The 45,753-nt window shown below is 69.8% G+C and carries 42 protein-coding genes, 1 pseudogene and 1 riboswitch; of the genes and pseudogenes, 25 read left to right on the top strand and 18 right to left on the bottom strand.

The genetic code is table 11. The features are described 5' to 3' along the window. Nucleotides 1-109 precede the first annotated feature (109 nt). Both ACWDU4_RS24585 and ACWDU4_RS24580 read right to left on the bottom strand, forming a co-directional pair. Nucleotides 110-1,411, bottom strand: a complete 1,302-nt coding sequence (locus tag ACWDU4_RS24585; RefSeq protein ID WP_450116555.1) for an amidohydrolase family protein — start codon at nt 1,409-1,411, stop codon at nt 110-112. A gap of 69 nt (nt 1,412-1,480) precedes the next feature. Next, on the bottom strand, nt 1,481-2,977 hold the full coding sequence (locus ACWDU4_RS24580) for an acyl-CoA carboxylase subunit beta (RefSeq protein WP_450116554.1): 1,497 nt from the start codon (nt 2,975-2,977) through the stop codon (nt 1,481-1,483). A gap of 277 nt (nt 2,978-3,254) precedes the next feature. On the opposite strand from ACWDU4_RS24580, the gene ACWDU4_RS24575 reads away from it, so the two are divergent. Beyond that, the gene (locus tag ACWDU4_RS24575; protein WP_450116553.1) at nt 3,255-3,845 is read left to right on the top strand and encodes a TetR/AcrR family transcriptional regulator; all 591 of its coding nucleotides are present in this window, start codon (nt 3,255-3,257) and stop codon (nt 3,843-3,845) included. Nucleotides 3,846-3,867: 22 nt separating this feature from the next. On the opposite strand, the gene ACWDU4_RS24570 is transcribed toward ACWDU4_RS24575, so the two are convergent. Then, the gene (locus tag ACWDU4_RS24570) at nt 3,868-5,052 is read right to left on the bottom strand and encodes an amidohydrolase family protein (RefSeq protein WP_450116558.1); all 1,185 of its coding nucleotides are present in this window, start codon (nt 5,050-5,052) and stop codon (nt 3,868-3,870) included. 288 nt (nt 5,053-5,340) lie between these two features. Between ACWDU4_RS24570 and ACWDU4_RS24565 the strand changes: the two genes are divergently transcribed. From ACWDU4_RS24565 to ACWDU4_RS24550, 4 genes are all read left to right on the top strand, one after another. Then, complete coding sequence (locus tag ACWDU4_RS24565; RefSeq protein WP_450116552.1) at nt 5,341-6,012, top strand: TetR/AcrR family transcriptional regulator; 672 nt, start codon at nt 5,341-5,343, stop codon at nt 6,010-6,012. Between the two features lie 130 nt (nt 6,013-6,142). After that, complete coding sequence (locus ACWDU4_RS24560; RefSeq protein ID WP_450116551.1) at nt 6,143-7,327, top strand: acyl-CoA dehydrogenase family protein; 1,185 nt, start codon at nt 6,143-6,145, stop codon at nt 7,325-7,327. Between the two features lie 44 nt (nt 7,328-7,371). Continuing rightward, complete coding sequence (locus ACWDU4_RS24555; protein ID WP_450116557.1) at nt 7,372-8,607, top strand: cytochrome P450; 1,236 nt, start codon at nt 7,372-7,374, stop codon at nt 8,605-8,607. A 103-nt stretch (nt 8,608-8,710) separates the two neighbouring features. Further along, entirely contained in the window at nt 8,711-10,255 is a 1,545-nt protein-coding gene (locus ACWDU4_RS24550; RefSeq protein ID WP_450116550.1) for a phospholipase C, read from the top strand. 9 nt (nt 10,256-10,264) lie between these two features. Here the strand turns inward: ACWDU4_RS24550 and ACWDU4_RS24545 are convergent, their stop codons facing one another. From ACWDU4_RS24545 to ACWDU4_RS24510, 8 genes are all read right to left on the bottom strand, one after another. Next, nucleotides 10,265-11,041, bottom strand: a complete 777-nt coding sequence (locus tag ACWDU4_RS24545; RefSeq protein WP_450116549.1) for an SDR family NAD(P)-dependent oxidoreductase — start codon at nt 11,039-11,041, stop codon at nt 10,265-10,267. A gap of 33 nt (nt 11,042-11,074) precedes the next feature. Beyond that, a complete protein-coding gene (locus tag ACWDU4_RS24540) occupies nt 11,075-11,842 on the bottom strand; it encodes an enoyl-CoA hydratase-related protein (protein ID WP_450116548.1) in 768 nt (255 codons plus the stop codon). A gap of 9 nt (nt 11,843-11,851) precedes the next feature. After that, nucleotides 11,852-13,021, bottom strand: coding sequence for an acyl-CoA dehydrogenase family protein (locus ACWDU4_RS24535; RefSeq protein WP_450116547.1), 1,170 nt, complete (start codon nt 13,019-13,021; stop codon nt 11,852-11,854). 69 nt (nt 13,022-13,090) lie between these two features. Continuing rightward, nucleotides 13,091-14,164: an acyl-CoA dehydrogenase family protein gene (locus ACWDU4_RS24530; protein WP_450116546.1), complete on the bottom strand. Its 1,074-nt coding sequence runs from the start codon at nt 14,162-14,164 to the stop codon at nt 13,091-13,093. Further along, the gene (locus ACWDU4_RS24525; protein WP_450116545.1) at nt 14,164-15,048 is read right to left on the bottom strand and encodes an amidohydrolase family protein; all 885 of its coding nucleotides are present in this window, start codon (nt 15,046-15,048) and stop codon (nt 14,164-14,166) included. Before ACWDU4_RS24525 ends, ACWDU4_RS24530 begins: the two co-directional genes overlap by 1 nt. Then, a complete protein-coding gene (locus ACWDU4_RS24520; protein ID WP_450116544.1) occupies nt 15,045-16,700 on the bottom strand; it encodes an acyl-CoA synthetase in 1,656 nt (551 codons plus the stop codon). The genes ACWDU4_RS24525 and ACWDU4_RS24520 overlap by 4 nt, the downstream gene beginning before the upstream one ends. 58 nt (nt 16,701-16,758) lie before the next feature. After that, entirely contained in the window at nt 16,759-17,961 is a 1,203-nt protein-coding gene (locus ACWDU4_RS24515; RefSeq protein ID WP_450116543.1) for an amidohydrolase family protein, read from the bottom strand. Nucleotides 17,962-18,028: 67 nt separating this feature from the next. After that, nucleotides 18,029-18,895 carry an enoyl-CoA hydratase gene (locus ACWDU4_RS24510; protein ID WP_450116542.1) on the bottom strand — a complete coding sequence of 289 codons (867 nt, stop codon included), beginning with the start codon at nt 18,893-18,895 and terminating at the stop codon, nt 18,029-18,031. A gap of 165 nt (nt 18,896-19,060) precedes the next feature. Here ACWDU4_RS24510 and ACWDU4_RS24505 point away from each other — a divergent pair, with 165 nt between their 5' ends. The 5 genes from ACWDU4_RS24505 (at nt 19,061) to ACWDU4_RS24485 (ending at nt 24,246) form a co-directional block, all read left to right on the top strand. Next, a complete protein-coding gene (locus ACWDU4_RS24505; RefSeq protein ID WP_450116541.1) occupies nt 19,061-19,849 on the top strand; it encodes a TetR/AcrR family transcriptional regulator in 789 nt (262 codons plus the stop codon). A 142-nt stretch (nt 19,850-19,991) separates the two neighbouring features. Next, nucleotides 19,992-20,801, top strand: a complete 810-nt coding sequence (locus ACWDU4_RS24500; protein ID WP_450116540.1) for an NAD(P)-dependent oxidoreductase — start codon at nt 19,992-19,994, stop codon at nt 20,799-20,801. Between the two features lie 11 nt (nt 20,802-20,812). Then, nucleotides 20,813-22,366: an aldehyde dehydrogenase family protein gene (locus tag ACWDU4_RS24495; protein WP_450116539.1), complete on the top strand. Its 1,554-nt coding sequence runs from the start codon at nt 20,813-20,815 to the stop codon at nt 22,364-22,366. 10 nt (nt 22,367-22,376) lie between these two features. Beyond that, complete coding sequence (locus tag ACWDU4_RS24490; RefSeq protein ID WP_450116538.1) at nt 22,377-23,888, top strand: class I adenylate-forming enzyme family protein; 1,512 nt, start codon at nt 22,377-22,379, stop codon at nt 23,886-23,888. A gap of 55 nt (nt 23,889-23,943) precedes the next feature. Further along, entirely contained in the window at nt 23,944-24,246 is a 303-nt protein-coding gene (locus ACWDU4_RS24485; RefSeq protein WP_450116537.1) for a hypothetical protein, read from the top strand. An 81-nt stretch (nt 24,247-24,327) separates the two neighbouring features. Here ACWDU4_RS24485 and ACWDU4_RS24480 read toward each other — a convergent pair whose 3' ends face one another. Together ACWDU4_RS24480 and ACWDU4_RS24475 are read right to left on the bottom strand one after the other, a co-directional pair. Continuing rightward, nucleotides 24,328-24,960 (bottom strand): cysteine hydrolase, encoded by a 633-nt coding sequence (locus tag ACWDU4_RS24480; protein ID WP_450116536.1) that lies wholly within the window; start codon nt 24,958-24,960, stop codon nt 24,328-24,330. Next, nucleotides 24,957-25,973: a Rieske 2Fe-2S domain-containing protein gene (locus ACWDU4_RS24475; RefSeq protein WP_450116535.1), complete on the bottom strand. Its 1,017-nt coding sequence runs from the start codon at nt 25,971-25,973 to the stop codon at nt 24,957-24,959. Before ACWDU4_RS24475 ends, ACWDU4_RS24480 begins: the two co-directional genes overlap by 4 nt. A 180-nt stretch (nt 25,974-26,153) precedes the next feature. Here ACWDU4_RS24475 and thiD point away from each other — a divergent pair, with 180 nt between their 5' ends. After that, nucleotides 26,154-26,963: a bifunctional hydroxymethylpyrimidine kinase/phosphomethylpyrimidine kinase gene (gene thiD, locus ACWDU4_RS24470; RefSeq protein ID WP_450116534.1), complete on the top strand. Its 810-nt coding sequence runs from the start codon at nt 26,154-26,156 to the stop codon at nt 26,961-26,963. An 11-nt stretch (nt 26,964-26,974) separates the two neighbouring features. Here the strand turns inward: thiD and ACWDU4_RS24465 are convergent, their stop codons facing one another. Then, nucleotides 26,975-27,814: an SGNH/GDSL hydrolase family protein gene (locus ACWDU4_RS24465; RefSeq protein ID WP_450116533.1), complete on the bottom strand. Its 840-nt coding sequence runs from the start codon at nt 27,812-27,814 to the stop codon at nt 26,975-26,977. Nucleotides 27,815-27,922: 108 nt separating this feature from the next. On the opposite strand from ACWDU4_RS24465, the gene ACWDU4_RS24460 reads away from it, so the two are divergent. From ACWDU4_RS24460 to ACWDU4_RS24395, 14 genes are all read left to right on the top strand, one after another. Beyond that, nucleotides 27,923-28,567: an NUDIX hydrolase gene (locus ACWDU4_RS24460; RefSeq protein WP_450116532.1), complete on the top strand. Its 645-nt coding sequence runs from the start codon at nt 27,923-27,925 to the stop codon at nt 28,565-28,567. Between the two features lie 53 nt (nt 28,568-28,620). Then, on the top strand, nt 28,621-29,280 hold the full coding sequence (locus ACWDU4_RS24455) for an NUDIX hydrolase (protein ID WP_450116531.1): 660 nt from the start codon (nt 28,621-28,623) through the stop codon (nt 29,278-29,280). Nucleotides 29,281-29,298: 18 nt separating this feature from the next. After that, a complete protein-coding gene (locus ACWDU4_RS24450; protein WP_450116530.1) occupies nt 29,299-30,336 on the top strand; it encodes an SMP-30/gluconolactonase/LRE family protein in 1,038 nt (345 codons plus the stop codon). A gap of 102 nt (nt 30,337-30,438) precedes the next feature. Next, a complete protein-coding gene (locus ACWDU4_RS24445; RefSeq protein ID WP_450116529.1) occupies nt 30,439-31,092 on the top strand; it encodes a CDP-alcohol phosphatidyltransferase family protein in 654 nt (217 codons plus the stop codon). After that, the gene (locus ACWDU4_RS24440) at nt 31,089-31,973 is read left to right on the top strand and encodes a DUF881 domain-containing protein (protein WP_450116528.1); all 885 of its coding nucleotides are present in this window, start codon (nt 31,089-31,091) and stop codon (nt 31,971-31,973) included. Before ACWDU4_RS24445 ends, ACWDU4_RS24440 begins: the two co-directional genes overlap by 4 nt. Next, a complete protein-coding gene (locus ACWDU4_RS24435) occupies nt 31,970-32,347 on the top strand; it encodes a small basic family protein (RefSeq protein WP_450116527.1) in 378 nt (125 codons plus the stop codon). Before ACWDU4_RS24440 ends, ACWDU4_RS24435 begins: the two co-directional genes overlap by 4 nt. Nucleotides 32,348-32,362: 15 nt before the next feature. Beyond that, entirely contained in the window at nt 32,363-33,121 is a 759-nt protein-coding gene (locus tag ACWDU4_RS24430; protein ID WP_450116526.1) for a DUF881 domain-containing protein, read from the top strand. Between the two features lie 60 nt (nt 33,122-33,181). Further along, nucleotides 33,182-33,586, top strand: coding sequence for a glycine cleavage system protein GcvH (gene gcvH, locus ACWDU4_RS24425; protein WP_450116525.1), 405 nt, complete (start codon nt 33,182-33,184; stop codon nt 33,584-33,586). A gap of 166 nt (nt 33,587-33,752) precedes the next feature. Next, on the top strand, nt 33,753-34,232 hold the full coding sequence (gene garA, locus ACWDU4_RS24420) for a glycogen accumulation regulator GarA (RefSeq protein ID WP_450116524.1): 480 nt from the start codon (nt 33,753-33,755) through the stop codon (nt 34,230-34,232). Next, the gene (gene ftsR / locus ACWDU4_RS24415; protein WP_450116523.1) at nt 34,232-34,975 is read left to right on the top strand and encodes a transcriptional regulator FtsR; all 744 of its coding nucleotides are present in this window, start codon (nt 34,232-34,234) and stop codon (nt 34,973-34,975) included. The genes garA and ftsR overlap by 1 nt, the downstream gene beginning before the upstream one ends. A 98-nt stretch (nt 34,976-35,073) precedes the next feature. After that, on the top strand, nt 35,074-35,547 hold the full coding sequence (locus tag ACWDU4_RS24410; RefSeq protein WP_450116522.1) for a bifunctional nuclease family protein: 474 nt from the start codon (nt 35,074-35,076) through the stop codon (nt 35,545-35,547). Nucleotides 35,548-35,849: 302 nt separating this feature from the next. Continuing rightward, nucleotides 35,850-36,389 (top strand): MerR family transcriptional regulator, encoded by a 540-nt coding sequence (locus tag ACWDU4_RS24405; protein WP_450116556.1) that lies wholly within the window; start codon nt 35,850-35,852, stop codon nt 36,387-36,389. A gap of 114 nt (nt 36,390-36,503) precedes the next feature. After that, a riboswitch (glycine riboswitch) is annotated at nt 36,504-36,600 on the top strand. Nucleotides 36,601-36,758: 158 nt separating this feature from the next. After that, complete coding sequence (gene gcvP / locus ACWDU4_RS24400) at nt 36,759-39,617, top strand: aminomethyl-transferring glycine dehydrogenase (RefSeq protein WP_450116521.1); 2,859 nt, start codon at nt 36,759-36,761, stop codon at nt 39,615-39,617. A 121-nt stretch (nt 39,618-39,738) separates the two neighbouring features. Then, entirely contained in the window at nt 39,739-39,912 is a 174-nt protein-coding gene (locus ACWDU4_RS24395) for a hypothetical protein (protein ID WP_450116520.1), read from the top strand. A gap of 31 nt (nt 39,913-39,943) precedes the next feature. Here ACWDU4_RS24395 and ACWDU4_RS24390 read toward each other — a convergent pair whose 3' ends face one another. From ACWDU4_RS24390 to ACWDU4_RS24375, 4 genes and pseudogenes are all read right to left on the bottom strand, one after another. Continuing rightward, a complete protein-coding gene (locus ACWDU4_RS24390) occupies nt 39,944-41,743 on the bottom strand; it encodes an N-acyl-D-amino-acid deacylase family protein (RefSeq protein WP_450116519.1) in 1,800 nt (599 codons plus the stop codon). Between the two features lie 130 nt (nt 41,744-41,873). Further along, nucleotides 41,874-43,034 (bottom strand): metallophosphoesterase, encoded by a 1,161-nt coding sequence (locus tag ACWDU4_RS24385; protein ID WP_450116518.1) that lies wholly within the window; start codon nt 43,032-43,034, stop codon nt 41,874-41,876. A 3-nt stretch (nt 43,035-43,037) separates the two neighbouring features. Further along, on the bottom strand, nt 43,038-44,825 hold the full coding sequence (locus ACWDU4_RS24380; protein ID WP_450116517.1) for a substrate-binding domain-containing protein: 1,788 nt from the start codon (nt 44,823-44,825) through the stop codon (nt 43,038-43,040). Between the two features lie 126 nt (nt 44,826-44,951). Further along, nucleotides 44,952-45,719: pseudogene (locus ACWDU4_RS24375) on the bottom strand (malate synthase G); the annotation flags it as partial. Between the last annotated feature and the right edge of the window lie 34 nt (nt 45,720-45,753).

Here is a 45,753-nt window from a genome sequence, read left to right as displayed (position 1 = left end):
AGAGTGAGTTGTAGAGTGGTCTCGGGGGGGCTCGCTCGGGGGGGGGGGCGGCGCGATAGGCCCCCCCCCCCCCCGCCACCTGTCCGGAGCTGTGTCCGGGGCGCTTCTGCTATTTGGACGCGCTGTGGCCAACGGCGGCCCGGATCTGGGTCTGGAACGCGGCAACCTTGTCCGCGGCGTCCGTCTGGTGGTGGCTGCGGGCCTGGACGCTGATGTCGTGGCCCGCGGCCGCCGCGCGCAGGGCGCCGACGGTGGCCTGCTCCCGCGGGACGTGGCTGAACGGGTCGAAGCTGTACCAGCGCATCGCGTTCAGGTGCGTCATCTTGTCGACCTCGTCCTTCGGTACGGACTCGGCGTTCATGACTTCGCCGAGTTCCTCGGGCCCGTCCGGCCACATCGAGTCGCTGTGCGGATAGTCCATCTCCCACGCGATGTTGTCGATGCCGATGCGGTGCCTCAGATTCACGCCGAGCGGATCGCTGATGAAGCAGGTGAGGAAGTGCTCCCGGAAGACCTCACTCGGAAGCTTGCCGCCGAAGTCCTGCAGCGTCCACGTCGAGTGCATCTCGAAGGTCCGGTCGACCCGCTCGAGGAAATAGGGGATCCACCCGGTTCCGCCCTCGGAGAGTGCGATCTTCAGGTCGGGGTAGTCCTTGACCGGTCGAGACCACAGGAGGTCGGACGCCGCCGAGACGATGTTCATCGGCTGGAGGGTGATCATCACGTCCGGCGGCGAGTCGGTCGACGGGATGGACAGCCGGCCGGACGAGCCGATGTGGACGCTGAGCACGGTGTCGGTGTCGACGAGGGCCTTCCACAACGGATTCCAGTACTCGTCGTGGAAACTCGGGTAGCCGAGCGCGGCGGGATTCTCGGAGAAGGTGAGCGAGTGGACGCCCTTCTTCGCGACCCGGCGCACCTCCTGCGCGCAGAGTTCGGCGTCCCAGATCACCGGCAGCGCCATCGGGATGAACCGGCCCGGGTAGGCCCCGCACCACTCGTCGATGTGCCAGTCGTTGTAGGCCTGCACCAGTGCCAGGGAGAAGTCGCTGTCCTCGGTGGCGAAAAGGCGCGCCGCGAAACCTGGGAAGGACGGGAAGTTCATCGATGCGAGCACGCCGCCCGCGTTCATGTCCTTGACCCGCTCGTGGACGTCGTAGCAGCCGGGACGGATCTCGTCGAGCCCCTCGGGTTCGAGGCCGTACTCCTCCTTGGGGCGGCCGGCGACCGCGTTGAGGGCCACATTTGGGATGACCCGGTCACGGAACTTCCAGACGTCGGTGCCGTTCTCCATGTGGACCAGGCGGGGGGCGTCGTCCTTGTACTTGGCCGCCAGGTGGTTTTCGAACATGTCCGGCGGTTCGATGATGTGGTCGTCGACGCTGATCAGGATCATGTCGTTCTTGTCCACACTGAGCTCCTTCGCGAGTCCGATACTGTAGACCTTACGATAACGCTTCTGGTGGTGCCGGGGAAGGCGTTACGGCGTGATGACCGTGCGGGCCACCGGTTCGGCGGCCGCCTGCCTGCTGTAGAGGCCCCGCTGCAGGGCGGCGAGCAGGCGGTTCCGGGTCTCGACCGGGGAGATCATCTCGTCGAAGCCCATGTGCTCGGCCGAGAAATACGACGCCTGCAGCTCCATCTCCCGCAGGGAGGCGGCGACGTCGTCCTCGGCCTTCGAGGACAGGCTCAACGCCGCCGCGCTCATCGCGCCCATGGTGGCACCGGGGTAGGCGAAGGTGGCGACCTGGTCGTCGTACCCGAGCAGGGACATCACCATCGAGCCGAAGCCGTAGGCCTTGCGCAGCGTCAGGTGCAGTTTCAGGGTCGTCGCGCAGGTCTGCGCGGCGAACATCCGGGCGCCGCTGCGCAGCACGCCTGCCCGCTCGGAGTCGCTGCCGGGCAGCATGCCCGGGTTGTCGGTGAGGAACACGATCGGCAGGTGGAACGAGTCGGCCACGGTGATGAAGTGGGCGGCCTTGTCGGCCGCGTCCGAATCGATCGAGCCGGCGAGGACGGTCGGCTGGTTGGCCACCACCGCCACCGGGTGTCCACCGAGGTGCGCGAGTCCGCAGATCACCGCGCGGCCGAACTCGGGCTGGATCTCCAGCCAGTCCGGGGTGTCGAACACCGCGTCGATCACGGTGTGCATGTCGTACACGGAACGGTTGTCCCGAGAGACGATGTCGAGCAGCTCCGGCGTCTCGCGCGGGGCGGCCTCGTCGTCGGCCAGGAAGGACGGCGGATAGGACCAGGCACTGGACGGGAAGTACGACAGGTACCGGCGAATCGTGTCCAGGGCAGCCGCGTCGTCCTCGGCCACGTTGTGGATCACGCCGCTCGGCAGCGCCACCCCCGGTCCGCCGAGATCCTCCTTGGTGACCTCCTCACCGGTCGACTCCCGGACCACCGGCGGGCCGGCGGTGAAGATGGCCCCTTGCCTACTCATCACCGAGAAGTCACTGACCGGCGCGACCAGTGCGCCGTGACCCGCGGACGGTCCGAGCACCGCGGCGACGGTGGGCACCTTGCCCGAGCAGCGCGCCTGTGCCAGCAGGTCGGTCGGGGTGCGCCCGTAGTGGTTTCCGGTCGGACGGAAGCCCGCCCCCTCGAGCAGCATGATCAGCGGTGACTTGGTGCGAACGGCGAGTTCTGCCAGGCGGTAACGCTTGGAATTGCTGCCCGGGGCGATGGTTCCGGCCATCGTGGTGAAGTCCTCGGCGCCGACGAGCACCGGCCGTCCGTCGATCAGGCCGGAGCCGGCGACCAGGGCGTCCGCCGGCACGTCGCCGCCGACCAGGGTGCCGAACTCCTGGAAGGACCCGTCGTCGAGGAGGTGGTCGATCCGCGCGCGGGCGTCGAGTTTGCCCTTCGCGTTGTGTTTCGCGACCCGTTCCGGTCCGCCCATCTCGTAGCTGCGGCGGCGCCGGTGGTTCAGGTCGTCGAGGGTGTCGTCCCAGGTGTGCGCGTTGCTCACGATCGCCCTTCCTCACGCGGGGAGCGGACCACGGTGTGATCCGGCGGTGCCGGTGGCCGGTGACACGCGGATCCCGACGATCCGGTGGCACGGTGTTCCGGCGGGTTCGGGATTGAGAAAACGGTGTGGTTTTACCGTGGTTGTACCAGGGCCGCGACGCGGGCACAAGGGTGGCCACCGGTGGACACGGTCCGGATCGGTTGTCGTGAAGGGTGATTCGGAGCGGCGGACGCTGGACGGGGGCCGCCGGCGTCGCCCCGTGCGGTATAACCGAGCGATGGCGAAACCGCTGATCCCGGCGGAGGTGATACTCGACCGGGCGCTCGAACTGCTCGACGCCGAGGGTGTCGACGCCCTCGGCGTCCGCCGTCTCGCCGCGGACCTGAGGATCTCCACCCGCACCCTGTACCAGCAGGTCGGGAACCGGGACGCGCTGATCCGCGCGCTGGTCGCCCGGCACTTCTCGCAGCTGACCTTCGAGTTCCGCCAGTACGAGAGCTGGGACGAGACGGCGCTGCAGTGGTGCCTGGCCCTGCGGGAGACACTGCGCGAACACCCCTTCCTGACCGAGCTGATGACCTTCGCCGACCGGCGTGTCATCGTGGACTACGTCAACGAGCTCGTCAAAGTGGCTCTGCGTGAAGGAATTCCGCGGGGCACCGCGGTCGAGTGCTGCCGCTCGCTCGCCAACGTCACGGTCAACCACGCGATCGTCGAGGTGCGTGCGATGCGCGACCCGGCGCCCGAGGTCTCCGATGAGGCGGCCGGGATGGCCGGCAACCTGGCGATGACCATCGGCTGGATCCTGGCCGGGGTCCGGATCTGCTCGGACGGAGCTTCGGCCGGTAGATCCGACGCGCCGACCTGAGCGGGCCCCGGCGGGGTTCGGGTCAGTGCGCGGCAACGGCGGGCGGACGCACGGCCCCGGGATCGGGATTGGCGATCGGCAGACCCATGAAGCGCCGCGCGTTGTCGCCCATGAAGTCGTAGGTCCGGCGCTCGTCCATGCCCTCGGCGTACCTCCAGTAGCCCTTCGGCTCCGGAAGGCCCTCGGGGTGCGGGTAGTCCGATCCGAATAGCACTCGGTCCCAGCCGACCGTGTCGACGACGTCGGACACCGAGCCCTCCCAGAACGGGCTCACCCAGATGTTCCGGCGGAAGACCTCCAGTGGGTTCTCCTCGAAGTTCTGCGGCATCTTGCGGGTCAGGTCCTCGAGATCGTGGAACAGCGGATGGATCCAGGAACTGCCGTTCTCGACACTGGCGACGCGCAGCTCCGGGAACCGGGTGAGGGTGCCGTGGCAGATCAGGCTGCCGATCATGTCCGAGATCTCGCGGTGGCCCAGGGTGAGCCAGCGGAAGGCGCTCATCGCCATGAAGTTGGTCGTGTGCGGGGGTTCCCACATGTTCACGTACTCGGTGAGCGGGGGCTGGCTGGCGTGCAGCACGACGGGCACTCCCGCCTCCTCCACCTCGCGCCAGAACGGGTCGAACTCGGGCAGCGCGGGAGAGCGCCAGCCGTGCAGACCCTTGACCGGAGCCGGCTTGATCAGCACCGCCCGCGCACCGTTCTCGAGCACGAACGCCAGTTCACGGCGGGCGGCGTCCACCTCGGAGCAGTTGATGATCGGTGTGCTGAAGACGCGGTCGCGGTAGTCGTAGGTCCAGTGCTCGAGCATCCAGCGGTTGAGTGCGTGGATGATCGCGACGGTGAGCTCGGGATCGTCGGCGGCCGAGTGTTCGACAAGGCTGGCCAGGGTGGGGTAGACGAGGGCCTCCCGGACGCCCTGCCGGTCGAGCTCGGCGAGCCGGTCCTCCGGATTGCGGGTTGCCGCGGGTGCGTCGATCGCCTTGCCCTGCATCTCGCGCAACGTCAGGCCCTCGACGTTCTCGCCTGCGAAGAACTTCTCGTGAGCACCGGGGGCGGCGACGCGGTCGAAGGTCGGATTCGGGATGAAGTCCGTGATCCGGCCGTTTATGGCGATGCGGGTGTGGCGGCCGACGGTCACGAACTGCACGGCCTGCGAGTAGCGCTCTGGCAGGTACCTCGTCAGCGACTCCGCGGTCTCGTACATGTGCTGGTCTGCGTCGAATATCGGCGCCGCAGTGAACTGGGACGGACCGGCGGACTGGGGCGGAGTGGGGATCTGGGTCAACGGAATTCTCCTGTGCGACACGTCGGTTTGTGTGGGGTGTGGGATCCGGAGTTTCGAAAGGTGCTCGGGGACGCGGGGCGTGGCCGTGTCCGCTCCCTCAGGCTGACACGACTTGACACAACTGTCAACGACTTTGACAAGCGGATTTGTAGTCAACAGCGATACAGAACGGGAAGTATTGACACTTCCGTCAAGTATGCTTCGGGCATGAGTCCCGCCATGGAATCCGGCACGCCCGAATCCGGCACCACCGCATCCGGGGGCCGGGCCGACCGCACCAGGGCAGCCATCCTCGACGCCGGCCGTCAGCTGTTCCTCGAGCGCGGCTACGCCGGCACGGCCGTGGGTGCGATCACCGATGCGTGCGGGATCTCCCGCGCCGGCTTCTACACCTATTTCAAGGACAAGCGCGAGATCTTCGGGGTGCTCGGCGACAACGCGTACCGGGACCTGCGCGCGGTCCTCGCACTGTGGAACGGCTTCCCCGAACCGCGTCGGATCGAGGACGTTCGCCGATTTGTCGAGGCGTACTTCGCGTACATGGATCGGCACGGCGCTTTCGCGATGGCGGCCACGGTCTCCGCGCCGGACGACGACGACTTCCGGATCGGCAACACCCGCATGCAGACCCGGGTGGCGTGGATTCTCGGGCAGGCGCTGCTGGGCAGTTCCGCGAACTCGGCGGAGTCGGTGCACTCACCCGAGGTGGTCGGGGTTGCGGCCCTGGGCCTGCTCGATCGGGCCTGGTATGCGGCGGCGTCGCAGACGGTCGCGGTTGCGGCAGGGGAGATGGTCGACCTGGTCGTCGAAATGATCCACCGGATGACGGTCCCCGCTGGGATGGACTGGAATGCAAGCGGTTCCGTCGAGTCGAGCTGAGGGCGCACATCCGTGGTCGCGTCTTGTCGGCATGACCGGAGAGCGGTACGGTAAGGCTCACTGTAAGAAAACGCCGTAGTTTCACGAGCCCAATCCATGCCTCGGCGGCGTCGGACGTGGACGGAGCAGTATGGACTTCTCCCTGGTCGACCTGGCACCGCCCGATCGCGAGTTCCGTGATCGGGCGCGCGCGTTCCTCTCCGAGCACGTGACCGAGGACCGGCTACACGCCGAACTCGCGACCGGTGACGGCCACATCGAGGAGGTGCACCGCGCGCTCGGCGCACAGGGCTGGCTCGAACCCGAGACGCTGAGCCCGAGCCAGGGTGGATACCCGCAGATCCGACGTCGAATCTGGGATCTCGAACGGCGCCGCGCCCATCTGCCCATGGAGAATTGGGGCGCGACCGTCATGATCCTGCAAGCGGTGCGCCAGTTCGGATCTCCCGAATTGCTCGATGAGGTCCTCTCCGGCGTGTACACCGGAGAGATTCTGTTCGCGATGGGATACACAGAGCCCGAGGGTGGCTCCGACATCGCGACGGTCCGTACCCGCGCAGTCCGGGACGGCGACGACTGGGTGATCACGGGACAGAAGATGTTCACCACCGGCGCGCAGAACAGCCGGTACATCTTCCTGCTGACCAACACGAATCCCGACGGGCGCCGGCACCGGAACCTGACGATGTTCCTGGTGCCCACGGACACACCGGGCCTGCGCGTCGACGGCCTGCGCACCGTCGACGGCGAACGCACCAACATCACCTTCTACGAAGGCATCCGGCTCGCCGACCGGTACCGCCTCGGAGAGGTGGACGGTGGGTGGCAGGTACTGATGGGGCCGCTCGCGGCGGAACACGGTGCGGCGGAGGCCGACTCGCCCGGCCTGTCCGACATCACCACAATGACCAACTTCGGGGTGACGATGGCCGAGGCCGCGGATTGTGCGGTGGGTCTCGCGTCCCGCCCCGGCCGGGACGGTCACCGGCCGCTGGACGACGCGGCGACCGCCGCGCGTCTCGGCCGAGCCCACGCGCGGATCGAGGCCGCACTGAGCACACCCGGCATCTTCGGCAGGGTCGCGATCGCGCAGACGATGCGCGAGAGCGTCCCCGAGCTGATGGACGCCCTCGGTCCGGCGGCCGCACTGACCTCCGGCGCCGACGGTGCCGCCGACGACGGAGCCACCGAACACCTGTACCGCTGGGCGCCGCTGGTCGGCATCTACGGCGGCACCGTCGACGTGTTCCGAAACATGATCGCCCAGCACGTCCTCGGACTCGGACGCGCCACATTCCCAGGGAGTCGACCGTGAGCACACCGACCACCAACGATCCCGCCGAGGCGTCCGCGGACGAAGTGACCGCCGCCGCGCGCCGGTCGGCCGCACTGACCGTCGCCGACCCCACCGCGTACGCGGACGAGGACCGACTGCACCGGGCACTTGCGTACCTGCGCGCCCACGACCCCGTTGCACGGGTCGAGGCGCCCGCCTACCGGCCCTTCCACGCGATCACCAAGCACGACGACGTGATGGCGGTCGAACGGGCCAACGAGCTGTTCACCAACTCGCCCCGGCCGGTGCTGATGCGCGCCGAGCAGGACGAACTGCAGGAACAGGCGCAGATCCGGACGCTGATCCACATGGACGACCCCGAGCACCGACTGATGCGTGCCGTCGCCGCCGACTGGTTCACCCCGAAGGCGCTGCGCGAGATGAAGGTCCGGGTGGACGAACTCGCGCGGATCCACGTCGACCGGCTGCGCGACACCGGCGGCGAATGCGACTTCGTGCAGGAGATCGCGGTCAACTACCCGCTGTACGTGATCATGTCGCTGCTCGGTCTGCCCCAGGGCGACTTCCCCCGGATGCTGGAGCTCACCCAGGAGCTCGTCGGCTCGGAGGACGCGGAGATGCAGCGCAGCGCGAGCCCCGAGGAGCAGATGGCCGGGCTGCTGGACATGTTCGCGTACTTCACCGCACTCACGGCGTCCCGGCGCGAGACGCCGACCTCGGACCTCGCCTCCACCATCGCCAACGCGAAGATCGACGGCGAACTGCTGGGCGACATCGACATCGTGTCCTATTACGCGATCATCGCCACCGCCGGCCACGACACAACCAGCTCGACCATCTCCGGCGGCATGCGTGCCCTGATCGACCATCCCGACCAGCGCCGGCTACTGCAGGCAGAACCCGGACTCATGTCGTCCGCCGTGGAGGAGATGATCCGGTGGGTCACGCCGGTCAAGGCATTCATGCGAACCGCGTCCGCGGACACCGAGGTACGTGGCGTGCCCATCGCGGCCGGTGAGTCGGTGCTCCTGTCCTACGCGTCCGCCAACCGGGACGAGGAGATCTTCACCAACCCGTTCCGGTTCGACATCACCAGGAGGCCGAACAAGCATGTGGCCTTCGGATTCGGCGTGCACTTCTGCCTCGGCGCCGCACTGGCCCGGATGGAGATCGCGAGCTTCTTCACCGAACTGCTGCCCCGCCTCGGCGACATCGAGCTGACCGGGGAGCCGGAGCTGACCTCGACCACCTTCGTCGGCGGCCTCAAGCATCTTCCGATAAGGTTCACTCTCCGTTGAGGGTCGGCCCGAATCGGACTGTTCGGACCGAACCCTTTGCGCGCCAAAGAAGTTTCCGGCTCTTCGGTTTGCGGGCCGCGACTGCGCATGCGAGCATCGCGACATGGTGCACGGAAGCCCGTTCGCTGGTCTGACCCGTCGTGAGTTCCTCGCCAGGGCGACCGCCGTGGGTTCGGTCGCGATGCTCAGCTCGTGGGCCGGACCCATCATCGCGAAGGCCCACGACCTGTCCGGCGGCGGCCGCGGATCGCTGAACGACATCGAACACTTCGTCCTGCTCATGCAGGAGAACCGCTCGTACGACCATTACTTCGGCACCCTCTCGGGCGGACGGGGCTTCGACGAACCGTCCGCGGCGTGGAATCAGTACGGCTACTCGCCCGGACGCGGCGAGGACCCGAACGGATTCGTCAATCCGTTCCGTCTCGACACGACACGGGGCACGTCCCTGGACGGCGAGTGCATCAACGATCCCGACCACTCGTGGGCGGGCACGCACCAGGCGTGGAACAACGGAGCCAACGACCGGTGGATGCCGATGTCCATCGCCTCGGTTGGGGTCGGCAACGCCGCGGCGGCGATGGGCTACTACACCCGGGACGACATTCCCATCCACCACCAACTCGCCGACGCGTTCACGCTGTGCGACAACTACCACTGCTCCGTTCTCGGCCCGACCGACCCCAATCGGCTGTACTGGATGAGCGGAACCATCGATCCGGACGGGATGGCCGGTGGACCGCTCGTGGAGACACCGACGGTGATCCCGAAGTTCGTCTACTCGTGGAAGACGTACCCGGAGAGCCTCGAAGAGGCCGGCGTGAGCTGGAAGATCTACAACAACAGGGACCTCGGCCCGGCCTCCTCGGTCGCGCTGGACGGGATGATGGGCTGCTTCACGCAGGCTCGGGACCCCAATTCTGCACTGGCGCGGAAAGGCATCGCACCCACCTATCCGCACGACTTCCGAGCCGATGTGGCGGCCGGAACCCTGCCCGCGGTGTCGTGGGTGATTCCGTCCCTGCTCAACTGTGAGCATCCGGCACTGCCGCCGGCATTCGGCGCGGCCGGGTTCGTGGAACTGCTGGACATCCTCACGTCGAACCCGGACGTCTGGGCGAAGACCGCGCTGATCATCTCGTACGACGAGCACGGCGGCTTCTTCGATCACGTCACGCCGCCGACGCCCCCGCCGGGGACGCCCGGGGAGTTCCTGACCGTTCCACTGGATTCCGTGTCATCAGCGAATGGCGTCGCGGGACCGATCGGGCTTGGCTATCGGGTACCCGCACTGGTCGTGTCGCCGTACAGCCGTGGCGGGCTGATCGCCTCGGAGGTGTTCGACCACACCTCCCAGTTGCGGCTGCTGGAGACACGGTTCGGTGCACCGGTGCCGAACCTGACAGCCTGGCGGCGCGCCACCGTCGGCGACATGACCTCGGCTTTCAACTTCGCCGCCCCGCCGGACGTGGGTAAGCCGGCGCTGGCCGACCCGCGTCCCGGAGCGCAGAACGCGATCGCGCAGTGCGGGCCGAACATGGCGGCAGGCAGCTTCGGCAAGGGGTTTCCCTACCCGGTGCCGCCGAACCGGATGCCGACCCAGGAACCCGGCACGCGACCTGCGCCGTCCGGCCCGGTCACGACCTAGGGCCCGACGTCACTTGCGCATGCCGCCGCTGACCATGATGTCGTCGCCGGTCACGTAGGACGACGCGTCGCTGGCCAGATACAGCGCGGGACCGACGATCTCGGCGACGTCGGCGACACGGTCCTGGGGGATCGACCGGGCGACCGATGCGATGAAACCAGGCTTGTGCCGTTCGGCGCCGAGCACCATGTCGGTCGCGAACGGCCCGGGACTGAGCAGATTCACCCGCACGCCCCACGACGCCCACTCGCCCGACATCGTCACGGTCAGGTGCTTGAGGGCGGCCTTGGAGACGCCGTACGCGACGGACGCGGAGTCCGAGGCGTAGGCCGCCATCGAGGCGATGTTCACGATGCTGCCCCCGCCGCCGTCCCGCATCACCGGCGCGACGCACTGGCTCATCCGCAGGGGACCTTCGAGGTTGACGCTGAACACCTTGCGCCACAACGGAAGCGACACGCCGGCGGCACTCTGGCCGGCGGGGTTGATGCCCGCGTTGTTCACCAGCACGTCGATTCGGCCGAACCGGTCGACGATCCGGTCCACCACCTCCTGGGCGCCGTCCCAGTCGGAAGCGTGCCAGGCGACGGCGAACGTCTCGGTGCCGGTGATGTCCCGGATCCGGGCCGCGGCCTCGTCGCACCGCTCCTGGTCACGGCCGCTGACCACCACCGACGCCCCGGCGCCGGCGAATCCCTCGACGATCGCTCGGCCCAAGCCTCGCGTCGATCCGGTCACCAGTGCGACCCGGCCGGTGAGATCGAACATGTCCAACGGGCTCTTCACTGGTTCAGGACCTTTCGACGCTGGTGCAGTTGATCATCGGCCCGCCCAGACGGGCGGACGCCGCTCGGCGAACGCGCGGGCGCCCTCCGCGGCGTCGGCGCTCGACACGATCGCGGGCAGACCCTGCTGGACCGCTCGCCGCGCCTCCTCCTGGGTGCAGTCCAGTGCGCCGTACATGTGTTCCTTGGTGAACCGGACCGCGAGCGGCGCGTTCTCGGCGACCGCGCTCGCCAACCGGAGAGCCTCCGCGCCGACCTCGGCGCCGGGCACAACGCGGTTCACCAGTCCGAGCGCGTGGGCGCGGGCGGCGTCGAGCGAGGCGCCGGTCAGGCCCATCTCCAGGGCGATCGCCAGGGGCAGCCGACGTGCCAGATGCACGATGCCGCCGCCCGCGGCGACGAGGCCACGCCGGACCTCGGGGATCCCGAACTCTGCGTGCTCGGCGGCGACCACCAGGTCGCAGGCGAGCAGCAGCTCGAGGCCGGCGGCGAAGGCGCTGCCGTTGGCGGCGGCGATCAGCGGCTTCGGGTACGTCCGGTTCAACAGCGTCGCCAGGCCCGGACCGTCGGTGGCCCGCGGCGCCGAACGGGTCCGGGCGAACTCCTCGAGGTCCAGACCGGAACAGAAGGTGCGTTCGCCGGCTCCCGTGAGCACGACGGCCGCCACGGCGTCGTCGGACTCCGCGGCGGCCAGCGCCAGGCCCAGGTCGGTCACTGTCGCCGAGTCGAGGGCGTTGTGCCGGTCGGGGCGGTCGAGCGTGACGACCAGCACCGACCCCTCGCGCTGCACCCGGACGCTCATCGGCGGTCCTCAGTAGTGCGCTCGACCGAGGCCGAGCGCGTGCTGGGCGATCATGTTGCGGAAGACCTCGAGCGTGCCGCCGTAGATGCCGCACAGCGGCGCCCAGCGGTAGAGGTGCTCGGCGCCGCCGGCGTCGGCGGCCCCCTCGGCGTCGATCGGCAGCAGTGCCGCGGTGCCGAGCACGTCCATCAGGTCTGGGGCCACGTCACGCATCGCCTGGGCCAGTGCCACCCGGCCGTACATGTTCGGAGTCGCGAGCGCGGCCTCGACGCGGGCGGCGGATCGGCCGAACCGCTGGGCGACCGAGCTGTCGTCGAGGCCCCGGCGGCCCGCCGGATCGGGCAGGCCGAGCAGACCCGCGGCGCGGTCCACGACCGCCGCCATCTCCAGGCCCTGGTGCTGGAGGATCGACACGTCCTGCAGTCCGTCGGTGTCGGCGTCGACGACGCCGTGCTCGGTGTCCAGGGGGCCGCGCAGCACGGCCCAGCCCTCGTTGACCTCGCCGAGCCGATACCTGTCGTCGACCCGGATGTCGCTGTAGTAGGTGATGTTCGTGCGGTCACCGTCGACGGTGCGCAGGCCCTGGATCTCGATGCCCGGGGTGTCCAGCGGGACCAGGAACATGGTCAGGCTCTTGTGCTTGCGCGCGTCCGGGTCGGTGTTGGTGATGAGGAAGACGTACCGGCTGTTGTGCGCGCCGGTGGTGAACATCTTGGAGCCGTTGATCACCCAGCTGTCGCGGTCCCGGACGGCGCGGGTCTTGCAGGTCGCGACGTCCGAGCCGCCTTCGGGTTCGGTGTAGCCCAGACACAGGCGCACGTGGCCGCTGAAGACGCCGGGCAGCACCTCCTCGCGCAGTTCCGGGCTGCCGAATCGCTCCACCGACCGCGCCACGATCGAGGTCGTACCCCAGGTCACCCACGGCACGTGCACGCGCCGCTTCTCCTGTTCCCAGATCCGGCGCTGGATCCGGTCGAAACCGCCCTCGGTCTCCGAGCGGTACTCGCGCTCGAGGTAGCCCGCGGCGCCCATCGCCAGGTGCACGCCCTCGTCGAAGTTGTCGCCGGTCTCGCGGTCGCGGCGGCGCACCTCGTCGGTCACGTGTGTCGCGAGGAACGAGCGGACCTCCTCGAGGAAGTCGTGATGTTCCTTGGACAGCTCGACCCGTGAGAAATCCATCTGTCGTCCTTGGTGATTCGGGGGAGTGATTCGGGGGAGTGATTCGGCGGCCTGAGGATCGGTCGGGCGCTACGCCGCACCGTCGCGAGCGACGAGTTCGGCACCGTCGCGAGCGGCGACGAGTTCGGCGACGCGGCGGGCCGCGGCGGCGGGATCGCCGCCGGCGAGGGTCCATCCGCGCGCCCGCACCAGGTAGGAGGTCGCGGCCGACTCCGTCGACACGCCGAGACCGCCCTGGACGTGCACGGCCATCGTGGCCGCGCGACTGGCCTCGTCGGTCATGAACACGAAGGCCGCTGCCGCCAGTTCGGGTCGCACCCGTGGCTCGTACTCGAGGTACCAGGCTGCCTTCCGGGTCAGGTTTCGTCCGCCCTCGACGGTGATCGCCATGTTGGCGAGGGGATGCGAGATGCCCTGCAACGTCGAGATCGGGACCCCGAAGGTGTAGCGGGTGGTGGCGAACTCGGCGGCGATCCGCATCGTCTGCTCGACGAGGCCGACCAGGGCCGACGCGGTGAGCAACCGCCATTCGTCGACGGCACGTTCGAAGGCCCGCACGGCCTCGGGGCCGGCTGCGACGACCTCCCGGGTGGTGGCGTCGGCGGGATCGACCCAGGCGAGCGGCAGCCGGCCGAGGTTGTCCACGTGCGCCGGTCGCGTCGCGAAACCGAGACGGACCACCTGGTCACCGTCGAGGGTGACCACGTGGTCGGCGACCGCGCCCGCCGGCACCAGTCGTGGGCCCGGTGCTCCCGTGGCGCTCACGTCGAGCGCCACCGGTTCGGCGCCGCTCACGGCCTCCGCCGAGAGGAGCGAGCAGTCGCCGAGACGGGCCAGCAGTCGGGTCGCGGTGACATGGTCGGTCCACGGAACCGGCGCGAGGCTGCGCCCGATCTCCTCGGCGACCAGCGTCAGGTCGACCAGGGTGGCGCCGTCGCCGCCCGCGGACTCCGGAACCGCCATCGACATGGCGCCCGTGCCGGCCAGTCGTTCCCACAGGCCCTTGTCGAACCCGGTGGCCTCGGCCGCGCGGACCACCTCGATCGGGCTGTACGTCTGGAAGAACTTCACGTATGCGGCCTGCAGGTCGGTGTGGTCCGACGTGAGGCTGTAGTCCTCACGGCGCAATTCGTACCGGTCCATCACTTCACTCCTGTGTCGTGTGCGCCTGCCGGCGCGTGCTGGTCGAAGAAGAATTCGCGGGCGTTCTCGTACAGGTAGCGGTCGCGCACCTCGTCCGGAAGGTCGAGTGCCGCGGCCTCCGGGATCACCCGGCGCATCGGCAGGACCGGCCAGTCCGACCCGAAGATGACCTTGCCCGCGCCGCGGCTGCGCATGAAGTGCAGCAACGACTCCGGCAGCCGCTTGGGTGACCAGGCGGAGGTCATCAGCCGCAGGTTCGGATACTTGATCAGGAGCCGGATCGCGACGTCCCACCAAGGATCGGCGCCGTGGATCATGCACAGCTTCAGTTCGGGGAACCGCACGCACACCCGGTCCAGGTGGATCGGGTTCTGCACCTCGCCCGGGATCGGCGGGCCCGGGATGCCGGTGTTGATGCAGAGCGGCAGTCCGAGTTCGGCGCATTTTGCGTACAGCGGGTAGTAGACCGCGTCGCTCGGCGGGTACTGTCCGTCGCCCCAGAAGCTCGGTCCGACGGCGGCGTAGGCCACCGGCAGATCGGCCGCCACCGCGGTCAGTTCGCGCAGCGTGGCGACCGGGCGGAGCAGATCGGGGCCACCCATCGCCAGTGCGAACCGGTCCGGGTGTGCCTCGACGAACTTGCGTGCCGTGGTCGACGGCTTGGTCAGCGAGTCCATCAGGATGGCACGCTGCACGCCCTGCTCGTCCATCTCGTCGATCAGTTCGGCAAGGTCGACCGGGGCGAACATCGACTTGGGGCCCTTGAAGTAGTTGTCCCGCACCGCGACCATCCAGCCCGGCTGCTGCTCGGTCTCACCGAAGTGGACGTTCACGAGGCAGTCGATGACACGGTGCCCGGGGCGATCTCCGCTCGCGTGGCTCATGCGATCTCCGTTGTGAGAGAGGTGGATTCATCGGTCATGGCGGCGACGGTGTCCCGGGCCCACCGATAGTCCGGCTTCCCGTTGCCGAGCCGGCCCACCGCATCGACGAAGTAGAGGGCCTTCGGGACCTTGTAACCGGCGAGGCGGGTCCTGCACAGCGCACGCAGGTCGGTGTCGTCGACCCCGCCACCCGGCGCACGCTGCACCAGGGCGACGACCTCCTGCCCCCATCGCACGCTCGGGCGGCCGACCACCAGTGCGTCGGCGACCTCGGGATGGGTGCGCAGGACCTCCTCGACCTCCTCCACGAACACCTTCTCGCCGCCGGTGTTGATCACCAGGGAATCGCGTCCGATCAGCCGGATCGTGCCGTCGGCGTCCAGCGTCGCGCGGTCGCCCGGCACCGCGACGCGCCGGCCGTCGATCACGGGGAAGGTGCGCTCGGTGGCCTCGCGATCCCCGTAGTAGCCGAGCGGAATGCGTCCGGTCCGGGCCGCCCAGCCGATCTCGTCCTCGCCAGGGGCGAGGAAGCGGCGGCGGTCCTTCGACACCACGGTGCCGCCGGGCCTGGGCAGGAACGTCTCGGCCCGCGACGCCTGGCCGGTGTTGCCGAACCCGAGCCCGCCGGTCTCCGAGGATCCGTATCCGTCGATGACGGTCACCTGCGGCAGGTGGTCGATGATCGCCTGCTTGTGGACCGGATTGGTGGCGGCCCCGCCGGTTCCGATCGCGAACAGTGACGTCAGGTCGTACCGGCCGGAACGCATCTGCTCCACCAGGGGACCCGCGTAGGCGTCCCCGACCATCGTCATCAGGAACACCCGCTCGCGCTCGATCGTCTCGAGCACCGTGCGGGCGTCGAAGGGTTCCCGGTCGTCGTAGAGGACGACGGTCTGGCCGCCCAGGACCCCGGCGAGCGCGGTCCACACACCGGCGGCGTGCAGCAGGGGCGAGACCGCGAACCACACCTGGCCACCCGAGGTGGCGATGTCGCGCAGCGTCTGTGCCGAGTGGTCGTCTCCGGACATGGCCGCGACGTACATGTCACTCTGTCTCCACAACACACCCTTCGGCCGTCCGGTCGTTCCGCCGGTGCACATCATCACCAGGTCGTCCGGGCTGGTGGGGATCACCCGGTCCGGATCACCGAGGGCGAGGGCCTCGTCGAGGGTGATCGAACCCGGCAGGAGTTCGTCGCCGCTGCCGTCGTCGACGGCGACGAGCAGATCCGGCCCGACCACATCGACAGCCTCCCGCAGCGAGTCGCCGAGCGAGCGGTGATAGACGATGCCGCGTGGGCCCACGTACTCGAGCAGGTCCCGGATCTCGCGGGCCGTGTAGTGCCGGTTCACGTTCACCGGCACCACCCGGGCCTTGAGGCATCCGATCATCACGTCCGGATAGAGGTCGTTTCGCATGACCAGGGCGATCCGGTCCTGGGCGCACTCCCAGTTGTTCGGGGCCTTGCTGTTCACGGCATCGGGGCCGTCGTGCCGGCCGAACCCCTGGTCGGCCAGGAAATTCCCCAGCCGTCGGGTGCGATCCCGGACCTCCGCGAAGGTGCTGCGGCGGTCGCCGCAGACCGTCATCGTCCGGTCCGGAACCGCATCGGCGACGACATCGAGGATGTCGCCCAGCGTCCATTCGGTCACCGTGGTCCGCCCTTCCCGCCGACTGTCGTGAGGGGCGCTCGATTGGGGTGCACAGCGGCTACGCGGCGCTGCGGACGGGAAGACCGAGGTACTCGACGGCGTTGTCGCGCATCACTTTCCGGATCGCGGCGTCGTCGAGTCCGGCCAGATCGCCGACGTACGAGGTCGGGTTCTCCAGACCCTCACCGTGCGGCCAGTCCGAACCGAACAGGATCCGGTCCACCCCGATGCGGTCGGCGAGGGCGTTGACGTCCTCCTCGTAGTACGGCGCGACCCAGACGTGATGGCGGAGCTGCTCGACCGGGTCGTTGGGGAAGGACTTCGGATACTGGTTCGCCAGCTTGGTCAGCCGCTTGGCGAGGCGATGCACCCACTCCGAGCCGTTCTCGATGCTCGCCACCCGCAGGTTCGGGTGCCGGTTGAAGACGCCGTGGACGATCAGCGACGCGATGGTGTCGTGGATGGCACGGTCGTCGGTGACGATCTTGTCGAAGGGGTCCACCGTGCCGAAGCCCTCGAAGTTCTCCTTGCCGCCCCACATCGCCGACAGTTTGAGGTAGCCGCTGTCGCCGAGGTGGAAGGCGACCGGGACACCGGCCTCCGCCAGGCGTGCCCAGACCGGGTCGTGGGACGGGTGGCCGAGCGAGCGTGGTTTGCTCGCACCGGGCACGGGGGCCGGCCGGATGTGCACCAGGCGTGCGCCCTTCGCGATCACCGAGTCGACCTCGGCGAGCGCGGCGACCGGGTCGGCGAGCGAGATCATCGGCGCCGTGTACACCCGGTGGTCGGCCCGGTCGAAGCCCCAGTCCTCGTCGAGCCAGAGGTTGAAGGCGTGCAGCGATGCCATGGTGGCGTCGATGTCGTGGCGCAGGGCCTGCTCGACCCCGCAGCCGAAGGTCGGGAACATGAACACCGTCTCGATGTCCTGCTTGTCGAGGACGTTCACGCGGGCGTCGCGGTTCTGGTACTCGGGTCGCAGTTCGAGTTCCTCGACCTGCATCATCGTCGACCGGTCCATGCCGTCGGGGATCTCGCCGCGGAAGAACGGGTCGAGGCAGCCCGGGACGATGATCGGATCGAAGGTCGGGTTCGGGATGAAACGATTGACGCGGTCCCCGATCACCGCGACGGTGTGCTTGCCCTCCTTCAGCATCTGCACGCCACGCCGGGTGAACTTCCGGTCGAGGTGGCGGGTGAACGCGTCGATGGGCTCGTAGTAGTGGTTGTCGACGTCGATCGCGCGGTAGTCGAGTGCGGTCACGGTCTCCTCCTTCGGTTCGGCACGTCGTGTGTCTTCTGGTCGTGTGGGTGGGGCGGGCAGTGCGGGATCACCGCCCGGCCCGCGCCTTCCGGACATCCAGGGGCGGGAAGGCGGGGGGCCGTTTGGCGAGGAACGCGGTGACGCCCTCGATCACGTCGGGACGAGTCAGCGACTCGGCCATCAGTTCGGCGGCCCGGGTCGTCGCGTCCGCCGCGTCACCGGAAGTCACCGCGTATGCCTGGTCCTTGATCCACCGCAGGGAGGCGGGCGAACAGTTCGCGGCCATGTCCTCGCAGTACCGGAGGGCGTGGTCGAACAAGTCCTCGGGCGGGAGCACCGCCGCGACAAGGCCGAGGTCGGCTGCCTCGCGGGCGAGGAAGGTGCGTCCGCTGAGCAGTAGGTCCAGTGCGACACCCCATCCGGCGAGCCGGGGGAGTATCCAGGCGATGCCGTGCTCGGCGATCAGTCCGCGCCTGGCGAACGGGGCGGCGAACTTGGCCCCGTCGGCGGCGAACCGGACGTCGCACATCAGCGCGTAGGTCAGGCCGATGCCCACGCACGGACCGTTGATCGCGGCCACCACCGGCTTGTGTACCGAGGTCAGGAAGTGCGGTGGCCGGTCGCCCATCAGGGCCGTGACGTCGACCGGTGTGTCCGACTCGAACGCGTCGCCGATGTCGGTGGACGACCCCATGTCGGCGCCCGCGCAGAACGCGCGGCCCTTCCCGGTGACCAGGAGCACGCGGACGTCGGGATCGGCCTCGGCCCGGTCGACGGCGGCGTAGAACGCGGCCGCGATGTCGCGTCCCCAGGAATTGAGGCGCTCGGGCCGGTTCAGGGTCAACACCGCGACGCCGCCGTCCGTGCGGTCGTAGAGCACCGCGTCGCCGTCTCCCGCGCCCTGGCGCGGGGTATTCCCAGCTCGTTCGGCCATGCCCTACTGTATACCTATCGGTAGAGCATTCCGCAAGCAATTCCGGCGGCCTCGGGGAGGGGTGTCGACGCGTCCCCCGGGATTGTGCCGAAGGTTATGCCGTATGGGTTACGGTAACTGCATGTGACGTGCCGGACACGACGGCGCGGCGGAGGTGTGAAGAGTATGGTCAAGCGCGATTCCGGGTCGGCGCGGCAGAGCCGGCCGCCGAAAAGGCAACGCCGGGAACGGGGTTCGATCGACCCGGACGACATCATCGCGGGCGCGTTCGAGCTCGCCGAGCGGGTGTCGATCGACAACCTGAGCATGCCGATGCTGGGCAAGCACCTCGGCGTCGGGGTGACCAGCATCTACTGGTACTTCCGCAAGAAGGACGACCTTCTCAACGCGATGACCGAGCGGGCCGTCCGTCAGTACCTGAGTGTGGCCCCGGCTCTGGCCGGCGATGGTGCGGCCTCCGACGTGGGGGGCTGGCGTCGGGTGCTGACCGGCTTCGCTCGCGGCATGCGCGCCACCTTCCTGGCGAACCCGATCCTGATCGACCTGATCCTGATCCGCTCGACGCTCAGTCCCGTCCACGGCCAGCTGGGTGCCCGCTACATCGAGACGATCGTCGCCGATCTGGTCGACGCCGGCCTGTCGCTGGCGGACGCCTTCGACACCGTCGCGGCGGTCCAGTTGCACGTGCGCGGTTCGGTCGTGCTCACCCGGCTCGGCGACAAGGTGAAGGAGGCGGACCCCGACTCGCACGCGTACTACGACGATCTCGACATCACGCCGGAGGGCACACCGCTGCTCGCCGAAGCTGCGGCGCAGGGGCGGACCGGCGCCGCGCCGGACGATCGGAACTTCGAGTACGGACTCGTCTGCATCCTCGACCGTGCTGCCGGTCTGCTCGGTGCGCAGGGGGCGCCGAGCGGGCCGGTTCGGGGTCGGGTGGGTGTTCGCGCCTGAGCGGTCCGGTGAACCGTTCCGCGTCGCCTCCCGGTCTGTTACGGTCGGGCTTACGGTAATTAATTCGGCATCTGGGCGCGAGGGGTGGTGCCGACCGTAGCCGTGGCGGACAGCCACGGCCGGAGCAGTGAGGGGAGCAGCGGTGGCGGAGACGGTCGGTTTCGTCGGAGCAGGTCAGATGGGGGAGCCGATGGTTGTTCGGCTCCTGGATGCGGGGCACGAGGTGAACCTCTACGCGCGGCGACCGGAGGTGCGGGAACGGCTCGGTGCTCGCGGTGTGGCGCTTGTCGACAGCCCGGCAGAGTTGGCCCGGCGCAGTGACATCGTCATCGCTTGCCTCTTCTCCGACGAGCAACTCCTGGACGTGGCAGGCGGGCCCGACGGGATTCTCGCCAATGCCGAACCGGGTGCGGTGGTGGTGTCCCACACCACCGGCAACATCGGCACGGTGACCGGGCTGGCAGCGCAGCATCCGGACGGTCCGGTCCTGCTCGACGGCCCCATCAGCGGCTCCGCCGAGGACATCGCGGCGGGCCGATTGACGGTCCTCCTCGGCGGGCACACCGCGGCCGCCGAGCGCGCCCAGAAGGTACTCGAGGCCTACAGCAGCAACGTCATCCACACCGGCGGCCTCGGCACCGCACTGTCCCTCAAGCTCGTCAACAACCTGCTCTTCGCCGGAAACGCCCAACTCGTCGCGGCCGCACTCGATCTCGGCGCGCGACTGGGCGTCGAGGACGCGGCGTTCCTCGACGCGCTCACCGTCTGCAGCGGACGCAGCCATGCATCCTCCTCGGTCCGGCTGCTCGGCAGCCTGGAGAAGTTCGGCAAGGTCGCCGGCCCATTCCTGCGAAAGGATGTCGCGGCCTGCGTGGACGCCGCCGACGACGCAGGAGTGGAGCTCGGCTGGTTGCGGACCGTCGTTGCCGACGGTCCGCTGTCCCTCTCCTGATCGGCGGAATCATGACCACCACCGACAAACCAACCGTCACCGCAGAACGGGACGGTGCCACCACTCTGCGCCCGATCCTCGAACGTCAGCGGGGCGCCTTCCTGGCCGAGGGTCCGCCCACACTCGCGGTGCGCCGCCACCGCATGGACCGGCTGGTCGCCCTCGTCCTCGACAACGCGGACGCCTTCGTCGAGGCGCTGGTCGCCGACTTCGGCAGCCGATCACGGACCGGGACGCTGTTCACCGAGATCATCGGGATGCTGTCGGTGATCGAACACACCCGCTCCCACCTGCCGCGGTGGATGCGCGACGAGACGCACATGCGGGCCGCAGGCCCGGTCGGGCTGCGGGCCCGGGTCCGGCCCACCCCGCTCGGCGTGGTCGGCATCGTTGGTCCCTGGAACTTCCCGCTGCACCTGGTGGTGCTGCCCGCCGCGGCCGCGCTGGCCGCAGGCAACCGGGTGATGATCAAGATGTCCGAGGTCACCGAACACACCGCGGAACTGTTCGCCTCCCTGGCGCCGCGCTACTTCGACGACTCCGAGGTCGCCGTGGTCACCGGCGACGCGCGGGTGGCGGCCGAGTTCGCGGCCCTGCCCTTCGACCACCTCTTCTTCACCGGCTCCCCTCGGGTGGGCCGGCTGGTGCAGCGGGCGGCTGCCGAGAACCTGGTCCCCGTCACCCTGGAACTGGGCGGAAAGAACCCGGTCGTCGTCGCGCCGGACGCGGACATCACCCGATCCGCCTCCCGAATCGCGCGGGCTCGCATGGTCAACGGCGGACAGGTGTGCATCTGCCCCGACTACGTCCTGGTGCCGGAAGCTGCCGTCGACGCGTTCGTCGCGGAGGCAATGCGCACCTTCGGCGAGGTGTTCCCCACGATCGTCGACAACGACGAGTACCCCGCCACCGTGAACATCGCGAACTTCGACCGTGTCGTCGGACTCGTCGAGGACGCCCGCGCACGAGGGGCGCACGTGGACACCGCCGCCCCGGTCGGTGAGACGCTGCCGGACCGTGACCGTCGCAAGATCGCGCCCACCGTCGTGCGCGGCGTGGACGACTCGATGGCCATCGCCCACGAGGAGGTCTTCGGCCCGGTGCTGGTGGTGCTGCCGTACCGTTCCGTCGACGAGGCGATCACCTACGTCAACGCCCGGCCGGCACCCCTCGTCGCCTACTGGTTCGGTCCGGACGGAACCGAGTTCCGCCGCTTCGTGGACCGGACTCGCAGCGGCGGCGTCGCGCGCAACGAGTTCGGCCTGCAGATGGTGCCGGCCGGCGCGCCCTTCGGTGGGGTCGGCAACAGTGGCATGGGCGCTTACCACGGCAAGGCCGGGTTCGACACCTTCACCCACCACCGGACCGTCGTCGCGAGCGATCTGCCGTTCATGGTGACCACCGGAAGCGCCGTCCCGCCGTTCGGCCGGGCCATGCGCTCCGGGGCATCAGCCGCGGTGTGGGCGGCGCGCCTGCGCGTCGCCTGGCGGCTCGCTCGGGCCCGCCGCACCACCCGCCCCGCCGGGCGCGGTGACTCCACCGCGTTCACCGACCATCTGCAGTGAGGTTGTGCCCGTGAGTATTTCGTTGCTCCTCGAGATGTCCGCCGACCTGGACCCCGGCCGGATTGCGGTGTCCAGCGACGGCGACCGCACGACTGTCGCGGAACTGAACGGGATGGCCGACCGCGGCGCGGCGCTGATCGCGTCCACCGGTGTTCGGCACGTCGTGCACGTCGGCACCGGCGGAACGGTACTTCCGGTGCTGCTGTTCGCGGCCGCGCGCGCCGGCCTCGCCCTGACCCCGCTGAACTACCGGCTCGGCGAGCGCGGACTGTGCGAACTGATCGAACGCCTGCCCTCGCCGCTGGTCGTCGCCGACCGCGAGTACCGCGAGGCCCTCGGTGGCGTTGACGCGCGAATCATCGACACCGACGAATTCCTCGCTGCCACGAGGGCCGCCGACGCGCCGAGTGCCGAGGCGGTGCCGGTCGATCCCGAGCGGCCCGCGGTCGTGCTGTTCACCTCCGGCACCACCTCGCAGCCCAAGGCGGTCGAACTCAGTCACAGCAACCTCACCAGCTACGTCATGGGTACGGTCGACTTCGCTTCCGCCGAACCCGGCGACGCTGCGCTCATCTGCGTCCCGCCGTACCACATCGCGGGTGTCGGGGCCTCACTGTCGAACCTCTACGCCGGCCGAACCATGGTGTACCAGAGGCGATTCGACGCAGCGGACTGGGTCCGGCTGGTCCGAGGCGAGCAGGTCACCAGCGCAACCGTCGTCCCCACCATGCTCGACCGCATCGTCTCCGCACTCGAGCACGATCCCACGGGGTTGCCGTCGCTGCGGACACTCGCGTACGGCGGATCCCGGGTGCCGTTGCCACTGGTGCGTCGCACGATGGGCCTGCTGCCCGAGGTCGGGCTCGTCAACGCATACGGACTGACCGAGACGTCGTCGACCATCGCGGTTCTGACACCGGACGACCACCGCAGTGCGGGATCCGATCCCGCGTTGGCCGCCCGCCTCGGATCGGTGGGCCGCGCGGTTCCCGGTGTGGAACTGCAGATCCGGGCCGAGAACGGAACCGTGCTCGGCGCCGGCGAGGTGGGGGAACTGTTCGTCCGAGGATCCCAGGTGTCGGGCCGCTACACGGGCATCGGCTCCGTCCTCGACGCGGACGGTTGGTTCCCGACCCGGGATCACGCCAGCGTGGACGCGGACGGGTACCTGTATGTCGTCGGCCGCGCCGACGACACCATCATCCGCGGCGGCGAGAACATCGCACCGGCCGAAATCGAGAACGTCCTCGTAGACCACCCGGACGTCCGCGACGTCACCGTTCTCGGCCTCGACGACGAGCAGTGGGGGCAGATCATCGTCGCGGTGGTGGTCCCCGCCGGGCCGGGCGAACCCGACACCGAGGCCCTGCGCACCTGGGTTCGAGAGCGACTGCGGGGATCACGCACCCCGGACCGGGTGGTCTTTCGTGCCGAGTTGCCCACCACCGACACCGGAAAGGTGTTGCGCCGCGCCCTGGTCGACGAGTTGCGCTCGGCCGAGCCGGACGTGACCCCGGTCTGAGCCCGCGGAAGCACCACATCCCGGAACCACGAGAGATGACCACAGGAGGCGAGAGATGATCAAGAGCGGTACCCGATTCGAGAGCCAGGTCTGTGACACCCAGGTGATCGTGATCAGGTCGACGGACCGGTTCGACGACCTGCGGTGCGGTGGGAGCCCGATGGTCGCGGTCGGCGAGGCGAAGACGGCCGGTGCGACGATCGACGAGCACCTCCGCGCCGGCAACGCCCTCGGCAAGCGCTACGTCGACGAGTCCGGGGCGGAGGTCCTGGTGACGAAGCCGGGTGACGGCACGCTCACGGTCGGCGAGACGCCGATGCAGTTGAAGGCGGCGAAGGCGCTGCCGGCGAGCGACTGACGAGCGCCGCCGCGGATGCCCCGGCCGGCGGGTGCATCCGCGGCGATGTCTCGGCGCTCGCGTGGCGCGCCGCCGCACCGGTCAGGAACAGCCCCGCCAGGTGCGCACCAGATCGTCGGTCGTCGTGAGCGTCGCGAGCACCGCCAGGGTGTTGTCGAGAACCGCGCGCCCGTAGTCGGCCGGAACACCCGCGACCGCGTCACGAGGCACCACGACCCGATACGCGGCATTCACCGCGTCCATCACCAGGTTCGGGATCGCGACGTTGAGGGACACCCCCACCGCCACGATCGTCGACACCCCGAGATTGCGCAGGACCGCGTCGAGATCGGTCCCGCCCATCGGGCCGAGACCGTGCGTCCTGGTGAGCACGAGATCGCTCGGATCGGGGCCGAACTCGGGGAGCAGCGACGCTCCCACGCCGCCCGGCTCGATGTCGACCCCCGCCCGCCCGATGTCGAAAAGGGCCGCGTTGGTGTTGGAACCGCGGCCGTCGGCGCGGCGCTGCACCAGACAGTGCACCACCTGCACGCCCGCGGCCCGTGCCGCGGGCAGCAGGCGGGCGATGTTCGGCAGGGCCTCCCGGCGGGCCTCCACCGCGAGGGCGGGCAGGCCGGCGTCCGGGCCGACCACCGCGCACTGACACTCCTGCGTGACCAGTGCGGTGTGGCCCGGTGTGACCAGATCGGTCACGCCCGGGCGCGCCGGGCTCACGGTGCGCTCGCCACGGCGGGCTCGGGTTCCACCTCGTAGAACTGCTTGGCCCACTCCCGCATGGCCAGATAGGGCTTGGCGTCAACGGCGGCCAGTGGCGGCTTCTCCACGTAGACCTGGTACCGCCAGATGTCGAGGTCCTCGAACACAGTGACCAGGAACCGCCGCTCCACCTCGGCCCGCACCTCCTCGGGGGGAACGTCGGAGACGTCGCCGGCAACGCGCGGCCACCAGATCGAGTAGAAGAGATCGGACACCTCGTCGTCGACGGGTGTGCACGCGAAGATGAGCCGGTGGTTCTGAGCGCCCTCGAAGACGCTCATCGCGAATCCCAGCCCGGAGAAGTGGCTGTGAATGCGCAACGCCATCGTCTCGGGGTCGTCACTGCGGGCATCCGGCCACCCGGTCAGGAAGCGCCACTCGTTGTCGACCGCTGCCCAGTCCAGGCACACCGGGGTCACCGACGCGCCGTGCACATAGCGGAAATGCGAACTGTCCGGGCCGTTCTCCGCGACGACCTGCGGGTGCACCGGCTCCCGTTCGGCGCGCCGGGAGAACTCGGGGAACGGCCGGTAGTACGAGTCCGGGCCGCTCTCGAACTCCGGGAACTTGGTGAAGATGTCGGGGAGTTTCCACTGCGGCGCTCCACCCTGGGGCTGATACCACATGAACACCACACCGTGCTGCTCCTCGACCGGGTACACGCGCAGTTTCTGCGTGCGATTGGGGCGGTCCGGCTGGTAGGGGATGTACTTGTTCGAGCCGTCCGGGCCCCAGCGCCATCCGTGGAACGGGCACTCGATGCAGTCGCCGACGACCTTGCCGCCGTGGCCGAGATGAGCACCCAGGTGTTTGCAGTGGGCCGTCATCACATGCAGATCGCCTGCCTCGTCCCGATAGGCGACCAGGTCCTCGCCGAAGTAGTGCAGAGCCCGTGATTCGCCGGTGGGGAACTCGGCGGACCACCCGATCACGAACCATCCCGTGACCTTCCAGGTGAACGGAACCTTCACGCGCACGCCTCCCGATCGACATCGCTGTAGTTGGACATACGGTAATACTTACGATAGCGGGATGTCGAGTGCGGCCGCCGGACCTCCCGCCTGCGGGAGAACGGAGCACGACTATCCTCGAACGCTGCGACGCCCGGGTTGAAAGGAGTCGCAGCCGTACTCGTTCTCGAAGGAGCATTCGTGGTCGACCTCGCCTATGTCATCGCCGGTTCGGAAGCCACCGGTGGAGCGGGTCTCCAGGTCGACCTGAAGACCTTCCAGGAACTCGGTGTCTACGGGGTCGGCACCATCACCTGCATCGTGTCCTTCGATCCGAAGGCAGGGTGGGCGCACCGGTTCGTTCCGATCGCACCGGAGGTCATCGCCGACCAGATCGAGGCCGCGACCGCCGCGCACGACCTCGACGTCGTCAAGATCGGCATGCTCGGCACCCCGGCCACCATCGAGGTCGTCGCGGCCGGTTTGCGTCGCCAGTCCTGGCGGCACGTCGTCCTCGACCCGGTCCTGATCTGCAAGGGTCAGGAGCCCGGTGCAGCCCTCGACACCGACACGGCACTGCGTGAGCAGATTCTGCCGCTCGCCACCGTCGTCACACCCAATCTGTTCGAGGCCCGCACGCTCGCGGGTATGGAGGCCATCGGCTCCGTCGACGAACTCATCGAGGCGGCGCGTCGCATCCACGATCTCGGACCGCGCTACGTGATCGCCAAGGGCGGCGTCGAGTTGGCCGGCGACGACGCCGTCGACGTGCTCTTCGACGGCACCGAGGTGACCGTCCTGCGGGCCCCCAAGGTCGGGCAGGAGCGGGTCTCCGGTGCCGGGTGCACGCTCGCCGCCGCGATCACCGCCGAACTCGCCAAGGGCGTCGAGGTGGCGTCCGCGGTCGAGTTCGCCAAGGAATTCGTCACCGCCGGAATCGCAGGCCGGGTCTCGGCGCGCACCCCGTTCGACACCGTGTGGCAGGGCGCGTACGTCGACGCCCTCGCCTGAGCGACCGTTCGTCAGCGGGCCGCGGCCGCGCGCACCTGCGCGGCCGCGTTTGCGTGACCGGCGGCGTTCGGGTGCAGCGGAATCGGCGCCGCGACCGAGGTCGGGATCGCGCCCTCGATCCAGCGCTGCTGCGGCGGCGCGCACACGTCGTGGCCGCGAGTGGACGGGAATAGATCGACGAACGTGGCGTTCGTGATGCCGGTCGCCATCGCCGCGTTCAGCCGGACGATCAGCGACTCGAGGTAGTCGGCGTCGACCGGCCACACCGGCTGGATCCCCGGGCAGCCGCCCGGCCGGATCGCGGTGGGGTATCCGACCAGCAGGACCCGCGCCCGCGGGGCTCGGCTCCGGATCTCGCCGATCACGGCCGTATACGTCGCGGCGAGCCGGTCGGCCCGCTCCGCGTGGCTGTCGGCGCCGTCGGTGGTGCGCGCGGCCGCGCACGACCGGCCGTACGGGGGCGGCCCGACGTTCAGGCACCCCACCGCGAGCGGCACCAGGCCGACGTCGTTGGCTCCGATGCCGACCGTGACGAGGGTGGTGTCCGGGGTGAGTGCATCGAATTGTGCCGGGCGCGAAGGGGACTGGCTCTGCCAGAGATCGCCGGTGGTGGCCCCGCTGCACGTGACGTCCCGGAACGCGGCGGCGTGCAACGCCGCGGCGACGAGGTGCGGATAGTTCACCGCGGACTGCAGACAGCCGGTCACCACGAGATTCGGAGCGATGCCGGGACCGGCCGAGAACGAGTCGCCGAGCGCCACGTACACCACGGGCGGCGACGGGGTGTCGGCCCGGGCGAGGGGCATCCCGGCGAGGACGAGGGCGGCGACGAACGCCGCAACCGATTTCATTGCGATCTCGGTTCCGTGAGGGCGACGAGCGATGCACAGTCAACGTACCCCCGTTGCACTGCCCGTGGAACGGGCGGATGAAACGTCCCGCCCGGCTACTGTCGACCGATGACGGCGAACGCGGCGAGATCGGCAGTGGACGACACCCGGCCGGGGCTGACCAGGGACCGGTGCGCGAACGCGCTGCAGCGGTTCGAGGTCCGTACCGCGCCCGACACCGGTGACCGCCGTGCTGCGGTCGCCCTCGCGGTCGTCGACCGCGCGGACGGTCCGGTCCTGCTGCTGACGCTGCGGCCGAGCAGGATGCGTGCGCACCCGGGACAGTTCGCGCTGCCGGGCGGCGGCATCGATCCCGGCGAGACGCCCGAGCAGGCGGCGCTGCGCGAACTCGACGAGGAACTCGGGGTGGCGGTGGGCGAGGACGCGGTGCTCGGCGTCCTCGACGACTTCGTCACCAGGTCCGGGTACGTGATGACCCCCGTCGTGGTGTGGGTCGGCGCGCTCACCGCGCCGCTGCGGCCCAACCCGGACGAGGTGGCGATGGTGTTCGAGGTGACCGAGGCCGAACTGGACACCGAGCCGGTGCGGCGACCGCTGCCCGGTGAGACCGAGGCGCTGTTCCGGTGGCCGTTCCGCGGCGAGCAACTCTTCGCGCCGACCGCGGCGATCATCCACCAGTTCCGGGAGATCGCCCTGCACGGTCGCGACACCAGGGTCGCCGCGTTCACCCAGCCGGACTTCGCGGCGCGGTGACACGCGCGCCGGGTCGTGAGCGGATGTCACCGTCTCGGGGTTACCGTCGGCTGATGGACGCGAGCATCCCACAGGGCGACGGACGAACCGCGGGCGACGGGCCCGCCCTGACCCGAGAGGGGTGCGCCGCCCGGGTCGCGGCGTTCGACCGGATCGCCGCTCCGGACACCGGTGGACGACGGGCCGCCGTCGCGCTGGCCGTGATCACCGACAGCGCAGGCGCGCGACTGCTGCTCACCCGGAGGCCCCCGAAGATGCGGGCGCACGCAGGCCAGTTCGCGCTTCCGGGCGGCGGGGTCGATCCGGGGGAGTCGCCGCAGCAGGCCGCGGTCAGGGAACTCGCCGAGGAACTGGGTGTCCAGGCGCCCGCCGAGAGCGTTCTCGGCCTCCTCGACGACTACGTGACGCGGTCCGGATACGTCATCACCCCCGTCGTGGTGTGGGTCGGTGGGCTCCCCGGCCCGATCACCCCGAACCCGGACGAGGTCGCGTCGGTGTTCGAGGTGACGATGGCCGAGGTCGACGTCGACCCGCTGCTGGAACCGGTGCCGGACGCACCGGCCGACGCCCTGCCCATGCTGCGCTGGCCGTTCCGCGGCGGCGCCATGCACGCCCCGACCGCCGCGATCATCCACCAGTTCCGGGAGGTCGCCATCCACGGCCGTGACACCCGGGTGGCCGGATATGCGCAACCCGACTTCGCGGCGCGCTGACCCGATTACCGTGGGTGCATGGGATTCGCACGCGACGTCCTTGCCCGACTCGACCGAACCGGCGTCGACCCCGTCGCGTGGCGGGCGCCGAGGCCGCCCCGTGAGATCCCCGATCCGGCACCGGAATTCGACGACCTCGAGCGGTGGCCGACACCCGGCACGGCGGGGCCGGAGGACGTGGCCGTCGATCACGAGGGCAGGCTCGTCACGGGCACCGTCGACGGCGCCGTCTGGCGCTACGACGGCCCCGGCCGCGTCGCACGGGTCGCCGACACCGGCGGCCGCCCGCTGGGCATCGAGATCCTCGCGGACGGTCGGTACCTGGTGTGCGACGCCGAGCGTGGCGTCCTGCGGGTCGACGACCGGGGCCGGATCGAGACACTGACGGACCGCGCGGTCGGCAAACCGCTGATCGCGTGCAACAACTCCGCCGTCGGACGGGACGGCGTGGTCTACTTCACCGATTCGTCCGCGAAGTTCACCATCCCCGAACACCGGCTCGACGTCCTCGAACATCGCGGCACCGGCCGGCTGATCCGCTTCGACCCGGCCACCGGCGACACGGACCTGCTCGCCGACGGCCTGCAGTTCGCGAACGGGGTGGGTCTCGCCGCCGACGAGTCGTACGTCCTGGTCGCCGAGACCGGGGGCTACGCGATCCGTCGGGTCGACCTGACCGGCCCCTCGGCGGGGCGGGTGTCGACCTGGGTCGAGAACCTGCCCGGCCTGCCCGACAACGTGACCTCCCAGACCGACGCGGGCATCTTCTGGGTGGCGCTCTACAGTCCCCGGATGCGCCTGCTCGACCTGATGGCGCCCTACCCCGCGTTGCGGATCCTCGCAGCGAACCTGTCGGACCGGGTACAGCCGGATCCCGAGCGGCGAGCGTGGGTCCTCGGCCTCGACGCCCGCGGGAGCATCCGGCACAACCTGCGCGGCCCCGAGGGCGGCTATTCGCCGGTGACCGGTGTGCGGGAGTCGGGCGGGTCGCTGTATCTGGGCAGCCTCACCGCCGACGGGGTGGCCCGCATCCCGGCACCCCGCCCGCCCGTGTGACAGTCTTTAGCGGATCGCCCCGACCCCGTGAACCAGTCCCCGGTGAACCAGCCCCGGGGGAATCGGGACGTCGGCGAAGCGGCGAGTGACTGTGGGAGTGACATGGACAGCGGAGACCTGCCACGCGGGCAGGCGGATGCGGCGGCAGAGCCGGTCGTGACCGACCGGGTGCTGACCGTGCCGAACCTGCTCAGTGTGGTGCGGTTGATCGGCGTGCCGCTGTTCGCCTACCTGTTGCTCGTGCCGCACGCGGACGGGTGGGCGTTGGCGATCCTGATCCTCAGCGGTTTCACGGACTGGGCCGACGGCAAGCTGGCGAGGCTGCTGAACCAGACCTCGAAGCTCGGCGCGCTGCTCGACCCGCTGGTCGACCGGCTGTACGTGGTCACCACCCTGCTGGCCTTCTCGATCCGCGGGATGATCCCGTGGTGGGTGACGGCGCTGCTCATCGGGCGCGACCTCGTGCTCGCCGCGACGCTGCAGATCTATCGCCGCCGCGGCCTGCCGCCGCCGTCGGTGCTGTACCTGGGCAAGGCCGCGACGTTCGCGCTGATGATCGCACTGCCGCTCGTGCTCGCCGCCCAGGGCGACTGGGCCGTCGCGCCCTTCGCGCACGCCTGGGGGTACGCGCTGCTCGCGTGGGGGACGGGACTGTACGTGTGGACGGGGCTGCTGTACCTGCTGGCGGCCCGGAATGTCGCCCGTGAGGTGACGCCGGTCGTGGCCGGCGCCGGGCGGGGAGTCGAATCACCATGAACGACAGCGGCGTTCCGGTGACGCCCGAGGTCTCGCAGGTGCGCCGCAATCCGACGCCGTCCCTGCTGACGGCGCTGCTCGCGGAGGGGCTCGACCCCGGCTACGCCGCGGCCGCCGAGGACCGCGCCCGCGGCCACTCGCTGCACCGGCCGCTGCGCGCCGGGGTGTGGTGCGCGGGCGGCGCACTGGTTCTCGGCCTGATCTTCGGAATCGCCTTCGCCGAGGCGGCCGACCGGGCCCCCGGCACCGAGCAGGTGCGCCGCGACATCCTCACTCAGGTCGATGCGGCGGAAACGCGCGGCACCGACCTCACCAACACCCGGGACGACCTGACCGCGCGCACCGACGCCGCGCGCACCCAGGCGCTCGCCGGGGACGCGCAGGGCGCCGCCGTCCTGGGCCGGATCGCCGCCCTCGAACAGGACGCGGCGCTCGGCCCGGTGCACGGGCCCGGGATCACCGTCACCCTGACCGACCCGGCCGCCCGGCCGGACCTGTCGGACCGCTCCCGTCCCGGTGGAGGCGCGAAGCCGGTGATCATCGACCGTGACCTGCAGGCGGTGGTGAACGGGCTGTGGGGCGCCGGCGCCGAGGCGGTCGCGGTCGGGAACGTGCGGGTCGGGCCCGGGGTGACGATCCGGCAGGCCGGCGGGGCGATGCTCGTCGACAACCAGCCGGTGCCGTCGCCGTACGTGGTGTCGGCGATCGGATCGCCGGCCAGGTTGCAGACCGGGTTCGTCGTCAGTGACGCCTACCTCCGGATGTCCGGGGTGGCGCAGCTGTACGGTGCCGGATTCGACGTCGCCGAGGACGACGAGATCAGCCTCCCGGCCGCGACGGCCAGGGAGATTCGCAGTGCACGAGAGGTGAGGGGTCAGTGAAGTCGGTCAAACCTCTGCAGGTGGCCAAGAACGGCTATGCGATCTACGGGGTGCTCGCACTGATCGTGGGCATCGTGGCCGGCGTCGTGTTCCGGCCGCAGGTTCCGGACGCGATCCAGCCGTACCTGCCGATCGCCGTGGTCGCGGCGCTGGACGCCGTGTTCGGTGGTCTGCGTGCGTATCTCGACGAGATCTTCGACGCGAAGGTGTTCGTCGTCTCGTTCGTGTTCAACGTGCTGGTGGCGGCGCTGATCGTCTGGCTCGGTGATCAACTCGGAGTCGGAACACAGCTCTCGACCGCGATCGTCGTCGTGCTCGGCATCCGGATCTTCGGCAACGCGGCGGCCTTGCGCCGCAGGCTCTTCGGGGCGTGAGGGTCGACGTGGGAGGTGGGGACTGAGGTGGCGACCGAGGGCAGGCACGAGTGGCACACCGCGACACCGGCCGCGGCGCGGCGATCGAAGGTGGTGTTCGGGCTCCTGGCGCTGCTGCTGATGGCGGCGCTCGGCATCGCGATCGCCACCCAGGTCCGCGACACCGGGTCGGGGGACACCCTGGACTCGGCGCGCCCCGCGGACCTGCTGGTGATCCTCGACAACCTGAATCAGCGCGAGGCCGCGCTGCGGCAGGAGATCACCTCGCTGCAGGAGACCCTTTCGACACTGCAGCGCAGCGGTGGCGGCTCCGACGCCGCGTTGGCGGAGGCGAACGCCCGGCTGACCGCCCTGTCGATTCAGGTCGGCGCGGCGGCGGCGACCGGACCCGGGGTGGTCCTGACCGTCACCGACCCCGCCTCCGGGGTGGGTTCGGAAGTGATGTTGGACATGGTTCAGGAGCTGCGGGCGGCCGGGGCCGAGGCGATCGAGGTGCGGGGCGCCGAGGGCGCGCCGATCCGGGTCGGCGTCAACTCCTGGGTCAGTGGTACGGCCGGGAACCTGCAGCTCGACGGCACTGCGCTGGCCGCGCCGTACGTCGTCACCGCGATCGGCGACCCGCCGACCCTCGCTGCCGCACTGAACATCCCGGGTGGTGTCGTGGACACCGTCGCGCGCAGCGGTGGCCGGGTGTCGGTCGAACAATCGGGGCAGGTCACGATCGCCGCCTTGCGAGAGGCGAAACCTCGCCAATACGCTCAGCCCGGAAACTGAAGTTCCGCTGTCGCACAGATCTTCTGTACGGCGTCGGACACTCGTCGAAAGGACCACACGGTGAGCGACACCAACATCCCGGCCGAATTGCGTTACACGGCCGAGCACGAATGGGTGCAGCGGACGGGATCGACCACCGTACGGGTCGGCATCACCGATTTCGCGCAGTCCCAGCTCGGGGACGTCGTCTTCGTGCAACTGCCCGCCGTCGACGAAGAGGTGGCGGCCGGAGATTCCTTCGGCGAGGTCGAGTCGACCAAGAGCGTGTCCGACATCTACGCGCCCCTGACCGCGAAAGTTGTTGCGGCGAACGAGAACCTGGAGGCCAGCCCGGAGCTGGTCAACTCTGCGCCGTACGGTGACGGCTGGCTGGTCGATCTCGAGGTCGCCGACGAGGCGGCTCTGGACGCTGCGCTGGCCGGGATGCTCGACGCGGCCGCATACCAGGAGGTAGCCGGGGGTTAACCCCGACGCGCCCCATGGCGAGAGCGCCTACGCGGACCGGCATCAGCAGGGTACGGTCGTGGGGAAGGGCATTCGCCGTGTCGGGGCGCAGATCCGGATCGGTTGTGATTGTGTCTACAGATTTGTTCGGGGAGTCCCGAATCGATCGGACTGAGGAGGAGAAACGGTGAGCGACAACGACAGCGACGCGGTCTACGGGGAGACGCCCGCGGAGACCACGTCGGTTTTCCGAGCGGATTTCCTCAGCGAACTGGACGGCGCCACGGCCGCGCCGACCGAGCAGGCCGTCTCCGGTGTCGAGGGTCTGCCCGCCGGCTCCGCCCTGCTGGTCGTCAAGCGCGGGCCGAACGCCGGATCGCGGTTCCTGCTGGACCACCCGACCACGTCGGCGGGACGGCACCCGGACAGTGACATCTTCCTCGACGACGTCACCGTCTCCCGCAGGCACGCCGAGTTCCGCCGCGAGCAGCACGAGTTCCAGGTCGTCGACGTCGGCAGCCTCAACGGCACCTACGTCAACCGCGAGCCGGTGGACTCGGCGACGCTGGCCAACGGCGACGAGGTGCAGATCGGCAAGTTCCGCCTGGTCTTCCTGACCGGTCCTCGCGGCGCGGCCGGTGACTCGCCTGCGGGTGCGGGTAGCTGATGACCGCGGTCGGGCAGCGGAGCCAGGGTGCGGGCGGGATGTCGATCGGCTCCGTCCTCGATCGGCTCCGCCCCGAGTTCCCGGACGTCACGATCTCGAAGATCCGCTTCCTGGAAGCGGAAGGCCTGATCAGTCCGGAACGCACACCGTCGGGATACCGGCGGTTCTCGATCGCCGACTGCGAGCGGTTGCGTTACGTACTCACCGCGCAGCGTGACCAGTACCTGCCGCTCAAGGTGATCAAGGAACAGCTCGAGGCCATCGACAGCGGTGTCGCCGTCGTCGGCGCCCCGGACGCCGCGCCGCGGCGTCCGCGGGTGCTGGCGGTGGCCCCCGGCGAGGTCTCGCCCGAGGAGTTCCGACCCGACCGGGAGGTCCGGATCAGCCGGACCGACCTGCTGGCCAGGTCCGGCGTCGACGAGGGCTTCCTCACCGAGCTGATCCGGGCCGGATTGATCGTGCCCGGGTCGGCGGGGTTCTTCGACGAGGACGCGGTCACCCTCGCCCGCACCGCGAAGGCGATGTCGGGGTTCGGTCTCGAGGTGCGGCATCTGCGGGCGTTCAAGCTCGCCGCCGACCGAGAGGCGGGGCTCGTCGCGCAGATCGCCGGGCCGGTCGCGAAGGGGCGCGACGCGGGTGCGCGGGACCGGGCCGAGGAGATGGTCCGCGAGCTCGCCGCACTGTCGCTGACCCTGCACACCTGCCTGGTGAAGTCGGCCGTCCGAGGCGCACTGGATCGCTGATCGTCGTCGCGGTGCGGCTCGCCGAATGGGTATCGGCGCGGTGCGTCGCATCGGCATAGAATCGGTCGAAGCAACAGATTTCACGGAAGGCGAGCGCGATGAGTGAGATGCGTGTGATCGGAATCCGCGTCGAGCAGCCGCAGAACTCGCCCGTGCTGTTGCTCCGCGAAGCGGACGGCGACCGGTACCTGCCGATCTGGATCGGTCAGACCGAGGCGACCGCGATCGTCCTCGAACAGCAGGGTGTCGAGCCGGCTCGGCCCCTGACCCACGACCTCATCACGACCCTGATCGGTGCGCTCGGTCACCGGTTGCTCGAAGTGCGGATCGTGGACCTGCAGGAGGGCACCTTCTACGCCGACCTGGTGTTCGACCGGAACATCACGGTTTCGGCGCGGCCGTCCGATTCGGTGGCCATTGCACTGCGGGCCGGGGTGCCGATCTACGCGGAGGAATCGGTGCTCGCCGAGGCGGGTCTGGTGATGCCGGACGAACGCGAGGACGAGGTCGAGAAGTTCAAGGAGTTCCTCGAGTCGGTCTCCCCGGACGACTTCAAGGCCACCGACGGATAGGTCTCGACACAGGTATCGATAGCATCTCACCTGCACAAATCCAGCTATTTTCAAGCTAAGCTTGGATCACTTTGGGCGTGTTGCGTTGACCGTGTGACCGTCGGCCCATACCGTCTGGCCGTCATGAATACGCACCATGTGATTCATCGGGACGCCCACTGAGCAACGTGGGCGTACGCTTTTCGATGAATCCACGGTTTGGATTTGCGTGTGAGAGGGAGCAGTCAGTGGTAGATCAGCCGCAGGACGCGAATGATCGTCAGCGCGTCGATGCCCAGGCGCCGGCCGTCGAGGTCGACGACGTGCAGCCGGGACTGTTCCCCGACGACTCCGTCCCCGACGAGCTGGTCGGCTACCGCGTCCCGATCGCGTGCCAGATTGCCGGAATCACGTACCGGCAGCTCGACTACTGGGCCCGCACCTCGCTGGTGGTGCCCTCGATCCGCGGCGCGGCCGGTTCGGGAAGTCAGCGCTTGTACTCGTTCAAGGACATCCTGGTCCTCAAGATCGTCAAGCGCCTGCTCGACACCGGCATCTCGTTGCAGAACATCCGGGTCGCGGTCGATCACCTGCGCAAGCGCGGTGTCGCGGACCTCGCGAAGATCACCCTCTTCTCGGACGGCACGACCGTCTACGAGTGCACCTCTCCGGAGGAGGTCGTGGACCTGCTGCAGGGCGGTCAGGGTGTGTTCGGCATCGCCGTCAGCGGCGCGATGCGGGAGCTGACCGGCACCATCGCCGACTTCCCGGCCGAGCGTGCCGACGGCGGCGAGAGCGAGCAGAGCCCGGAGGACGAACTCGCGTCCCGTCGCCGCACCCGGGGCAGCCGCAAGATCGGCTGACCCGCAGGTGGGCCCCCGGGATTTCCGGGGGCTTCCGGCGTGCGTGGCGCTCGCCACACTGCGGCGCCGCGGCATCGGCGTTTCGGCGAACGTCGCCTAGAATTCAGGGTGCGTCGTCGCCGTACGGGAGAGTTCCGGAGCACCTGTCCGGACGCCGAAGGAGCAGCACCTCCCCGTCAATCTCTCAGGCAACAGGGACCGTGCGGGCACCGGCGCCTCTGGAAAGCGGTGGGAGCACCCACCCGCCCACGGGGAAAGGGACGGTCACCCCGCCGACCCGAATCTCTCAGGCGCTCTGACGAGCAGGCGACAGAGGGGGAGGAACGCACCGAACGGTGTGCCCTCTGATCCTTCACCGCGGGAGTTGCCTTGCACGACCAGACCAGCGTCTTCGACAGTGCCGCGTTCGCGGCGCGTCACATCGGACCGGACGACGCCGAACTCGGCCGGATCCTGCACGTGATCGGAGTCGACGACCTCGACGCCCTAGCGGGTAAGGCGGTCCCCGCCAGCATTCTCGATGCGGTCACCGACGGTGTGAGCACCGGCCTCGACGCGCTGCCCGCACCGGTGTCCGAGCACGAGGTGCTCGCCGAGCTGACCGCGCTCGCGCAGCGCAACACCGTCGCAACGTCGATGATCGGTCTGGGCTACCACGACACCCTCACCCCGCCGGTGCTGGTGCGGAACCTGATCGAGAATCCCGCCTGGTACACCGCGTACACGCCCTACCAGCCGGAGATCAGCCAGGGCCGCCTCGAGGCGCTGCTGAACTTCCAGACGATGGTCTCCGACCTGACCGGGATGGAGGTGGCGAACTCGTCGATGCTCGACGAGGCCACCGCCGCGGCCGAGGCGATGACGCTGCTGCGGCGCGCGGGCAGGTCGAAGTCCGCGCGGTTCGTGATCGACACGGACCTGTTCCCGCAGACCCGGGCCGTCCTCGAGACCCGGGCCACCCCGCTCGGTATCGAACTCGTCGAGGCAGATCTCACCCAGGGCCTGCCCGACGGCGAGTTCTTCGGCGTGCTCGCACAGCTGCCCGGCGCGTCCGGCCGGGTCGTCGACCACTCGTCCCTCATCGCCGCCGCCCACGAGCGCGGCGCGCTCGTCGCGGTCGGCGCCGACCTGCTCGCGCTGACGCTGCTCACCCCGCCCGGAGAGATGGGTGCGGACGCCTGCTTCGGCACCACCCAGCGCTTCGGTGTCCCGATGGGCTTCGGTGGCCCACACGCCGGCTATCTCGCCGTGCACTCCAAGCACGCCCGGCAGCTGCCCGGCCGGCTGGTCGGCGTGTCCGTCGACGCGGACGGCGACAAGGCGTACCGGCTGGCACTGCAGACCCGCGAGCAGCACATCCGCCGCGAGAAGGCCACCTCCAACATCTGCACCGCGCAGGTGCTGCTCGCCGTCGTCGCCGCGATGTACGCGAGCTACCACGGCGCCGAGGGGCTGACCGCGATCGCGCGGCGCGTCAACGCCGCCGCCGGCAGCCTGGCGGCCGGTCTGCGTTCCGGTGGTGTCGAGGTCGTGCACGAGGCGTTCTTCGACACCGTCCTCGCCCGCGTCCCCGGTCGCGCCGCCGACGTCGTCTCGACGGCCAAGGGCTGGAACGTGAACCTGCGCCTCGTCGACGCCGACCACGTCGCCGTCGCGTGCGACGAAGCGACCACGACCGCGCACCTGCAGTCGGTCCTCGCCGCGTTCGGGGTCGCGGGTGACCTCACCGCGGACGCACCGGAATCGTTGCCCGCCCCGTTGGCCCGGACCACGGAGTTCCTCACCCACCCGGCGTTCACCAGCCACCGCACGGAGACCGCGATGATGCGCTACCTGCGCAAGCTCTCCGACAAGGACATCGCCCTCGACCGCAGCATGATCCCGCTCGGCTCGTGCACCATGAAGCTCAACGCGGCCGCCGAGATGGAGGCCATCACCTGGCCGCAGTTCAACGGTCTGCACCCGTTCGCGCCCGCCGACGACACCCCCGGCATCCGGCAGATCGTCGCGGACCTCGAGTCGTGGTTGTCGTCGATCACCGGCTACGACCGGGTGAGCCTGCAGCCGAACGCGGGCAGCCAGGGCGAGTACGCGGGCCTGCTCGCGATCCGCAACTACCACCTCTCGCGCGGCGACGACCATCGCGACACCTGCCTGATCCCGTCGAGCGCGCACGGCACCAACGCCGCGTCGGCCGTGATGGCCGGTATGCGCGTCGAGGTCGTCGCCTGCCGCCCGAACGGCGACGTCGATCTCGACGACCTGCGCGCCAAGATCGCCGACCACGCCGACCGCCTCGCCGCGATCATGATCACCTACCCGTCCACGCACGGCGTGTACGAGCAGGAGATCGCCGAGATCTGTGCCGCCGTGCACGACGCCGGGGGCCAGGTGTACGTGGACGGCGCGAACCTGAACGCGCTCGTCGGCCTGGCCCGGCCGGGCAGGTTCGGTGGCGACGTCAGCCACCTGAACCTGCACAAGACGTTCTGCATCCCGCACGGCGGTGGCGGTCCCGGAGTCGGGCCGGTCGCGGTCCGCTCCCACCTGGCGCCGTTCCTGCCCGGTCACCCGCTCGCCCCGGAACTCGGCGACGGCCCCACCGTCTCCGCGGCGCCGTACGGCAGCGCGTCGATCCTCCCGATCACCTGGGCGTACATCCGGATGATGGGGGCCACGGGGCTGCGTGAGGCATCGTTGACCGCGATCGCGTCCGCGAACTACATCGCCCGCCGGCTCGACGAGCATTTCCCGGTGCTCTACACCGGCGAGAACGGCATGGTCGCCCACGAGTGCATCATCGACCTCCGGCAGATCACCAAGGACACCGGTGTGACCGTCGACGACGTCGCGAAGCGGTTGGCGGACTACGGTTTCCACGCGCCGACGATGAGCTTCCCGGTCGCGGGAACGCTGATGATCGAGCCGACCGAGTCGGAGAACCTCGCCGAGATCGACCGGTTCTGCGACGCGATGGTCGCCATCCGCCGCGAGATCGACCGCGTCGGGTCGGGGGAGTGGCCGGTGGACGACAACCCGCTGCGCGGCGCCCCGCACACCGCGGCCTGCCTGGTCGGCGAGTGGACCCACCCGTACTCGCGGGAACTGGCGGTGTTCCCGGCCGGGACCGCCGACAAGATCTGGCCGCCGGTCCGCCGTATCGACGGGGCGCACGGCGACCGCAACCTGGTGTGCTCGTGCCCTCCGATCGAGGCGTTCAGCAACTGATCGCCCGGCCGTGAGCGTTGCTCACGGTCGTTGTGCGCGGCGTCCCGCCGGGAGGACGATGATCTCGCGTCTCCCGGCGGGGCGCCGTCCCCGCCTCACCCCATCAACGGAGGTCGGGAAAATGCCTGCCAAGATCGCACGTGCCCTAGCCGTCACCGCGGCCGTTCTCACGCTCGGCGCAGTGGTGGCGCCGTCGGCGTCGGCCGTCGAGCGGCGCGAGCTCGGCAATGGCTCGCTGAACATCTGCTTCGTCGTGCCGCTGCCCGGGTCCGCCGACATCAGCTGGTGCCTCTGACGAACCGGCGATCACGCCGACGCCGAATCGCTCACTGCACGGGCGCCGGAGCCTCCCGGACGGTGCCGTGGGCCTCGCCGCCGCGGAGGAAACGTCCGGTGGCCGCGGTCCGCCCGTACCCCGGCGTGAATTCGCCGGCGCGGTAGACGACCCTGCCGCCGACCGCGGTGACCGTGACCGCCCGGTCGTTGCGGTTGACCATGCGGCGCAGACCACCGAACTCCGCCATCGGTGCTTCCGCATAGCGTTCGGTTTCCTCGTCGAGCCCGGCCGGGTCGATCACAACCAGGTCCGCGCGGTCGCCCTTGCGGAGCCGTCCCGCGTCGAGGCCGTAGAAGTCCCCGATCTCGCCGGTCAGTTTGTACACCGCGGTCTCGGTGGGGATCACGGGTTCGCCGCGGCCCGCGAACTCGTGGATGCGGCGCAGGAACCGGATGCCGTAGTTGTAGAACGCCATGTTGCGCAGGTGCGCGCCCGCATCGGAGAAGCCGAGGGTGACTCCCGGCTGACGGATCAGATGGTTGAGGATCTCCGGTCGGTGGTTGGTGATCACGGTGGTCCACCGGATCGCGGTGCCGTTCTCGACGACGAGATCGAGGAAGGTGTCCACCGGATGCAGGTTCCGCTCGCGCGCCACCTGCCCGAACGTCTTGCCGACGAGAGTGTCGTCCGGGCACTCGGTGATGTGGGCGTCGTCGAAGTCGCGGTGCCAGATACGGGACGAGAACTTCTTCTCGAAGTCACGGCGGAACCACCGCCGGTACGACTCGTCGCGCAGCAGGTCGTTACGCCCCATCTCCTCCTTCAGATGCAGGGCGGCCCGACCGGAGCCGAACTCCTCGAACACGACGAGGTCGATGCCGTCCGAGTACACCTGGAACGGTGTCGGCAGGTGCTGCCAGCGCAGCGCGCCCTTGCCGAGGTCGTTCGTCAGCCGCGCGATCGGACCGAAGATGCGGTACAGCCACGGTTCGGCCTTCGGGTCGGCGGCTGCGAGGACCGACAGCTTCAGCGGCTTGCGCCGGATCCCGGTGCTTGCGGCCGCGAAGAACACGATGTCGTACTTGGTGTTCAGGTTCGGGATCGTCTGCAGGACGGCGCCCCGCCGACGCAGCACCCGGTGCAGGCGCCGGAATTCGCTCCACCGGGCGTAGGTGGAGGGCAGTGATCGGGACCGGTAGCGGTCGCCGTCGAGTTTGTCCCAGGGATTCGTCATCGTGGACAGCCCCAGGAACCCGGCGTCGATGGCGTCCTCGACGGCACGCTCGATCTTCCGCATCTCGGCGCGGTCCGGCTTCTGGCCGGGATCGGTGGACCGGCCCAGGCCCATCACATGGGCGCGGACGTCCGAATGCCCCAGGAAGGAAGCGACATTCGGGCCGAGCGGTAGGGCCTCGATCGCCTCGATGTACTCCTGCGGTGTCCGCCAGCACTTTCCGTCGGTGAGCGCGGGCAGAACGTGTTCGCGGGGCAACGCCTCGACGCGGCTGAACATGTCGGCGATGTCGACCGGGTCGGAGTACACGGTCGACAGCGAGCAGTTCCCCACGAGCACCGTGGTCACGCCGTGCCGGACCGATTCGTTCAGCCCGGGCGCCACCAGCACCTCGGCGTCGTAGTGCGTGTGGACGTCGATGAATCCCGGCATCACCCATTGGCCGGCGGCCTCGACCACCTCGGTGTCCGGACCTGCGGGCAACGGAGCTGAGCTGACCTCGACCACCCGCCCGCCGCGGATGCCGAGGTCGCGTACAGCGCCGGGCGCGCCGGTGCCGTCGAACCAGAGCCCGCCGCGCACGACGAGGTCGAATGGTGCGTCTGAAGTCTGCATGGTGTCCACCTCCCGGTTTTCTCGAAAGGTAGCAATCAACCGAGGGTGCCACGCCCCGAATCGGGACAACCGAATTCGGTTCCGGACGGGCCCCGGTGCCGCCCGTGCACCGAACGTCCACCGGGCGCGTTCAGCCTGCGCCCGCGGGTCCTCGCACCAGTTCGGCGAAGGTGATCTCCGGGGGTGCCCCGATCCGTACCGGTGGCCCCCACGCGCCCGCGCCGCGGCTGGTGTAGAGCACGGTCTCGTCGAATCGGTCGAGTCCGGTCACCGATGGTTGCTGCAGGGGCACCAGATGGCGGAACGGCCACATCTGGCCGCCGTGCGTGTGCCCGGACAGTTGCAGGTCGACGCCGAGTTCGGCGGCCTGCTCCACCTGCTTCGGCTGATGGGCGAGGAGGATGACCGCGCGCTCCGGGTCGCGGCCGGCCAACGCGGCGGGCAGATCCGGCGCGAACGGGGCGGCTGAACTGTGGTCGTGCACCCCGGCGAGGTCGATCACCGCTCCGCCGCGTCGCAACTCGACGCGTGAGTTGCGCAGGGTGTGGATGCCGAGCCGGTCCCACAGGTCGAGCCAGCGGCCACCGTCACCGGCATAGAACTCGTGATTGCCGCTGACCCCGAAGACTCCCAGCGGTGCACGGAGATCCGCGAGCGGGGTCAACGCCGAGCCGACCTTCGCGACGGTGCCGTCGACGAGGTCGCCGCCGAGCAGGATCAGGTCGGGTTGCCGGGCCATGACGGCGTCGACCACGCGGCGGGTGAACGGGGCGCCGCGTGCCGGTCCGACGTGCAGGTCCGTCACGAGCGCGATCCGGGTGCCCGCGAACTCGGCGGGCAGGCGGCGCAACGGAATCCGGACCTGGACCGCGCGGGGAGACGCGGCCTCGGCGACGCCGTATCCAACCGCGCCCAGCGAGCCGACCACCACGGCGGCGGTGGCGCCCTGCAGCACGCGGCGCCGTGACGGGTCGGCGGGCGGGTCGTCGGCCCGTGACGTCCGGAGCCGTCGTGCGAGACCGGCGCCCACCGCGATCGCGGCGAGGCCGAGCGTCAGGTACAGCACCACGGCCAGCCACACCCAACCGGCGAACGCAGGCACCCTGGCCCACGTCGGATCGAAGACCTCACCGGTGCCCGCCGCGACAACGGCCAGCGCCGTGAGCACGACCAGGGCCGTGGCGACGGCGCGTCGGCCGTGGGCACCCAGCGCGGTCGGACGGGTCAGGCGCCGATACAGCCACCAGGTGAGCAGCGCCAGGAGCACACCGAACAGGAGGATCCGCAGCATTGCTCAGCGCATCATCGACGTGAATGCCTGCGCGAGTTCCGGTGCGTCCGAACTCGGCACCGCCGTCATCGTCCCGCCGGTCCGTTCGGCCAGCTGGGTGAGGGTGGTCGCGTCGGAGTTCTCGCCGATGGTGACGACGTCGACGCGGACGGGTGCTGCCGTGTCTGCGGTTCCTGCGATCGACCGGAGGAACTGGCTGCTGCTGATGCTGGTGTCGTCGTTGGGTCCGTCGGTGACCAGCAGCACCGAGTTCGGCCGGTCCGCGGCATAGCTGCTCACCGCGCTGGAGTAGGCGGCCTGCACCGAGGGGTACGTGGACGTCGCGGTGGCCGGCGTCACCGCCGCCAGAGCATCGGCGATCGCCTGCCTGCGCGGGACACCGCCGACGCTCTCGTCGACCGGTCCCGTGGTCACGAGCACCTTGTAGGCCTTCGACCCGTCGAGGCCGCGCGAGTACACCCACAGGCCGAGTTCCGCGTCGTCCGAGGTGGCGCGGACCGCCTCGGTGAGCGCGGCGACGGTGTTCGCCAGCCGGGTGCCCGACCCCTCGACATTGCTCATCGAGCGCGAGACGTCGAGCAGCAGCGTCGTCCGGCCGGGCCGCGTCGGCGCGGCGATCATCTGCCGCAGTTCCGCGGACACCTCCGGGGCGGCAGGCACCAGCGGGGTCTGGATCGGCGCGTAGGCGACCTCCGGTGTCGAGGCCGGGGCACGGTCACCGGCGCGGAACCCGGCGGCGACGAACGCGTCCGCTTGCTCGGGTTGGCGGAGGAAGTCGGCGAAGTCGGCGGCGGCCCGGCGCTGGGTCTCGTCGGTCCAGGCCGCCGCGAGGACCGCACCGGGGTGGTCGGCGACCGGGGTGGCGCCGGCGGGGACGACCTCACGCAATTGCGCGCCCGCCGCGATCGCCGCGGCCAGTTGCTGCTCGGTGGCGGGCACCGCGTGCAGCGCACCGCTGCGGGGCTCCTTCTGCGCGCCGAGGGCGGCCAGGGCGTCCGCGGTGGTCGACGGCGAATCGGGGATTGCCGCGGAGCCGCGGGCGAGGGTGGTCACTGCCGACCTGACTGGGGGCGACGACGCCTGCTCGGCCGTGACCGGTCCCGCGCCTGCCCCGGCGACCGCGGCCGCGACGGCTTCGGTGGCCAGCATCGTCGGCTCGGAGTCCGGTGGCATCGCCAGTTGGAGTGTGCCCCAGCGCGGCAGTCCCGCCGTCGTCAACGCCTCCGGATCGGACTGCATGCGCGGCAGGTCCTGCCATCCGACGAGGGGGCGCGACATCGCCTGCGCCACCACGGTCGGCGCGGCGATGACGACCGCCGCGGACGCGATCGGCTTCGGCTGCCCGTCGATCATCCCGGGATGGGCGTTCAACGTGGAGATCGACCAGCTCGACTGCGGAATCCACAGTGCCGGTGCGGGAGTCGGGCCAGTCCATGCTCCGCCTGCGCTCGCGGCGAGCGTGTCGGCCGTGACCCGGGACGGCTCGTCCGTGACGGTGACGGTGATGCAGTGGTCGCGGACCACCGGCGCGGTGTCGGTGTATCCGGCGGCGAGATCGCGGACCACCGCGGCGATGTCGGGATCCGCGGTGACGTTCAGGCTCGCCTCTCCCTCGACGCAGGTGCGGGCCGCCTGGTCACCCTGGTCGGAGATCCTGTCCCGCAACTGGAACCAGCCGAGCACGGCGAGAAGGAGGACGAGCACCGTGCCGACGGCGATCACCGGGCCTTTGCTGACGCCCCGGAATCCGCCGCTGCCACTGCCGTCTCCACTGCCGCGATGTTGACCCACGGCGGCCAGTCTACGGACGCCCGGAGACATGCCTGACGGACGAGCGTCGCCGCGGGGGCGGCCGTGAACGACGGCACCGCCGTCCGAGGGTCTCGGACGGCGGTGCGGTCGGTCGACCGAGCCGGATCAGGCGTTGGCGGCCTTGTACTCGCGGCGGCGGCGGTGCAGGATCGGCTCGGTGTAGCCGCTCGGCTGCTTGGCGCCCTCGAGGATCAGCTCCTTCGCCGCCTGGAAGGCGATGTTGGAGTCGAAGTCGGGGGCCATGTTCCGGTAGGTGGCGTCGCCGGCGTTCTGCCGGTCCACCACCGGGGCCATCCGCTCGAGCGAGGCGACGACGTCGTCCTCGGTGACGATGCCGTGGCGCAGCCAGTTGGCGAGCAGCTGGCTCGAGATCCGCAGCGTCGCACGGTCTTCCATGAGCGCGACATCGTGGATGTCCGGCACCTTCGAGCAGCCGACGCCGGCGTCGATCCAGCGCACCACGTAGCCGAGGATGGACTGGCAGTTGTTGTCGAGCTCCTCGCGCTTCTCGGCGTCCGACCAGTCGGTGGACGGGGCCAGCGGGATGGTGAGGATGTCGTCGACGGTGGCCCGCGGCTTGCCCTTCAGCTCGTCCTGGACCGCGAACACGTCCACCTGGTGGTAGTGGGTGGCGTGCAGGGTGGCGCCCGTCGGGGACGGCACCCACGCGGTGTTGGCGCCGGACTTCGGGTGGCCGATCTTCTGCTCGAGCATGTCGGCCATCAGGTCCGTCATCGCCCACATGCCCTTGCCGATCTGCGCCTTGCCCTGCAGACCGGCGGCCAGGCCGGTGTCGACGTTCCAGTCCTCGTAGGCGGCGATCCAGCGCTGCTTCTTCATCTCGGCCTTGCGCACCATCGCGCCGGCCTCCATGGGATGACCGTTCGCTTCCCATCAGCCAACCGCC

This window comes from Rhodococcus sp. NPDC003348 (assembly GCF_053589375.1).
Note: the sequence above shows the minus strand (reverse complement) of the source record. Positions and strands in the feature narration are given on the sequence as shown.

What these genes read in the sequence shown, in the direction of transcription:
- ACWDU4_RS24575 (WP_450116553.1), top strand. Translation starts at nt 3,255, where the DNA reads ATGGCGAAACCGCTGATCCCGGCGGAGGTGATACTCGACCGGGCGCTC.
- ACWDU4_RS24570 (WP_450116558.1), bottom strand. Translation starts at nt 5,052, where the DNA reads ATGTACGAGACCGCGGAGTCGCTGACGAGGTACCTGCCAGAGCGCTAC.
- ACWDU4_RS24565 (WP_450116552.1), top strand. Translation starts at nt 5,341, where the DNA reads ATGAGTCCCGCCATGGAATCCGGCACGCCCGAATCCGGCACCACCGCA.
- ACWDU4_RS24560 (WP_450116551.1), top strand. Translation starts at nt 6,143, where the DNA reads ATGGACTTCTCCCTGGTCGACCTGGCACCGCCCGATCGCGAGTTCCGT.
- ACWDU4_RS24550 (WP_450116550.1), top strand. Translation starts at nt 8,711, where the DNA reads ATGGTGCACGGAAGCCCGTTCGCTGGTCTGACCCGTCGTGAGTTCCTC.
- ACWDU4_RS24540 (WP_450116548.1), bottom strand. Translation starts at nt 11,842, where the DNA reads ATGAGCGTCCGGGTGCAGCGCGAGGGGTCGGTGCTGGTCGTCACGCTC.
- ACWDU4_RS24535 (WP_450116547.1), bottom strand. Translation starts at nt 13,021, where the DNA reads ATGGATTTCTCACGGGTCGAGCTGTCCAAGGAACATCACGACTTCCTC.
- ACWDU4_RS24530 (WP_450116546.1), bottom strand. Translation starts at nt 14,164, where the DNA reads ATGGACCGGTACGAATTGCGCCGTGAGGACTACAGCCTCACGTCGGAC.
- ACWDU4_RS24525 (WP_450116545.1), bottom strand. Translation starts at nt 15,048, where the DNA reads ATGAGCCACGCGAGCGGAGATCGCCCCGGGCACCGTGTCATCGACTGC.
- ACWDU4_RS24510 (WP_450116542.1), bottom strand. Translation starts at nt 18,895, where the DNA reads ATGGCCGAACGAGCTGGGAATACCCCGCGCCAGGGCGCGGGAGACGGC.
- ACWDU4_RS24505 (WP_450116541.1), top strand. Translation starts at nt 19,061, where the DNA reads ATGGTCAAGCGCGATTCCGGGTCGGCGCGGCAGAGCCGGCCGCCGAAA.
- ACWDU4_RS24495 (WP_450116539.1), top strand. Translation starts at nt 20,813, where the DNA reads ATGACCACCACCGACAAACCAACCGTCACCGCAGAACGGGACGGTGCC.
- ACWDU4_RS24485 (WP_450116537.1), top strand. Translation starts at nt 23,944, where the DNA reads ATGATCAAGAGCGGTACCCGATTCGAGAGCCAGGTCTGTGACACCCAG.
- ACWDU4_RS24465 (WP_450116533.1), bottom strand. Translation starts at nt 27,814, where the DNA reads ATGAAATCGGTTGCGGCGTTCGTCGCCGCCCTCGTCCTCGCCGGGATG.
- ACWDU4_RS24460 (WP_450116532.1), top strand. Translation starts at nt 27,923, where the DNA reads ATGACGGCGAACGCGGCGAGATCGGCAGTGGACGACACCCGGCCGGGG.
- ACWDU4_RS24455 (WP_450116531.1), top strand. Translation starts at nt 28,621, where the DNA reads ATGGACGCGAGCATCCCACAGGGCGACGGACGAACCGCGGGCGACGGG.
- ACWDU4_RS24450 (WP_450116530.1), top strand. Translation starts at nt 29,299, where the DNA reads ATGGGATTCGCACGCGACGTCCTTGCCCGACTCGACCGAACCGGCGTC.
- ACWDU4_RS24445 (WP_450116529.1), top strand. Translation starts at nt 30,439, where the DNA reads ATGGACAGCGGAGACCTGCCACGCGGGCAGGCGGATGCGGCGGCAGAG.
- ACWDU4_RS24440 (WP_450116528.1), top strand. Translation starts at nt 31,089, where the DNA reads ATGAACGACAGCGGCGTTCCGGTGACGCCCGAGGTCTCGCAGGTGCGC.
- ftsR (WP_450116523.1), top strand. Translation starts at nt 34,232, where the DNA reads ATGACCGCGGTCGGGCAGCGGAGCCAGGGTGCGGGCGGGATGTCGATC.
- ACWDU4_RS24410 (WP_450116522.1), top strand. Translation starts at nt 35,074, where the DNA reads ATGAGTGAGATGCGTGTGATCGGAATCCGCGTCGAGCAGCCGCAGAAC.
- ACWDU4_RS24395 (WP_450116520.1), top strand. Translation starts at nt 39,739, where the DNA reads ATGCCTGCCAAGATCGCACGTGCCCTAGCCGTCACCGCGGCCGTTCTC.
- ACWDU4_RS24390 (WP_450116519.1), bottom strand. Translation starts at nt 41,743, where the DNA reads ATGCAGACTTCAGACGCACCATTCGACCTCGTCGTGCGCGGCGGGCTC.
- ACWDU4_RS24385 (WP_450116518.1), bottom strand. Translation starts at nt 43,034, where the DNA reads ATGCTGCGGATCCTCCTGTTCGGTGTGCTCCTGGCGCTGCTCACCTGG.